Below are 56602 nucleotides of genomic sequence, written 5' to 3'. Positions count from 1 at the left end.
TGGTACTCGTCCGGGATGCCGGTCTGGTGCAGGCCGATGACGCCCTGGTTCTGCTCGCCGGTGCGGATCAGCATCACCGACGACGTGCGGGTGTCGGAGATCGGGATCTTGTTGCACGGCAGCACGGGGATGCCGCGCCACGCCGGCACCTGCTGGCCGTTGAAGTCGATGTGCTGCGGGTAGAGGCCCCGCTTGTTGAGCTCGCGGCCGAACGCGGCGATCGTGCGCGGGTGGGCGACGAAGTAGCCGGGGTCCTTCCACACGATCGACAGCAGCTCGTCGAAGTCGTCCGGCGTGGGCGGGCCGGAGCGGGTGTGGATGCGCTGCTTGAGGTCCGCGTTGTGCAGCAGGCCGAAGGAGCGGTTGTTGACGATCTCGTGCTCCTGGCGTTCGCGCAGGGCCTCGATCGTGAGCCGCAGCTGCTGCTCGACCTGGTCCATCGGGTTGTTGTAGAGGTCCGCGACACGGCTGTGGACCCGCAGCACGGTCTGGGCGACGCTCAGCTCGTACTCGCGCGGCGAGAGCTCGTAGTCGACGAACGTGCCGGGCAGCACGGGCTCGCCGTCGTGACCGGACGCCAGGTCGATCTCGGCCTCGCCGTGCTCGTCCTGGGGCTTGTTGCGGTTGTTGAACGTCTGCTGGATGTGCGCGCGCAGGCCGCCGGCCTCGCCGTTGAGCGCCTGGAAGTCCTCCCAGGACAGCGTGAGGACGGTGACCGGGGTGACGGCCTTGGCCGAGAACTCCCACTCGCCCTGCGGGCCCGCGAGCACGGTCTCGCCGAAGTACTCGCCGTCCGCGAGGTTGCCGAGCACGGTCTGCCCGCCGTACTCGCCGGTGCCGACCTTGTCGACCTTGCCGTGCGCGATGAGGACGATCTTGTCCTTCGGGCGGCCCTTCTCGACGATGAGCTCGCCGATGCCGTACTCGTGCTGCGTGAAGCGGCCGGCCAGCGCGGTGAGCACGGCCTCGTCGTCGAAGCCCTTGAGCAGGGACAGCTCGGTCAGCTCCATCGGGATGACGCGGACCTCGGCGCCGATGTTGCTGAAGGAGACCCGGCCGTCCCCGAGCGTGTAGGTGAGGCGCCGGTTGACGCGGTACGCACCGCCGGAGGCCTGGACCCAGGGCAGCACCTTGAGCAGCCAGCGGGAGCTGATTCCCTGCATCTGCGGCACGGACTTGGTGGTCGTGGCCAGATTACGAGCGGCGGCCGTACCCAAACTCAGCTGCTGACGGCCCTCATGGAGGTCAGAATCCGTCACAGTCACAACCTGCACCCACCCATCTCACTGCGCTAATGGACCAATCCGACAAGGCCGCAAAGGACGTTAGTTCTCGCAAATGACGGCTGTGAAGGGGCCAAGAAGGCGACATTCGGGTGGGTGGTTTGCGCCTGGTGGTGCTACGGAGCGTGCAACTGTTGTCGTAGTCAGGCGGCGTTGTATCTACAGGCGAGTGATCAGCGACTATTCGCCCGGCTGTGGAATAGAGCACTCGTTTGGTTCAGTAGGACCACTCGATCGTGCACATTTTCGAGCGGCCATCCACTGCTATGCACCACCACTCCGAGTGGATGGGAATCCACTCGGAGTGGTGTGCGTCAATACGAGTTCGTGTGGATGGGAACAGATCGGAACGGTGGTCCGATTTTGTGTCGAAGGCTATTCGTGCTAGTGCGCTTCGCGCGTGTTCAGGAACGATTCCAGCTGGGTGACGACGAACTCGTGGTCCTCGGCCTGGGGCAGTCCGGACACGCCGACCGTGCCCACGGGCCCGGTGCCGCGGACGATCACCGGGAAGACGCCGCCGTGCGCCGCGTACAGGTCCGGGGCGAGGTGCGACTGCGCCTCGAACGTGGTGCCCTTCTCGCGGAACTGCGTGCCGACGTAGAACGAGCTGTGGCCGAACAGCTCGACCACGCGGGCCTTGCGCTCCAGCCACCGGTCGTTGTCCGGCGCGGTGCCGGGCAGTGAGGCGTGGAAGAGGCGGTGCCCGTTGCGCTGCACCGAGATCGCGATCGGCAGGCCCTGCTCGCGGGCGGCGCCGAGCAGGTGCAGCCCGAGGTCGATCGCGACGTCGTTGCCGAAGCGGCTGAACTGCAGACGTCGTTCCTGGGCGAGGAGCTCTTCGCTCGTGGGGCTCACAGGGTCACCACCCGGTTCTCGTGTGCGGACAGGAAAGCGGCCTCGATGACCCGCAGCGCGTCCACCGCGGACCTCGGGTCGACGGGAACGCGGCCGGCCTGGACCTCGGCGTAGAAGTTCTGGTACGCACCGGGTTCGACGGCGACCTCGGCCGACTCGTCCAGGACGCCGAGTCGTCCGGTGCGGTCCTCCCGGCCCCAGTCGGCGCCGGTCGGGCGGCGGCCCGCGTCCAGCGCGTCCTCCTGCCCGTCCAGGCCGCTGATCTCGAACGCGCCCTCGCTGCCGAGCAGGCGGAACCGGGGTCCGTGGTGCGCCGCGTGCGCGTTGGCCCACAGGTGGGAGCGAACGCCGTTCTCGTGCGTGAGCGCCACGAACACGTCGTCGTCCACCTGCGCACCGGGACGGCGCCGGTCCAGTTCCGCGTAAACGCTCTTCACCGGTCCGAAGAGCTGCAGCGCCTGGTCGACGAGGTGCGCGCCGAGGTCGTAGAGCAGGCCGCCTGCCTCCCCGGGATCGCCGAACTCGCGCCAGTTGTCCCAGATCTCCGGGATCCAGCGCTCGAAGCGGGACTCGAACCGCCGGACCTCGCCGAGCTTGCCCACGATCTCGCGCACGGTGAGGAAGTCGCTGTCCCAGCGGCGGTTCTGGAACACCGTCAACGGCACCCCGGCGGCCTCCGCCGCGGCCACCAGCTCCCCGGCCTGCGCGGAGGTCGGCGCGACCGGCTTGTCGACGACGACCGCGACGCCCTTCTCGATCGCCCTGCGCGCGTACTCGACGTGCGTCCTGTTCGGGGTGGCGACGACGACCAGGTCGAGGTCCAGCTCGAACAGCTCGTCGGCGGTGACGATCGCGGCGTCCGGGTGGGCGGCGCGGGCCTGCGCCTGCCGTCCGGGGTTCGCCGTGACGATCGCGACGAGGTCCATGCCCTCGGTCGAGGAGATGAGCGGGGCGTGGAAGACCCGCCCCGCTATGCCGTAGCCCAGGAGTCCGACTCGAGTCATGCTTCCGATTAAAGCAACGCTGTTGAATAATTGCGAGCGTGGACCTCACCTCGCTGCGCTCGCACAACGACCGGACGGTGCTCGGCCTGGTCCGCTCCGGGGCTTCGAGCAGGGCTTCCCTCGCCGAGAGGACGGGACTCACCCCGCAGGCGGTCTCGAAGATCGTGGCGAGGCTCATGGCCGCGGGCCTGCTGGAGGAGACCGGTGCCGTGCGGGACGGCGGCCGGGGCAAGCCCCGGATGTCCCTGCGACTCGTGCCGGACGGCGCGCACGCGTACGGGGCCTACGTCGACCGCGACGAGCTGCGGGTGGTGGAGCTCGACCTGACCGGCGAGGTGGTGTCGGCGTCGGCCGTGCCGCTCGCGCCGATGTTCTCGCCGGCCGACGTCCTGGACGCGCTGGAGCCGCTCGTCTGCGCCGGGGAGCAGGTGCTCGGGCTCGGCATCGGCATCGCCGGCCCGCTCGACCACCGCGACGGCGTGGTGTCGCCGAACGGCCTGCCCGGCTGGGACGCCGTCCCGCTGAAGGCGCTCGCCGAGCACCGGCTCGGGCTGCCGGTCGTCATCGACAAGGACACCAACGCGGCCGTGCTCGCCGAGGCGTGGCGGCGGCCTCTGCGGGACGCGGCGCTGGTGTTCGTCGGCACCGGCCTGGGCGTCGGGTTGCTGCTCGGCGGCGAGGTCCACCGCGGTGCCCGGTCGGGGGCGGGCGAGTTCGGGCACACCACGATCCAGCTCGACGGGCCGCTGTGCGTGTGCGGGCGGCGCGGGTGCGTCGAGGCGGTCCACGCGGCCGCCACGGGGGTCGAGGCGGCACGGGTGCTCGGCGCCGCCGTGGCGAACCTGGTGCAGCTGCTGGACCTCGAACAGATCGTCCTGAGTGGGCGGAAGGTGCTCGGGTCGCCGGAGCTGTACCTGCGGGCGATGCCCGATGTGGACGTGAGCGTCACGTCGTACGGGCCGGAGCTGGTGCCCGTGGGCGCGGGGCTGCTCGTGCTGGGAGAGCTGTTCTAACATCGGGAACGTGGACGTCCAGCACGTCGTCGGCCGGCCGCACCCGCGGCTGCGGCCGTTCGTGACGCGGTACTCCGGATACCGGATGCGCACCGAGCCCGGCGTCCACCGCGGCCTGCCGTCGGGTTCGCTCACCCTCGTCGTGACGCTGGACGGCACGGTCGACCTCGCCGGCGGCCGGTTCGCCGCGCTCTGCGGCGGGCTGCACGACGAGGCCGTGATCATCAGCCACGACGGGTTCCAGCACGGCGTCCAGTGCGACCTCACGCCGCTCGGGATGCGGGCGTTCTTCGGCATGCCCGCCGGTGAGCTGTCGGGCGTGACGGTCGCTCTCGACGCGCTCGACGCCCCGGCCGCCGAGTTGCGCGAACGGCTGCAGGGCGCAGCGACGTGGACGGACCGGTTCGCGCTGCTGGACCTGCTGCTCGGCGGACTCGTGCGGCCGGTCGAGCAGCGGGTCGAGGTGGCGTGGGCGTGGCAGCGGCTCGCGGCGGGGGCCGGGGTGGGCGAGATCGCGGCCGAGGTCGGGTGGAGCCGGCAGCACCTCAGCGCGCGGTTCGCGGCCGAGTACGGGCTGACGCCCAAGGTCCTGAGCCGGGTCCTGCGGTTCGAGCGGGCGAACCGGATGCTGCGCGGCGAGCGGCGCCCCACACTCACCGAGGTGGCCGCTGCCTGCGGCTACACCGACCAGGCGCACTTCAACCGCGACTGGCGGGCGTTGTGCGGAGCGACCCCGACGGAGTGGATCGCGACCGAGCTTCCATTCGTACAAGGCAGCGAGGGTGGCCGGGGCGCAGAGTTGCTCCCATGAGCACACCCGCACCCACCTGCTGGCCCTGTCTGTCCTATCAGGACGCTCCCGCCGCCGTCCGCTTCCTCGTGGAGGCGTTCGGCTTCACCGAACACCTCGTCGTGCCCGGCGAGGCCGACGGCGAGGTCGTGCACTGCGAGATGGTCTGGCCCGAGGGCGGTGGCGTCATGCTGGGGTCGGCCGTCCGGTCCGCCGGCGAGGTCGAGGCGACGAAGCCGGGCGCCGGCTCCGCCTACGTCGTGACCGACCGGCCCGACGAGCTGTACGCCCGAGCCCTGGCCCGTGGTGCCGTGGAGGTCCGCGGCCTGCGCGACGAGGAGTACGGCTCGCGCGGCTTCACGGTCGCCGATCCCGAGGGCAACCGCTGGAGCTTCGGCACCTATCGCGGAGCGTGATGCGACCTCCACACCGGGTCCGGAGTCCCCTGGGGTGGAGAGGTTCACCCCGGCTGCCGTTGGCGGAGGCCGACCACTCGCTGCCGGTCGACCTGCGCAACAGCTGGAAGGCCGGTGTGCCGATGCCGGTGAAGTTCACCGCGTCGCGTCAGTCGGGCACTGTGCGTGAGTTCCAGGCCTCCGCGTCGTTCGACGACGGCCTCAACCGGGTGCCCGTGAAGTCGCTCGTTCCTCCTGGTGGGAAGGCCGGCGGTCACGTGTCGCTACGGGTGGTCGCCCGTGACACCGACGGCAACTCGGTGGGCCAAACGGTCCTGCGGGCGTACCGCCTCCGGGCGTAACCAAGCGGCCGTTCGGTCGTTGTAATTCCCTGCGGCACCCGCTCTGCCGCGCGCGAGACGGACCAGGGACGCGGCGTCTCTGCGCGCCGGAGCGGGTGCCGCCATTTTCGGTCGCCGTCCCCGGCGCACCTGTGGTGGCATGTCGTCCATGGGGACTTTCGAGGAGCTGGTGGCCGAGGGGGCCGCGGTGCCGCTGGAGGGCTGGGACTTCTCCTGGTTCGAGGGCCGCGCCACCGAGGAACGCCCGCCGTGGGGGTACGCGTCCCTGATCGCCGCGCGGCTGCGTGACGTGACGTCCGCGCTGGACCTGCAGACCGGCGGGGGAGAGGTCACGGCGTCCGCGCCGGTCCTGCCGCCGGTGATGGCCACCACCGAGTCCTGGCCGCCCAACGCCGCCGTCGCTGCCCGGCGTCTGCCTCTCGTGGTGCAGGCGCCGGACGCCGGTCCGCTGCCGTTCCGGTCCTCGTCCTTCGACCTCGTGATCAGCCGGCATCCCGTGGTGACGCCCTGGGTGGAGATCGCGCGGGTCCTCCGGTCCGGCGGGACCTACTTCTCGCAGCAGATCGGGGCCGGGACCAATCGTGAGCTGACGGACTTCATGATGGGCCCGCAGCCGGTGGGTGAGGCTCGCGGTGTCGCCGTCGCTCGTGCGGAGGCGGAGGCCGCCGGGCTGGAGGTGCTGCGGTTGGAGCCGGTGTCGTTGCGGGTGGCGTTCTTCGACGTCGGCGCGGTGGTGCACTTCCTGCGGAAGGTGTTGTGGACGGTGCCGGGGTTCACCGTGGAGGGGTATCGGGACCGGTTGCTGGAGATGCACCGGCACATCGAGGAGCACGGCGAGTTCGTGTGCACTTCGACGCGGTTCCTGGTCGAGGCGCGCAAGGCCTGAGGCTCGAACCGCGCTCGTTCCCGGAAAGCGCGAAGGGCCCCTCCGAACTCGTCCGGAGGGGCCCTTCGCACACGGCACTAGCGCGGCTGGCGCTCGCGGCGGATCGTCACGCGCTTGCCCTTGATCGTGGCGTCGCGCAACTGCTCGATCACCTCGTTCGCGGACGGGCCCGGCACCTCGACGAGCGAGAACCGGTCGGCGATCTCGATCGCGCCGATGTCGCGGCCCTTCAGGTTCGTCTCGCCGGTGATGGCGCCGACGATGTCCTGCGGCCGGATGCCCGACGAGCGGCCGGCGCCCAGGAACAGCCTGGTCATGCCTTCGGACGGGCCCCGGCGCTCGCGGCGCGGGCCGGCCGGGGCGCCGTCGCGGCGCGGGCGGTCCTCGCGCGGGCGGACCTCCGGGATCTCCTCCTCGTCGGCGGCGGCACCGGAGGCCTCGTGGGCGAGCTTCACGGCGGCGAGGGCGATGTCCATGACGTCGAACTCGTCGGCCAGGGTCTCGACGACGACGCGGAACCGCGACAGGTCGTCCTCCATCAGCGACTCCTGCAGCGACGAGCGGGTGAGCTCCAGCTGCCGGGCGCGCAGGTCGGCGACCGTCGGGACCTTCTCCATCGGGATCTTGGTCTTGGTGACGCGCTCGATGGTCTTGAGCAGCGAGTTCTCGCGCGGCTCGACCAGGGTGATCGCGACGCCCTCACGGCCGGCGCGGCCCACGCGGCCGATGCGGTGCGTGTACGCCTCGGGGGCGGACGGGACGTTGTAGTTCACGACGTGCGTGAGCTGCTCGATGTCGAGGCCGCGGGCGGCGACGTCGGTGGCCACCAGCAGGTCGGCGGTGCCGGAGCGCAGGCGGGACATGACGCGGTCGCGCTGCTCCTGGCTGATGCCGCCGTGCAGCGACTCGGCGCGGTAGCCGCGGCCGTTGAGCGTCTCGGTGAGCTGGTCGACCTCGTCGCGGGTGCGGCAGAAGACGACGGCGGCGGTCGGCGACTCGACGTCGAGCACGCGGCCGAGGGCGGCGGGCTTGTGCTCGCGGCGCACCAGGTACGCGGTCTGCCGCACGCGCGGGGCCTCGCCCGGCTCGGTCTTCTCGCGTTCGATCTGGATCAGCACCGGCTCGCGCAGGTGGCTCTTGGCCATGCGGTCGATGCGCGGCGGCATCGTGGCGGAGAACAGCACGGTCTGCCGGTCGGTCGGGGTCTCGGTGAGGATCGCGTCGATGTCCTCGGCGAAGCCCATGTCGAGCATCTCGTCGGCCTCGTCGAGCACGACGACCTGCAGGTCGCTCAGCTGCAGCGTGCCGCGCTGCAGGTGGTCGATCGCGCGGCCCGGGGTGGCGACCACCACGTCGACGCCGCGGGACAGCTCGCGCAGCTGGCGGCCGATCGGCTGGCCGCCGTAGATCGGGAGGACGCGCGTGCCCAGGTGGCGGCCGTAGCGGTGGACCGCCTCGGACACCTGCACGGCGAGCTCGCGGGTCGGCGCGAGGACGAGAGCCAGCGGCTTCTCGCCCTTGCCGATCCGGTCGGCGACGCGCTCGAGCAGCGGCAGCGCGAACGCCGCCGTCTTGCCCGTGCCGGTGGCCGCCTGGCCCAGCAGGTCGTTGCCCGCGAGCAGGGGCGGGATCGCTTCGCTCTGGATCGGCGTCGGCTCCTCGTAGCCCAGCGTGGTGAGTGCGTTGAGGATGTCGGGCCGCAGCCCCAGGTCGGCGAAACCGTTGTCGGCGGTGGTCATGGGGAGTATCTTCCCCCACCGCCTCACACCGCACTCACCCAGACCGGCTCAGGCGGCCTCCCGCGGCCCGACGCGGACGTCCGCCGCGGCCGCCACCCCGTTGAGGCGAACCGAGACCGTGACCTGACCAGGCCTTATCCCGGTGAGCACGCCGGTGTCCGGGTCGAGCCGCGCGACGTGCCACGGCCTGATGCCGTCCTGCCCGCCGACGTGCAGCTCGCGTGACCCTTCCCACACCACGCCCATCGGATATCCCACCGGAACGGTTCGAGCACCCTGATTCACCGTGGCCGCAAGCGGTTTCGCCTCACCGGGGCGCAGGCTCGCGGGAGCGGCGAGCCGCAGCGCGTCCACGTGGGGCCGGACCTCGGCCCTCACGCCGCTGTCCGAGACGCCGACGAGCGTCCAGCCGGTGAACCCGTCCGCCTCCGCGGGTGCCTTGCCGGAGTTGCCGTTGATCACGTGCGGAACACCGTCCACAGTAGAGGCGAAGAACCCTCCCACGTGGCCGCCGATGAACGCCGTCGGTCCGTCGCGTTCGGACAGCAGTCGCTCGAAGTAGTCCGCCTCCATCCGGTCGGCGAGCTGGCTGGTGCGCGCGGGCGTGGGGTCGCGCGGCGGGTGGTGCATCATCACGACGACCTGGCCCTGAGCGGTGTCCAGCGCGGTCCGGAGCATCCGCACCTGCTCGAAGCCGCCGCCCCGCAGCGTCCCGGTCGACGAGTCGAGCAGCACGAACCGGGTGCCCCGGTGGTCGAACGCGCGGTGGGTGACGCCGAACTCGCGGCGGAAGTTGTCGATCGTGCCGGGACCCATGACCTCGTGGTTGCCCGGCACGTAGTACCAGGGGAAGTCGCCGAGCTCCTCGGTCAGCACCCTGCGCGCCAGCCGCAGGTCGGCGGGGGACGCCTCGTCGACGAAGTCGCCGTTGACCACCACGAACTCCGCGCCGGACGCCCTGACCTCGCGCAACGTGCGGCGGGCCGCCCTGACCAGCTCGCCGTCCGGGTCGCGCGCGACGAACTGGGCGTCCGAGACGACCGCGAACGTCCAGCCCTCCGCAGGGCCGATCACGTCCTCGCGCAGGTCCGGGACGGGGGGCAGGGCGACCGGCGGTGGCACCCGCGCGACGATGTCGTCGACGAGCACCTCACCGGTGTACGAGCGGTCCGCCTTGGTCTCGATCGTGGTGAACCTCGTGACCCGTACGGGGAACTCGAGCTCCGGAGGCACCGCGACCTCGATCCGCTGCCAGCCGTCCCAGGTGATGTGCGGGCCGTAGAGCGGCCGCGACCGCCCCGCCGAGTCCACGACGGTGAACGCCGTCCACTCGCCCTTGCCGCTGCCGCGCACCTGCGCGGCGAGTGAGAGCGGTTGCCCGGGGACCTGCAACGGCTTCGGCGGGACCGCGTACGCCGTGCGCGTGCCGGTGGATCGCGTGAAGTCGTAGCTCAGCCTCAGCCCCTGCCCGGTGTGGCCGTCCGGAGCCGGTGCCACCCCGCCGGTGGCGCGGACGGAGCCGAAAGTCCACTGTGGAGCGTCGTCGAAGGTGGCGATCGGCTCGTCGGTGGCGCCGACCGTGACGGCGACCTGGGTCTCCGCGCCCCGTGCCCGCGCGCTGACCGTGGTCGCGCCGGGTTTGAGCGCCCTGATCCGCAGGTCCGGCGTCACCTCGACGACCTCGCGGTCGTAGCGGAGGTCGAGGTCGGCGCGCTCCAGCGGCGCGCTGAACCCCCTGGCGTCGAAACCGTTGATCCGCAACGGCTTGCTCTCGCCCTCGGCCAGGCTGACCCGGGGGCTCTCCGGCGCGAGCCGCCGCAGCTCGCCCAGCACGGTCAGCTCGGTGGTCGCGCTCGTGCGGCCGCGCGAGGCGGTGAACGACGCACGTCCCGGGTGCGGCGCCGCGTGGAAGGTGTCGCCGACCGCCCATCCACCCGTTGCGCGCGTGACGTGCCGGTTGTCGCCGGCCGGGCCGAACGTCTCGTCGTGGCCGCGCACGGTCAGCCTGCGGGACAGGCCGGGGAAGACGCGCCTGCTCACGGTCCGCACGTCGAACCCGGTGAGGTTCCCGGACCCGGCCGGCGCGTAGAGCGCGAGGCCGTTCGCGACCGGGCGCTCGCCGCCGTCCGACGGCGTGTTGACCACCTCGAGCACCGTGGTGCCGGGCGCGCGGGCGAGCATCGTCGACGAGCCACCGCCGTCGAGGTTCAGCGCGTTGTGCGCACCGAGCTCGACCATGGCGTCGGCGAGGTCGCGCAGGTCGAGGCCGGGGAGGTGCTCGCTCTGCCGCCCGTCGACGGTCAGCAGGAACATCTTCCTGCCGTCCCGCGAGAACCCGACCGCCGTGCGCGGGTGCACCGCGTCGGCCGGTGCGACGTTCCTGCCGCCGTCCACCAGCAGCTGCCGGCCACCGATGGCGGTCCTGGGCTCGCTGCCGTTGCTCGTGCGGCTGCGGTAGTCCACGGTGACCCTGTCCCCGGGCTCGAACGCCCGGAGCACGTCCGCGCCCCTGTCGCGGCCCACCAGCGCGTACCCCTCGACGGGCTCCGCGCTCGGGCTCTGGACCTTCTGGACGACGTCGTCCTTGACGATCACCTCGGCCGTGTTCGCCGAACCCTGCGTGGCGCGCGCTCTGCTGTACGTGCCCCACAACGGGTTGAAGACCCCGATGCCGTCCGGGTCGATCCGCGCGCTGTTGAGCTGTGTCAGCTTGTGCGTGCCGTTGAGCGTGCCTTCGAAGAAGGTCTCCATGACGCTGCCGACGCCCGCCGCGTCGATCCCGGCCGCCCGTCCGGTGCCGGACTTCCGGAGGCGGCCGTCCTGGATGCCGACACCTTCGGGCGCGTTGGAGTTGTCGATGTCGAAGAAGTCCCCGTTGACCGCCGCGACGGCACGCGGGGCCTGCCGGGACAGGGGAGCGGCCTGCGCGACGGTGCCGGGGTCGACGTACCCGACCCGCGTTCGCGTGAGGTCGACCGCGAGGGCGTCACCGCGGACCCAGCCACCCGGCTCGTAGAAGTCGAACGAGCTGAGCGTGACGCCCGGCGCGACCGGTCTCTCGACGTGGTCGGTCACGATGCGCCCGTCGCCGGCCCGTGCGTGGGATGGGGGAACGGGCGCGATCAGGACAGCGGCGATGATCACGGCAAGCGCACGTCTCGTCACGCCCTGGAACCTAGACCGGACCGGTGCGGATCCGCCCGACGATCCACGCCCCGCCCCTCGTCACCCCGCCCGGCGCTCCCCGCGGGACCGGCCCGGCCGCCGGTGGGCAGGGCCCGGCGACGCCGGCTCACGAGTCCGGCACCAGCGGCCGCGCGATCGTGACGACACCGGACTTCAAGTGGGCGGCGCCTGCACCGTGGACAGCTCCTCGGCCTCGGCGAGGTACAGCCGGCCGAGGTCGATGAGAAGCGTGCCCAACTCCCTATAGTGCGCTGCGCGCTCGAGGTCGGGAATCAGTCCGCATGTGCGCAACATATTTTGTGCGAGCATCTCGCCAAACTGTGGATAAGTCTTCACCACCTCACGCGAGAGGCGTTGAAGAGATACGCGCAGAAGGTCTTCCGTCAGGATTTCCGCGGCCATGGCAGGATCCCCTCGCTCTCGCGCCAGATGCCGTCGCAGTCCCGGCAGGTCGGCCACACGTTCTTGTCGCGCCACAGGCCTATCTGCTGCGGGATGAACGGATCGCCGCACAACGTCTCGACGGCCTGTCCCCAGGTCAGGTCGTCCGGGATGGCGTGACGCAGCCCCCCGTGGGGCGTCCAACGAAATCTCACCAGGTCATTGTGCGACTTGGAAGTGGTCCAAGCTAACGCCCTTTTGGGTTGTGTTGCGGTCAAACGTTCTGGAATGGTGGTGAACGGTCTACGGTACTCGCCATGCCGAAAAGATTCTCCACTGTGAGAGGCCGTGAGTTCGGGGACGGCCTCCGCGCGGCCATCGCCGCCACGGGAATGACTTCACGCGCTGTCGCCGAACTCCTCGGATGGCAGGAAGCGAAGCTTTCCGACCTCGTGAACGGCAAGGGCGGCTCGACCGAACTGGAGCTGGCGCTGCTCCTGGGCGTCTGCCGGACACCTCAGGCGGAACGCGACCACCTGATGTCGCTCTTCCCCGGCACCGGCGTGAAGGGCTGGTGGCAGGACCACGGCGTCTGCGCGCCGATCAGCCCCAGGACGCTGGTCGAGCACGAGCGCCTCGCGGAGAGGCTGGTCAGCTGGCAGACGATGTTGCTGCACGGGATGTTGCAGACCTCGGACTACACCCGCGCTGTGCTGGCCGCCTGCGTGAACGTGCCCGCCGACGAGCGGGACGCGCGGGTGGCGGCGCGGGCTTTGCGGCAGGAGGCGTTCCGCAGCGGGTTGCAGGCGTGCTTCTTCATCGCCGAACCGGTGTTGCTGAACGAGGTCGGCGGGCCGGGGGTGATGCGCGAGCAGTTGCTGCACCTGGACAAGCTGGCCGCCAGGCCGAGCATCGACCTCAGGGTCGTGCCGCTCGGGGTCGGAGCGCACGCGGGCATGGCCGGGTCGTTCGACATGCTGACCTTCGCCAGGTACGACGACGCCGTGTTCCTGGAGAGCGAGAACTCCAGTCTGATCATCGAGTCCCCCGGCGCGGTCAAGGCGTACCGGCGGATCGTCGAAGGGCTCGAACTCGTCGCCCTGGATGCGGAACAATCGAGGGAGCTGATCAAGAAGCTGCTGACGTGAGGAGACCTCGATGGCCGCGTGGCACAAGAGCACCTACAGCGCGAACGCCAGCGCCTGCGTCGAAGTCGCCACCGGCGTCGGCATCCGCGACAGCAAGGCGCCGGCCGCCCACGTCCAGGTGGGGGTCAACGGGTGGGCCTGTTTCCTGCTGTCGGTCAAACGCCACCGGCGATGTCACCGGACCGACGTGTGACCGGTGCGACCGGTGCGGCCTTGAGGAGCTTTGCGAGTGCTGCGAGCACATCCGGGTCGCGGTGCAGCAGTTCATGTGTGACCTGTACTCGAGCGACCGGGTCCACGCCGGGGTGTTTGGCGGCGAACTCGGGGACGTGGGAATCGCCGGCGCCGCCCTGCGGCCCGGATTCGTCGTGCACTTCGATCCTGTCCTCCGTGATCCTTGCCGTGGTCGGAGTGCCGAGCCGGACTCCGATCACGGCGTGAGAGGTGCTCAGACTCTCCGGCCGGGCGTTCTCCGCGGCGATCAGGTCGTTGAGGAACTCGACGCCGTCCGCCACCCGGCCAGGATCGAGACCTGGCACAGCGGCGTCGGCGAGGGGCACCAAGCCGCCGTTCTGGTGGACACAGTCGTAGACGGGCAGGGCCTGGTAGCTCGACGGGAGGCTGCGCCAGAAGTCGGCGGTGCCGCGCTGCCAGGTGCCGTTCACCAGTTTCTCCAGCGCGCGAACCGAACCCTGGACAGGGGTGCCGATGGTGATGACGCCGTTGGTGATGCGGGCGCCACCACAGCGTTCGACGTACCAGCGCACGGGTAAGCCACCTGTGGTCACGCAGATGAACACGACTCCGGCGAACATGTTGCCGCGGTACTTCCGGCGCCAGACCGACAGGGCGTCCTCGACTCGTTCACCCAGCAGTTCGCCGATGCGGCGGTGGGAGAGGCGCCAGTCGTAGGGCAACGGCAGGAGGTTGCCGCGGCGCTCGGTGTAGCCGAGGCCGCGCAGCAGGTCGAGCATCGGGAAGTAGCCGTCGGGGTCCAGTTCGGCGTCAGCGGGGCCACCGCGAGGACTGTCGTCACCGAGGTCGTCCGGCAGCGGCGTCCAACGCCGCAGACGCAGGTTGTTGTCCTTCACACCCGGAACGAGGACGACGAGGTCGTTCGGCTTGATTCCTCGCGGCTTGGGCGTCGGCGGCAGGTTCGTGCGTCGTTCGAGCAGGGCGGCGACATTGGCCGGAAGCTTGCCGAGCGCCTCGCCCCAGACCGTCTCGGCCGCCTCGTGCTGACCGTTCTCGCGGAGACTCTCCTGCAGGAGTTCGAGTGCCGTGCGGAGTTCGGTGGTGGCCTTGCGATCGGTGTTGACGATCTCCGTGTACACCTCGACCGCGGTTCGGGCGAGGGCGATGCGGTCGGCGCCGGTGGTCCGGTTCACGAGCGCGGCAGCGACGAAACCGACGTCGGCTCGCCACGCGGAGTTCCACTCCGCCAGTTCGCGGAGCTTGGGCAGGCTTGCCGCGCCCACCTCGATCGCGTGGTCGCGCAACCGGTGCCGCAGGTAGTTGTCCGGTGTTCCCCAGGTCGGTACGAGGTCGGCGAGAGCCCGGAAGATCCGCTGAGCTGCCTCGTGGTCCGCCGACGACTTGAGGTAGGCGGCGAGATTCCGGTTTGCGAGCCGGTGTCCTCTGATGTTGCTCGACGCGTAGTGGCCGAAGTCGCGCAGCGCGGCCCTTGCGTCCTTCTCGGTGACGGAAATTCCGCTGCTCGGATGAACCGCGTGTGCGCATGCCAGCCATTCGGCCATGGGCATTCCTGTGCCGTGCGCCCAAGCCAGCGCGCTCAGCAGCAAACGCGCTGTGCCGTCGTCACGCAGGTCCTTGTCGAAAGCCGAGTACAGCACACCCAGCACCTCTCGCTGCCAGTCGCTGTCAGGACGAGTCGACACGGGGTGCTCGCGAAGCTCCCTCGTCGTGCGTCGCACCAGGGCGGGGGACATGGCTTCCGTGTCGACCAGGAAGGTGGCGATCTCCTCCGCGGACATGTGGGGGGTGACCCCGAACAGCCGGCGAACCACGTGCGCACGCAGGTCGTCCAAGTCGATGACGGTCACCGAGGCGGAGGCGGCCAACTGATCGATCAACGGCGAATGGCGGCGCAACGTCACGATGAAACGCACACCTCCGCGACTGTGGCGGATGATCTCCTCCGGCCACCGAGGATCTTCGCGCGCGTCGAGGTCGTCGATCATGACCTGTTCCCCGGGGGAGGGGGTGTACGCGGCCAACGAGTCGAGGGCGCTGTCGGTCGCGAGCGTGAAGGACGTCTCCCGTCCGACGACGTCGAGGATCGTGGTCTTGCCGCTGTTGCGACCGCCGGTTATCACCAGCACGCGGCCCATTCGATCCCGTGCCCACCGGACCACCTCGTCGATCTCGGCACTGATGTCGAACCACGGCGTGACTGTGGCTTCCGGTGCGGTCCGCCCGTGCAGCGGGTTGTGGAACATAGGCAGGGGCTGCCCCGCGTTCTCGGCGATGGCGGGTTCGGGATCGCCTGCCTCCACCACCAGCGCGGTCAGCACATCCCGGCCGGAGAGGCGCTCGTTCCTCTCCGGCCACCGGCGTCGTCCCACCGCAGTCGACGGTCCGCTGCCGAGCAGTCTGATCAACGCGAGGGCGAGCGGTTCCCCGGCGTCCACCGGCTTGACCGCCACAGCGGTCCAGGCACCGTCGGGGGTGTTGCCGCACAACTCCTCGGGGAGTGTGGGCCACGAGAGGCTCGGGGTCTGGAGCAACAGGAGCAACTGGGTGCCGCCGGCGTCGTGGTAGGCGCGCATCAGATCCAGCGCGGAAAGACCCTGTTGCGGCTCCTCCGGTCCCTGCCAGCAGATCACCAGTGGCCCGCCGCTCGCGCCGGTGGTTGCGAGATCATCGAGCACCCCGGCCCTGTCGTCCTCCGGTACCGGAGTCAGCACCTTCCGCGTCTCGTACCCGCCGCCGGGCATGGTGAGGTTCGGGGTGGTGCTGTTACCCGCCACCAGGAACAGCCCGCGGGCGGGAGGAGGCGCGGCGATCTCGTAGACCACGCCACGTGCCGTGGTCACCTGCAGAGCGCCGGGGTCGACCGTGATCCGAGCGCTGGTCCCCCGCCGCACGGATGCGGTCTTCGAGCCGATGGTCAGCAGCCGTGGGTCAGTGTCGGGGACCAAGATCCCCACGGTGCCGGCGACAGCCTCGAAGTCGCCGATCTCCAGCGTGTTCATGGTGCGGTGCACCAACAAACGGGCATCGGGGAGCATGGACAGGATGTCGGCGAGATCGAGGTCGCCCAGGTCGTGCAGCAGGCTGAGCGGAGGTGCGGAGCTGTGCAGGTCAGGCCGGGCGACCTGGGCGAGCTTCCACGCGGTGACGGTCTGACGGGCGTTCTGCGGCAAGCGGTGCCAGGCCGCGACGAACCAGTCGGCGACGCCGGTCCGGTTCTCCCGCACCAGGGCCTTCAGCGCGGGCTGGAGCTCGGCGTCGATGCTGTCCTCGCGGCCGGTGACCGCGAGCCAGGTGACGCGTTCCTCCAACGCGAGTGCGGGAGAAAGCCGCTCGTGGACGGAAGAGATGATGTCGCCGAGACGGTGCACGGGATCGTCTGGAGGGGCGGTGCGCAGCCATGATGCCAACGCGGCGCGAAGACGCGCTGAGGCATCGTGATCGAAGACGATGCCATGCGGGCCGCGTGACTGCACCAGGGGGCTGAACCAGAGATCAGCCTCGGCGGACACGTCGAACCGCGGGAACAGCGCGACCCGCACAGCCCGGATGAGTTCCGGTTCGATGCGCACCGCCACACTCAGCGCCGTCGCGAGGCTCTCATACGGCTCAACCACGGCGCACCGCCACTGAGGCGCGGCTGACAGTGGTGCTTCGATCCCACAAGAGCAACGGCAACGACGAGGCGAGCCAGGCGGGCCATCGAGAAGGTGGGTACGGCACCAGACCGATCGGTGAGCAGCCCGCGCGGCGCACCGCCGCGAGGAACGCCCGCCACTCGGCCGTCGTGCTGCGGCGGTGGTGGAACCGCGGGCCGCCGATGCCGAAATCCGAGATCAGCAGAACACGGCTGCCGGTGCTGGGCGGTTCGTACAGACGCCACGTACGACGGCCCCCTGGGCCCGCACCGCGGCTCGGCACGTCGGAGAAGTACAGCAGGCGAACGTTCTCGGCACCCGCGACTGAGCGGATGCGAGCCACGAGGTCACGCTGGTCGTTCGCGAAGAGCTGCATTCCTTCACCCGTGTCCACGAGCACCTGCACGCCGAAACGCAATGTGGCGCGGGGCTTCATCGGCAACGTTCGCAGTGGTTTCGCCTGTGCCCATGACCGGGTGATGGCCTCGACATCGGGGTCGCCATCTGCGGCGAAAGTGGCGAGCACGGCATGCAGCACTGCCGCAGCGGTCCTGGGCGCCAGCAGCGGTGTCGGTCTCGGGGACTGGTCGTCCTCCGGCAACCGCAGCGACGGCAACGGTGACCAGTCGGTCTCGCGCAGGGGCAGGGTCGACGACTCCGGGAGCATCGGGATGGCCTGAGGCGGCGGTTCCTCCTCGGCTGCGGGAGGCTCGGCTCTCGGCTTCGCCACCGAGTCCGGGGGCGGCGGCGGAGTTGCCCGCGGTTGCTCGGCGGCGACGAGTTCGGCGACCGCGGGCGCGGGCGCCGCCTCCGCGACCAAACCGAGCAGTTCTGCGGCACGACGCGGTGGCGCACCCGCCGCGACAGCGCGCAGCAGGTCACCGAGCCACACCCGGGGCGCCATCAGTTCGGTTGCTGTTTGACGAGGGCCATGTCGCGAAGTTCCTGCCATTCCGGGCTGTTCGTCGTGATGCCGAGCCTGCGGCATGCCCGCAACGCGTCGAGGAACTCCGCCGTGCTCGGTGGGCGGGCCGCCTCCCGCGCCATCTCCGCGCGCAGCTCCACCACCGCGGCCGCCAGTTCGAAGGCCAGGTCCTCGTCTGCCTTGCTCATCCCACCCTCGTAGGTGTCGAGGTGGGACCTGGCGATGGCGACGAGGCCGTCGGCGTCAGGATGATCCAGCCACACCACCACGCAGCGACGCAGGAACGCCTGTGGAAGCTCGCGTTCCTCGTTCGTGGTGATGACGATCAGATTCCTGCTGTCCGGCGAGCTGGACGGCGCATGGTCGATCTCCACGACCGTGCCGGTCTCCGTCACCCTGAAGCGGTTCGACCCCAGCGGCACCAGGAGGCCGTTCGGCAGGTCCGGGTCCGCCTTGTCGATCTCATCGATCAGGACGACGGCGTGCGAGGACGAGCGTTCTGCGTTGGTGTCGAACTCCGGCTCCACACCGAGCGCCAGCTCCAAGGCGGAATCGCGTGCAAACGCCCACCACAGCACACCGGGCTCGACGTAGTTCCGGTCGTCCACGTCGTTCCGCAGCTGGGCGTCGGCGAGACGGCGGACCGAGTCGAACGTCCACAGCAGATCCTGAGCCTGCGTCCGCGACGTCACGACCATTTCGTAGTAGCGCGCGCCGCGCATCAACGCGATGTGTGCCGCGAGTGACGACTTGCCCGAGCCGGGATCACCGCGCAGCAACAACGGACGCCCGGTCGCGTAGGCGATGTCGACCGCGAGTTCGAGCTTCCTCGACATCACGTACGCCTCGCCGTCGCGGCGATCCGGCACGTCCAGCCGGGACAGGTCAGGCATCAGCCGCACTCCTCCTCAACTCGTCACCTCGTCGAGCAACTTCTGCAACCGGCGGCCTGTGCGCCGTGCCAGCATCTCCTCGCCCGCCTCCAGGGCGGGCAGCACGATCGCCTTCCGATGCCACCGCTGGTCGGCGGGGTCGACCGCCTTCCCGGTCAGCACAACCACGTTCAACCACGCGAACCTCTCCTGCAGCCGCAGCACGACCCGTGCGACCGAGGTCAAGACCGCGTCGTTGAGGTGCACCAGCAGAAAGCAGACCTGGCTGTCGAGTGGTTCGACGTCGTCGGTCAGGTCGTCATCCGGCAGCAGGTCGGCCAGGTCGCGCACCGCGCGTTCGCAGTCACGCAGCAGCTCTGCCTCCAGGTTCTCCCCGGTGACCACGCCGACCTGCGCGGTGCGGTAGTTGAGCGCGCAGCAGGCCGCTCGTCGCACGTACTGCTCCGCCGTTTCGGTGTATTCCGCGTTGAGCACGGCGTAGGTCTGGCGGTGCTCCGGCAGCAACGCGCGGGCCGCTTCGCCGTCCACCCACGTCGGCGTGACCAGTCCGATGAGCTGCCGCAGCCTGGACGACGCCGGTCGGGCGATGTGCTCGACCGCTGTGTGGATGCGGCCGGCGCTGGTCCGGCCGAGCAGCAGGTGTGCCAGGAACCGCTGGCCCTCCCGGATGGACGGGAAGTGCCACTCCTCCTCGTGAGCGTCCAGCGCCTGCGCCGCCGCACGCAGCGGTTCGGCCTCCGTGACGTCGCGCAGGCACGCCGCGACGTCGGCGAGCCAGAGCCGCATCCGGTCCGAGGGGGCCAGGGCGGGCTCGGCCAGGTCGGGGAGCCGGGCCGCGATGGCGGTGGCGAACGAGGCGGGCGCGAGGTCGCCCCGCCGCACGAACTGGAGTTCGCGCAGGTCGTTGAGCTCTGGTGCGCCCGTATCGGTGGTGGGGGAGAGTTCGGCCGGCACGATGGTCAGGGGTGAGCCGAGCGCTCTGCGCCACAGCAGCAGGTTGATCTCGCGCCTGACCCACGGGGAGTTCAGCGCCTTGTCGCTCATCAGCACGACAGCGGCGTCGCAGTCGGCGATCCAGTGGTAGAGGACGCTGCGCCATTCCTCGCCACCGCGCAGGCCGTCCTCGTCGACCAGCACCTGCCAGCCACGGGCCCGGAGTTCGGATTCCAAGTGGCGACGCATAGTGGCGGCATCGTCGTCCCCCTTGGTGCTGTGGCTCAGGAACACCTTGGGCGCTGACACCGCGTGCCGTTCTCACTCTCTGCGACGTGGACGGAGATCGTAACCCGAAGGTCGTTACGATCCGAACCATGACGATGCCCGCAGCGATCGAAGCCGTCCGCGCCGCGTTCGCCGGGCTCGCCGCGGAGGAGTTCGACCTGCCGCCGCGGCAGGCGTTCGGCGACAGCCGGTCGCTCGTCATGGCGGTGCACCACCGGCCCACGCGGTCGACCGCGGTGAAGGTGGTCAGCATCGAGGTCGAGCGCGATCCGGTCATCACCGGCACGGTCGTGTACTCGCACCCGGACGGGCAGTTCGTGACGGACGCGGTGCCGCTCACGACGTTGCGGACCGGCGCGGTGGTGGGGGTGGCCACGGACCTGCTGGCGGACGAGGACGCCTCGCACCTCGCGTTGCTGGGGGCCGGTGCGCAGGCGGCGGACCAGATCAGGGCCGTGCACGCGGTGCGGCCGTTGAAGAAGCTCGTCGTGTTCAACCGGCACGCCCGCAAGGCCGAGGCGTTGCTGGAGGGCCTGGCCGACGAGTTGCCGGACACGGTCGTCGAGGTGGCCGCCGACGCCGAGAGCGCGGTGGAGGGCGCGGACGTCGTGTGCTGTGCGACGGCGTCGACGGTGCCGTTGTTCCGGTGCGAGGCGTTGGAGGACCGGGTGCACGTCAACGCGATCGGGTCGTACCGGCCGGTGATGCGGGAGCTGCCGCAGGAGCTGCTGGCGACCGCGGGAGTCGTCGTGGTGGACCAGGTCGAGGCGGCGCTGAGCGAGGCCGGCGAGATCATCCGGGCCGTGCGGAGCGGGGTGCTGCGGCTCGAGTCGCTCGTCGAGCTCGGTGCGGCGCTGGGGAACCCGCCGCTGCGGGAGGGGCGGACGGTGTTCAAGTCGGTCGGCGTCGCGGTGCAGGACTGGGCCGTCGCCAGGCTCCTGGCGGAGTGACGGGAAAGCGCTGGACGTGAACCCATCCGCCGCGAGGGCTCACGTCCAGCGCCGTTGTCCTCCCCGTCAGGCCATGCGCAACCCGGCGGGGAGGGAACTCAGACCTGCCACTTCTGGCTGGCAACGCCGAGGCACTGCCAGATGTGGGTTCTCGTGCCGTCCGCCGAGGAGCCTCCCACGGTGTCCAGGCACTTGTTCGCCTGCGGGTTCACGATGTCCTGCGCCCCGCTGACGGCCCATTGCTGGGCGGCGGACCCGTTGCAGTCCCAGAGCTGGACCACCGTGCCGTTGGCGGTGCCGCCACCGGACACGTCGAGGCACTTGCCCAGCGCGCGGATCGTGCCGTCACCGGGACGGCTCCACTTCTGGGCGACGTTGCCGTTGCAGCCGACGACCTGGATGGGCGTGCCGTTGGCGGTGTTCGCCCAGGGCACGTCGAGGCACTTGCCGCCGATGCCGCGGATCTCCGAGCCACCGCCGGCGGGCGGGCTGTCGTTGGAGACGCGGACCCAGTCGATCACGAGCTGCTGCGGGAACGTCGTGCTGGCGTCGGGGTAGCCCGGCCACTCACCACCGACCGCGAGGTTGATGATGATGAAGAACGGCTTGTTGAACACCCACTCGCGGCCACCGAGGTCGGCGGGCGTCTTGCGGCCGTAGACCTGGCCGTCGACGGACCAGACGATCTCACCCGGACGCCAGTCGACGGCGAAGTTGTGGAAGCCGTCGGAGAAGTTCGGGCCGTTGTACTGGTGCAGCAGGCCACCGGAACCGGAGTAGCCGGGGCCGTGGATCGTGCCGTACACGGTGTTCGTCTGGTGGCCCAGGAACTCCATGATGTCGATCTCGCCGGAGCCCGGCCACGGGTTGCCGGTGTTGATGTCGGCACCCAGCATCCAGAACGCGGGCCAGATCCCCTTGCCGCGCGGCATCTTCATCCGCGCTTCGAACCGGCCGTAGGTCTGGGTGAACTTGCCCGCGGTGTTGATGCGGGCGGAGGTGTACTGACACCTGCCGTACCAGCAGTTGTAGTTGCCGGGGTTCTCACGCTTGGCCGTGATGACCAGGTTGCCCTGGCCGTCGTGCGCCGCGTTCGAGGTACCCGCCTGGTACCACTGATGTTCCCTGTTGTTGCCGTTGTTGTTGCCCACTTCCATTTGCCACTTGCCACCGTCGACACCGGTGCCGGCGGGAGCGTTGAACTCGTCGGCCCAGGTCACCGCCGCGTTGGCAGGGGGAGCTTGGCTGGTGGTGGCGACGGTGATCCCCGCGGCGACCATCAAGGCCGCGGCGAGGGCCGTCCCGATGCGTCGCTGCATCGAACCGACCTTTCGGGGTGTTTAGTTGTGCGCCCAGTGGTTCGGAAGTGTTGTCATGCCGTGACTCTCGGTCAACGTGTAAAGGTTTTCAGGAATTTGTCAGATGAGAGCGCTCTCAGGGAGCGTTCCCGCGAATGCGGCCACGGGAGCGATCAGTCCTACTGGGACAGCGGACCGGGCGAAGCGGTGCCACCCGTCCTGTTTGGACGGAAACTGTCTCGCCGTCACCGACGTCGCGCCCGGTGGGGTGAGGTGCGTCCCCCGATGAGCCCAGCGACCGGGGCCCGGGGTGCAAATTCGATTGCGCCGGGTGGTGGCGCCCGACAGCGTTCGGGTCATGACTCGGCGGATGACGTGGCTGCTCGCGGTCGCGTGCGGTGTGGCGGTCGGCAACGTGTACTTCCCGCAGGCGCTCACGCCGCTGGTCGCCGCCGGGCTCGGCATCCCGGCGGGCGGTGCCGCGCTGGTCGTCACGGCCGCGCAGATCGGGTACGCGTGCGGGATCTTCCTGCTGGTGCCGCTGGGCGACCGGGTGCCGTACCGGCCGTTGATCGCCGCGCTGTTCACCGCCACCGGATCGGGGCTGGCCGTCGCGGGGTTCGCGCCGTCGTTCGGGCCGCTGTTCGCCGCGGGGGTGGCCGTGGGGGTCGCGACGGTGATCGCGCCGATCATCGGGCCGATGGTGGCCGGGATGGTGTCCCCGGAGAACCGGGGCGTGGCCAGCGGGACGATGCTCGCCGGATCGATCGGCGGGATGCTCCTCGCGCGCACCGCCGGCGGCGTGCTCGGGGAGTGGCTGGACTGGCGGGCGCCGTACCTCGTGGCCTCCGGGCTCGCGTTCGTGATGGCCGTGGCGCTGTGGCGGGCGCTGCCGGCGACCGAGCCGCACACGCGGCAGCCGTACCCCTCGCTGTTGCTGGAACCGTTGCGGCTGCTGCGGGACGAACCCGAGCTGCGCCGGTCGTGCGGCTACCAGGCGATGGTCTTCGGGGCGTTCAGCGCGGTCTGGGGGAGTGTCGCGCTGCTGCTGACCGGTCCGCGGTACGGCTACGGCGCGCAGGCCGTCGGGCTGCTGGCGCTGGTCAACCTCGTGACTATGGCCGCGACACCGGTCGCCGGGCGGATCGTGGACCGGCGTGGACCGGATCCGGTGAACCTCGTCTGCATGCTCGCGGTGGCGGGGTCGGCCGGAGTGCTCGCGTTCGGCGGTGCCGGTGGCGTCGCCGGGCTGGTCGGCCTGGTGCTCGGCACGCTCCTGCTCGACGTGGCGATGCAGTGCGGTTCGGTGGCCAACTCCATCCGCATGTACGACCTGAGCGACACCCATCGCGGACGTCTGAACACCGCCTACATGACGTGCGCGTACATCGGCGGTGCGGTCGGATCGTGGCTCGGTGTGCAGGCGTTCGTGCGGTTCGGGTGGTACGGCGTCTGTGGCCTCGTCGCCCTGATGGCCACTATCGCCCTTGTGGGTCACATCGTCAGAAAGGCGCCCTTGACGACGCCAAGCTAATCCAATTAGCTTGAGGGCTATGGCCGTTCGAGCAGGTCTCACCACCGCCAAGGTCGTGGACGCCGCGCTGGAGCTGGTCGACGAGCAGGGTGTCGGAGGACTGACGCTCGCCGCCGTCGCCGCTCGCACCGGGGTCGCCACGCCGTCGCTCTACAAGCACGTCGCGAGCCTCGCGGAGCTGCGCGGCCACCTCGGCGCGCGGGTGCTGGAGGACATGACGTCCCACTTCACCGGCGCTGTCCTCGGCCGGTCGGGGGACGACGCCGTCCGCGCGCTCATGCACGCGTACCGGGCGTACGTCCGGCAGCACCCGAAGCGCTACGCGGCCGCTCCGATGAACCCGCTGCAGGACGACCTGCAGAAGGCGGCGGGGCAGAAGCTCGTCGAGGTCATGTACGCGACCCTGCGGAGCTACGGCCTGGAGGGCTCGGCCGCCGTCCACGCCACGCGGCGACTGCGGGTGATCGTGCACGGCTTCGCGTCGATCGAGTCGGGTGGCGGCTTCGGCCTGCCGGAGGAGCTCGACGACACCTACGAGCAGCTGATCCGCCTGTACCTGGACGACCTCGGCGGAAAACCGTGAGGTGGACGCCTGGCCGGCGTGGGCTCAGCGCGCGGTGAGGCGGAAGACCCGCAGCTCGCGACCGCCCGAGCGCTTCACGTAGTCCTGGAACGCGGGCCAGGCCCGCACCATCCTCGCCCAGGCCTCCTCGCGCTCGGCGCCCTGGAGCAGCGTCGCCCGCACGTCGCGGACGTCGCCGCGCACGTTCACCCGGACGTCCGGGTTCTTCAGCAGGTTCGCCGTCCACGCCGGGTGGTGCGGCTTGCCCCAGTTCGACCCGACGACCAGCATCGACTCGCCGTCGGCCACGTACTGGACCTGGTTCTCGCGCCGCTCACCGGTCTTGGCGCCGGTGGTGATGAGCGTGAGGCCCTTCTGGCCGCTGAACGACACGAGCCCGACCTTGCCGCCGGTCAGCTTGTACAGCAGGCGGTCCGTGCCGGTGACGGCCTTCTGCAGCAACGACATTCAGAGCGCTCCCGTCGACCTCGCCGCGTGGACCGCGGCGGTTCTGTTGTGCACCCCCAGCTTGCGCATCGAGCTGCGGAGGTAGGCCTTGACGGTTTCGGTGCTCAACCCTAGCTCGGCGGCTATCTCCCGGTTCGAGGCACCGACCGCGGCCAGCCGGAGCGTATCGAGCTCCCGGGGCGTCAAGCCCGTGGGGACGGAGACGGGAGCCTCGCCGCCGAGGTTCCGGTGGACCTTGCGGAGCCGTTCGCGCAGCACGGGATCACCGACGAGCTTGGTGACCTCGGCCAGTTCGCGGAGTGCGGCTTGTGTGTGCAGTGAAGGCATGTCCAGGTCCTGTGCGAAGCCCTGCGCGATGGCGCCGGCCATCCTGATCGCCCGGTCACCGACGGTCGCCTGCCCGCGCACGGCCCCGTACAGGACGCCGTGCACGGTGCCGCGCACCGTCACCGGGTAGGCGAACACCGAGGTGAGCCGTTCCTCCACGACCACCATCTGGTCGAACTCGTGGGTGATGGCCCGGGTGGAGGCGTAGTCGTTGACGCGGACCGCCGTGCCCATCGCGATCGCGGTGCCGCCGAGGCCGCGGCCGGTGCCGATGCGCAGTCCCCGCAACGACGTGCCGTGCGTGCCGAAGAAGCTGCTCAGCACCAGGTCGTGGCCGGGCGTGACGGCACCGCCGAACACGACGGGCAGCCCGGTGGCTCGGCGGAGCATGTCCAGCCGTTGCGGCAGCAACGCCTGGAAGCGGTCTGACGGCACGTCCAGCAGTTTCGCTGACGACGGCACCCTCGAAAAGGGGTGCACCCCCGGACGGGGGTATCCCGATCGGCCGAGCCCTCCCCACCCTCTGTGCCGGCGGAACAGGAGGCCAACGATGACCAGTCACGACACCTACCGCGCGGCCCGCGACCTCGTGCTCAGCGACCCGGAAGCGTTCACGTGGCCGAGCTTCGGCACGAGCTTCAACTGGGCGCACGACTGGTTCGACGTGATCGCCGAGGGCAACACCACCACCGCGCTGCACATCGTCGAGGAGGACGGCTCCGAGCGCGCCTACTCGTTCGACGAGATGCGCCGCCGCTCGAACCGCGTCGCGCGCTGGCTCACCCGGCACGGCGTCGGCAGGGGCGACAGCGTGATGATCATGCTCGGCAACCAGGTCGAGCTGTGGGAGTCGATGCTCGCGGTGATGAAGCTCGGCGCCGTGGTCATGCCGACCACCACCGCCCTCGGACCGGCGGACCTCGCCGACCGCCTGCGGCGCGGCGCCGTCCGGCACGTCGTCGCCCGCGTGGAGGACGCCGGCAAGTTCGAGGACGGCCCCGTGCTCATCAGCGTCGGCGGTGCCACGGCGGGGTGGCTCGACTTCGCGGAGGCGGCGGAGGCGTCCGACAGCCCGGTGCCGCACCCGAGGACCAGGGCGGACGACCGGCTGCTGCTGTACTTCACCTCGGGCACGACCAGCCGCCCGAAGCTCGTCGAGCACACCCAGACCTCGTACCCGGTCGGGCACCTCACCACCCTGCGCTGGATCGGCATCCGCCCCGGAGACGTGCACCTCAACATCAGCTCGCCCGGCTGGGCCAAGCACGCCTGGAGCTGCTTCTTCGCGCCGTGGATCGCCGAGGCGACGATCTTCGTGCACAACTGCGCGCGGTTCGACGCCGCCGCGTTGCTCGGCCAGATCCGCGCCAAGGGCGTCACCACGTTCTGCGCGCCGCCGACCGTCTGGCGGATGCTGATCAAAGCCGACCTGAGCGGCGGTCCCGGCAGCCTGCGGGAGGTCGTCGCCGCCGGCGAGCCGCTCAACCCGGAGGTGGTCGAGCAGGTCCGCGAGCAGTGGGGCCTCACGATCCGCGACGGCTTCGGGCAGACCGAGACCACGCTGTCGGTCGGCAACGTGCCGGGCGCGGAGGTGAAGCCCGGCTCGATGGGACGGCCGCTGCCCGGCGTCCCGGTCGTGCTCGTCGACCCGATCACCGGCGAGCTCGCGGACGAGGGTGAGATCTGCATCGACCTGGCGCAACGGCCGATGTCGCTCATGGTCGGCTACCACGGCGACGAGGAGCGCAACGCCGAGGCGATGGCCGGCGGTTTCTACCACACCGGGGACGTCGCGAGCCGCGACGAGGACGGCTACCTGTTCTACATCGGGCGCACGGACGACGTGTTCAAGGCGTCGGACTACAAGATCTCGCCGTTCGAGCTGGAGAGCGTGCTGATCGAGCACCCGGCCGTCACGGAGGCCGCGGTCGTGCCGTCACCGGACCCCCTGCGGCTCGCCGTGCCCAAGGCGTACGTGGCGCTGAGCGCGGGCTGGGAGCCGACCCGCGAGACCGCGTTGCAGATCCTGCGGCACGCGCGCGAGAACCTGGCCCCGTTCCAGCGGATCCGGCGGCTGGAGTTCTCCGAGCTGCCGAAGACCGTGTCGGGCAAGATCCGCCGCGTCGACCTGCGCACGCGGGAGGAGGCGGGCGTCGAGGCGTCCGGGGAGTGGAGGGACGACCAGTTCCCCGAGCTGCGCCGCTAACGTGGGGACCCCGCCGTCCCGACGACAGGAGCAGACATGGTCCGCAGGATCTCAGGACGTCCGGCGGTGATCACCGGGGCGGCCTCGGGGATCGGCCGCAGCCTCGCGCGGCGGTTGTCCCGCAACGGGTGCCCGGTGGCCATCGCCGACGTCGACGAGGTCGAGCTGGAGAAGACCGCGGCCTCGCTCACCGGCCCGGTCCTCACGCGGGTGCTCGACGTGCGCGACGCGGGCGACGTCCGCGAGTTCGCGCGGGAGGTCGAGGACTGGCTCGACCTCCCGCTGGCCGCGGTGTTCAACAACGCGGGCGTCGCCACCTCGACGAGCGTGCTGGACTCCGTGCCCGAGGACGACACCTGGCTGTTCGACATCAACTACTGGGGAGTCGTGCACGGCACGCGGGCGTTCTTGCCGCAGCTGGTGAAGCAGAACTACGGCGTCGTCGTGAACACCTCCAGCGTGTTCGGACTCGTCGGCATGCCGAACCAGAGCGCCTACTGCGCCGCGAAGTTCGCCGTCCGCGGCTTCACCGACTCGCTGCGCCAAGAGCTGCGCGGCACGGGCGTCTCCGCCGTCACCGTGCACCCCGGCGGCATCAAGACCAACATCATCCGCAACGCGCGCGTCTACAGCGAGCTCGACGTGCGCGGCCGGTCGCGGGAGCAGATGGCGGCGGACTTCGACAAGATGGCCCTGACGACCCCGGACAAGGCGGCCGAGATCATCCACCGCGGCGTCGAGAAGGGGAAGTCGCGGGTGCTGGTGGGGCCGGACGCCTACGTGTTCGACGCGCTCGCCCGCATCATGCCGACCCACTACTTCAGCGTGATGGCGAAGCTCTACGACCGCTGAGGGATGATCTCCGGCATGGTTTCGGAGGACGTCCTGCTGCGGCGGACCGAGCAGTGGTTCGTGCGGCAGGGCGCGCCGACCATGATCGAGGGCTACGGCTTCCGGTCGCACGTGCTGCCGCGGATGACGCCGGCGCTGACGTTCGTCGCCGTCGGCAGCCTCGCGTGGCTGGTGCTGCAGCAGTCCTCCGGGCTGTCGCGGTGGCTGCTGCTCGGGCTGATCGTCGCGACGACGGTGTCGGCGTGGGTCCTGCTGTCGCTGTTCGTGCGGCGGATGCCGAGCTTCTCGCCGCGCACGACGGTGCTGGTGCTGGTCGCGTACGCGGTGATCCCGGTGGCCACGCCGCTGGTGCAGTCCGCGATCGACATCAAGTTCACCGCGCCGGACGGCGACCGCGAGACCGACTCGGTGTGGGTCGCGCTGGTGTGGTTCGCCGTCGTGTTCGGGTTCGCGTTCGTGGCGACGATGCTCGCCACCACCTACGGGCTCGGGGCGTTGCTCAAAGCCGCGATCCGGCACGTGATCGCGGACCTGCGCAACAGCGTGCACCTGCTCGGGCGGGCGTTGCCGCCGATGCTGTTCGTGACGCTGTTCCTGTTCTTCACCGGTGAGCTGTGGCAGGCGATGAACCAGCTGCGCTGGCCCCGCGTCAGCCTCGTCGTGCTGCTGTTCGCCGCGATCACCGTGCTGGCGGCCGCGGCCCGGCTGCGCGACGAGATCGGCCGGGTGGAGCAGGACCTGCGGCCGGAGGTCCTGCGGGCCGCCTGCGAGGGCACGCCGCTGTCCGGCGTCGACATCGCCGCACCGCTGCCGCCCAGGCGGTTGACCGGCCGGCAGCTGCGCAACCTGCTGGTGATGCTCGCGATCCGCCAGCTCGTGCAGGCCGCCGTCGTCGGGCTCGCGCTGTTCGCGTTCTTCGTGCTGCTGGGGCTGATCGTCGTCACGCCGGAGATCGCCGAGCAGTGGATCGGGTCGCCGCCCGCCCTCTCGTGGCTCGGGGTGCCGCAGGCGATGCTGCGCAACGCCACGCTGTTCGCGGCGTTCGGCAGCATGTACTTCTCGGTGATCTCGATGAGCGACGCCGAGCACCGGCGCCAGTTCTTCGCCCCGGTGCTCGAGAAGGTCGAGCGGACGCTGGAGGTCCGCGCGGTCTACCTGGACGTCAGGGAGCGGGCTGCGGCCTGAGGCGGGCGTCGCGGCTCGGCGGCGTGCCGAACCGGCGGCGGTACTCGCGGCTGAACTGCGACGGGCTGTCGTAGCCGACGCGGTGGCTCACGCTCGTCACGTCCCGGTTCGTCGCCAGCAGCAACCTGGCCTCCTGCAAGCGGATCTGCTTCTGGAACTGGATCGGGCTCATGCCCGTGACGGCCTGGAAGTTGCGGTAGAACGCCGACTCGCTCATGCCCGCGATCCGCGCGACGTTCCCGACCTTGAACGACTCGGAGAAGTTCTCGCGGATCCACGTGACGGCCCGGGAGATGTGGCTGAGGCTGCTGTCCTGCGAGCCGAGCTGGCGCACCGCCGCGCCCTGCTCGCCGGTCATCACCCGCCAGAGGATCTCCTGCTTGACGAGCGGGGCCAGCGCCCGCGCGTCGCGCGGCTGGTCCAGCAGGCGCGCGAGCCTCGTCACGGCGTCGAGGAGCTCGGGGCTCGCGTCGCTGACGGCCAGGCCCTCCGGGGTGCCGGTGGGTGCCGGGAGGTTCTGGGACAGCAGGAGGTGGGCGACCTCGTCGGGCCGCAGGACCAGGCCGAGGCCGAGCGCGGGTTCCGACGGGCTGATGTCCACGTAGCCGCCGGTGATCGGCAGGTCGACCGAGGCGACCAGGTACTGGCCGGCCCGGTAGTCGAAGACGCGGTCGCCCGCCGCGATGCGTTTGCGGCCTTGGGCGATGAACGCGAGGATCGTGCCGGTCATCGACGGCGTGGGCGGCCCGGCGACCGCGGTCTTCGAGACCAGCACGTCCGGGATCGCCGTGGTCAGGGCAGGCCGGGCGTGCTTGGCGAGCAACGCGCGCAGTTCGTCCACGCACCGATGCTCCTCGCCGGCGGGATGATCAGGCAAGCCCGTCCGCGAACGTGAGCGCCTCGCCGAGCGGTTTGCGGCGGAGGTCCGGGACCTCGCAGTCGTCGGCCGGGTAGCCGACCGGGAAGAGGATGTACGGCCGCTCGCCCTCCCTGCCCAGCAGGTCGCTGAGGAACGTCATCGGGTTCGGCGTGTGCGTCAGCGTCGCCAGGCCCATGGTGTGCAGCGCGGCGATGAAGAAACCGCAGGCGATGCCGACGCTTTCGTTCGTGTAGTAGGTCTTTCTGCCGTCCTGCTGCTTCTGCGCGAACGCGACCACCAGCCACGGGGCGACTTCGAGGAACTCCTTGGTCGCGTCGGTCTCCAGGCGGGCCAGGGCCGCGTGCCAGCCGGGGATTTCGCGCTCGTGGTAGAAGCGGCGTTCCTCCTCCTCGGCCGCCGAACGGATGCGGTGCTTGAGCCCGGGGTCCTGCGTGGCGACGAACCGCCACGGCTGCTGGTGCGCTCCGCTCGGGGCGGTGTTCGCGGCTTGCACGGCGAGTTCGACCGCTTCGGCCGGCACGGGGTCGGGCGAGAACCAGCGCACGGACCGCCGTTCGTCCAGCAGGCGGTGGAACGCGCGGCCGCGGTCGAGTCCTTCGCCGATCGGCACCCGCGGCGGGGTGTACGGGCGGAACGGGTGGCGGTGAGGTCGGGTCACGACTGGGGACAGTGCCGGTAGTGCGACTGTTTTGGCCAGCTCAAGTTCCTGAACCCAGCTATAAGCTGCGCTCATGAATTTGCCGAACGTGACGGTGCGGCAGCTGGAATACCTGATCGCGGTGGCGGAAACGGGATCGGTGACCGGCGCCGCCGCCCGGTGCCACGTCACGCAAGGTGCGGTCTCGCTGGCGTTGAGCGAGCTGGAGCGCGCGCTCGACCTGCGGCTCGTCGTCCGGTCGCCCCGGCGCGGTGCCGCACTGACGGCGGCGGGCGCGCGGGTGCTCGCGGACGCCCGCCGCGTGGTCGGCGCGATGGGTGACCTCGGCGTCGAGGCGCGCGGGCTCAGCCGGAAGATCGGCGGCGTGCTCACGGTCGGCTGCTACACGCCGATCGCGCCGTTCCACCTGCCCGCCGCGATCGCCACGTTCGAGCGCGCACACCCGGAGGTGTCGGTCCGGTTCGTCGAGGGGAGCCTGCCGGAGATCGGGGAGGACGTGGTGTCCGGGCGGTGCGAGATCGCGTTCCTCTACGACCAGGACCTGGTGCCGGGCATCACGACCCGGACGCTGTACGACCAGCCCCCGAAGGTGCTCCTGCCCGCGGACCACCGGTTGCGCCGCCGTCGTGCGGTGGCGCTGCGCGAGCTGGACGGGGATCCGTTCGTGCTGCTCGACGTTCCGCCGAGCGAGCGCTACTTCCGCTCGGTGTTCGCGGCAGCCGGGGTGGAGATGGTCGTGACGCACCGGGCGCGCGGCTTCGAGCTCGCGCGGTCGCTGGTGGCGCGGGGGATCGGGTACTCGCTCACCGTGCAGCAGCCCGCGCTGGGCCGGTCGTACGAAGGGCTGGAGGTGGTCGCCGTGCCGTTGCGCGACGAGGTGCCCACGACGCCCGTGGTGCTGGGCTGGGCGAACGGGCCGCTGACGCGCCGCGCGCAAGCGTTCGCCGACCACTGCGCCGCGTTGTTCGCTCAGTAGGACCCGGCCCGGACATCCTTCGAATGCTCTGCCGGGCCCGGTTTGCCCAGCGGCGAAAAGGCGCGAACTCGCGGTTCACGCACGGTGTGTTCTTCGGTAAGGTCCAGACCATGTGATCGTCCATATGAGACGGTCTCGGCCGCCGCGTATCAATTGGTGACAGTGATTCTGGTGTGATCCGAGCAGGAAGGACACCGCCGGAGTGATGAACTGCGACACGGTCGACGAGGTTCACCGCGCGCGAACCGACTTGATCCGCAACGGACGCTGGACCGAGGCCGATCGGCTCGTCGAGGCCGTCGTGGCCCGTGCGCTCGATTCGGGAACGGCGTCGGACGGACCTGATGTGAGCGCTCTCATCCCCGTGCCGGGCGGCCTTGCCGAGCGGAGACCCGGAGCCGGGCGGGCGCTCGTGTTCCGAGCCGTGCAGGCGGCCAACCGCGGTACCGGCCGGGCCGGGGCCGCCGGGGCCGCGCTGCGCGTGCTGGACTCGGCGCAACCGCTGGACGCCGGTACCTTCTGGCAGGCGCTGCTGGTCCTGACCCACGCGGACGAGATCGGTCCGGCGCACCGGCGCTGGGCGGGCGCCACCGGTGTGCGCGGTGACGTCCACGCGTTGCTCGGTGGCCGGATCCTGCTGCGGCGCGGCGATCCCCGTGCGGCGGTCCGGCTGTTGGAAAGCGCTCCCACCGGCGACGCCCGGCTGCGGCTCGTCGCGGTGGCGTGGCTCGTCCTGGCGCTGACCGAGGCCGGTGATCCCGGCAGGGCGCGTGCTGTGCTGGAGGCCGAGCGCCTGGCCGGCGCACCGGCCGGGCACCCGGACGACGCCGAGCTGCACTTCGCGCGCGGACGGCTGCTGCTGGCCGAGGAGCGGCACGCGCCGGCGTTGGACGAGTTCCTCGCATGCGGGCGGCTGCTCGAGTCCCGGGGTGTCGTCAACCCGGCGGTGCTGCCCTGGAGGTCCTCGGCCGCGCTGGCCGCCGCCGGCTGCGGAGACCTCGTGCTCGCCCGGATCTGCGCCGACAAGGACCTGGTCGCGGCGCGGCGGTGGGGCGGGCCGCGGGCGATCGGGCTCGGCCTGCACGCCGCCGCGCTGGCACGGGGTGGTGACGACGTGCTGCTCGAAGAGGCGATCACGTACCTGGGGCGGTCCTCGACGGCGGGGGAGGCGTTGCGGGCGCGGCACGACCTGGCGCAGCTCCTGCTCGCCCGCGGCAAGGTCGAGCGCGCCAGGAAGCACACGCGGTGCCTGCGCGAGGCGGCCGCTTTCTGTCCTCAATGGACAGACATCGTGCGGGCGCTGGAGCACCGGCTGCTGCGCCAGGACGGGGAGTCCGCGCTGAGCGCCCAGGAACGCAGGGTCGCCCTGCTGGCCAGGGCGGGCCGGTCGAACCGCGAGATCGCCGCCGAGCTGGACCTGACGGTGCGCACCGTCGAGTTCCACCTCACCGCCGTCTACCGCAAGATGGGGGTCGCGGGAAGGCCGGGACTGCGCCGGGCGTTCGTCCCGACGGCGTGAGCGGGCCCGTCGTGGACCGGTCGGCTGGTCCGGGCCACGAGTGCTCCGCGGCCGTCGCCGCCGGGCTGCTCGCGGCGGGGGAGCACTGGGCGGACGCGGTCGAGGCGGCCGAACGGGCGCTGGCTCGTGCTGTCTGCCGTGAGACGGCGTTGTGCGTCTCACGGGCGTTGGCGACGCTGGTCTGCGCCGGTGAGCTGGTCGCCGCCGACGCGCACAGCCTCGCCCTGGTCGAGGCGGGTCCCACCGGTCCGGTGGCGGAGCAGGCGTTGCTCGCGCGGGCCTGCGTCGCCCGCCGCACCGGTGACCTCGCGGGGTGCTCCTCCCTGCTGGATTCGTTGCGGCGCGGCGGCGAGGAGATCCGTCCCGTCGCGCTGGCGTGGACGGCGGAGCTGCTGGTCGTCCGCGGCGATCCCGGTGGCGCCCGAGCCGTGCTGCGGGGCCGCGAGGCCGGCCATCCGCTGCTGGCCGAGGCCGAGGCGGTGGTGGCACTGGCTTCGGGACGCCCTCGCGACGCCCTGGAGGGCTTTCTCGCGTGCGGCCGGACGCTGGCCGAGGCCGGGGTGGTCAACCCGGCCGTGGTGCCGTGGCGGTACCGGGCCTCACGCGCCGCTCTGGCGTGCGGTGACACCGAGAACGCCCTGCGCCTCGCGGTGGAGGAGCACACGGCCGCGGCGCGGTGGGGCGAGCCCAGGACGCTCGGCCTGAGCCTCGCGGCGGTCGCGGCGGCGAGCCCACCCCGCGGCGAAGACCTGATGACCTGGGAGCGGTCCGTACGCCTGCTGGAGATGGCACACGCCAGGACCGAGCTCGCGGAGGTGCTGTGCGAGTACGGGGACCGCCTTGTCGCGCACGGCAAGCAGGTGGCGGCACGCGAGGTCTACGCACAGGCCCGTGCCGCGGCGCCCGACGCCGTTCTCGTGCGGCGTGCTGAGGAGGCCTTGGACGCCGTGGCCGCGTCGCTCGGCGCCGAACAGGTGCTGACCCCCGTCGAGGCCGAGGTCGCCCGGCTCGCGCGCACGGGCCTGAGCACCAAGGGGATCGCGTCGGAGCTCGCGTTGTCGACGCGGACCGTCGAGCTCCACCTGACCAGGGTGTACCGCAAGCTCGGGCTTTCGGGGCGCCGGGAGCTGCAGGTCATCAGGTGGTGCCCGGCTTCTCCCGGAAACCTTGCGGACCCACCGTGAAGCGCCGGACGGCCGCGCCGGGTGATCGTGGACCCCTGACGACACCCGGCGCACCCGCGCCGGTCTCGCAGGAGGGAGCTCCCGGATGCTCACGCGATTGCTCGGCCGCCGGGCCACGGCGCTGTTCGCCCTCACCTTCGCGCTCGCCGGCGTCGGCGCACCGGTGGCGAACGCGGCGATCGACCACACGGTCACCTTCGTCAACAGGACCGGCCAGACGATCTGGATCGGCGCCACCGTCAACGCGGACGGCTCGCGCGACCTGACCGGACTGCCCACGCTGGCTCACGGCCAGTCCGCGACCATCACGATCCCGGAGACGGCCTCGCCCGGTCACTGGCGGGGCAAGTTCTTCGCCCGGCAGGGCTGCACCGGCACCTCCGGCGTGGACTTCCGGTGCGCCGTGGGCGACTGCGGCGTCCACGCCGACCGCTGCGTCCTCGGCGACCAGCCGGCCAGTCTCGCGGAGTTCAACTTCGACTCCCGCGACCGCCTGGCCCCCTGGTACAACGTCAGCTACGTCAACGCGTTCTCCGCACCGGTCACGATCACCCCGGTCAACGCGGTCGTACCACCGGGTTCCACGTCGTGCGGCACCGCCGGGTGCACCGAGAACCTGTTGCCGCTGTGCAACCCCGCGTACGTCAAGTACGGCGCCAACGGGCAGCGCGTCAACTGCGTCAACCCGAACCGCGACGCGCCGACCGACTACAGCACCACCATCAAGTCCCGTTGCCCCAAGGCCTACGCCTGGTCCAAACAGGACACCGAGCCGGGCAACCAGACCGTGTTCCAGTGCGGCGACTGCACCGGTTTCACCGTCACGTTCCACTCCGTCGCCTGAAGGCACCCGAAAGGAGAGCCATGAGGTCCAAGGTGTTCGGCGCCCTCGCGTCGGCCGCGGTCCTGTCGTTCGTCTTCACCGGCACCGCCTCCGCCGTCAGCGGCACCGCCAGCTACTACAACGACGCCGGCTACGGCGCCTGCGGCACGCAGATCAACGCGGCCACCGAGATGCTGGTCGCCGCCCCCGCCGCGCTGTGGACGAGCCCCAACCCGAACAACGACCCGCTGTGCCGCAAGTCCATCCGCGTGACGCACAACGGCCGCACGATCACCGTGCCCATCAAGGACAAGTGCCCCAGCTGCCCCAGCAACAAGATCGACCTCAGCCAGCCCGCGTTCGCCTCGCTGGCCGACACCTCGCTCGGCATCATCTCCGTGACCTGGGAGATCGTCTGAGCTTCCCGCCCTTTCCCTGCCGGTCAAAGGAACAACGATGTTTCGCACCTCCCTGACGGTCGCCGTGATCGCGGCCGCAGTCCTGACACCCCCTGCCACAGCGGCCACCGTGCAGGAGGACGTCATCGCCCGCACGAACGCCGAACGGGCCAAGGCAGGCTGCCCGGCCCTGCGCCAGAACGCGGCGCTCGGCACCGCGGCACAACGCCACTCCGACGACATGGCGGCCCGCAACTTCATGGGCCACACCGGTTCCGACGGCAGCACGGTCGTCGTCAGGATCGAACGGGCCGGCTACACCCGCTGGACCAGGGCAGCCGAGAACGTCGCGGCGGGCCAGCGGACCGCGGCCGACGTGGTGCGGTCGTGGATGAACAGCGCCGGGCACCGCGCCAACATCCTCAACTGCGCCTTGAAGGACATCGGCGTCGGGTACAGGTACCGGCAGGGCACCACCTACGGGCACTACTGGACGCAGGACTTCGGCACCCGCTGAGCCTCCGGGGCGGCTGACAACGTCGTCAGCCGCCCGCCGTTCACGACGTGCCGACGCCGCGCCGAAGAGCCCGCCTACCTCGGGTCGCGCTTCGGGAGGGGCCGGGTCGCCGGTCCCTCCAGCACGGAACCGTCGACGTCGAACCGCGAGCCGTGGCACGGGCAGTCCCAGCTGCGTTCGGCGGCGTTGAACCGCACCAGGCAGCCGAGGTGGGTGCAGCGCATCGACACGCCGTGCAGCTTGCCGTCGTCGTCGCGGTAGACGCCCATCTTGCCCAGGCCGTCGCGGACCACGTGGGCGTGGCCGGGCGGCAGGTCCTCGCTCGAGGTGGCGTCGGCGGGGGTGACCCTGTCGCCGATCATCTCCGCCGCGACCTCGGCGTTCTTCTTCACCAGGGTCGGCAGCGACTTGAGCGACAGCCGGTGCGGGCTGAAGCGCTCGGCCAGCTCGTTCGGCTTGTCCGTCACGAGGTCCGCCAGCAGGGACGCCGCGAACGTGCCGCTGGTCAGGCCCCACTTCATGTAACCGGTGGCGGTGAACAACGCGGTGTTGCCGGGCGTGTAGCCGCCGATCATCGGCAGGTGGTCGTAGGCCGTCGGGTCCTGCGCCGACCAGCGGTGCGTGATCTCCTGCACCTGCCAGTGCTCGCGGGCGAAGTCCTCCAGCCGCCGGAACGGCTCCACCACGGGCTTGCCGGTCGAGTGGCTCTGGCCCGCGATGATCACCTTGTCCTCGTGCGCCGAGATCGACCAGGACGGGCTGCCCGTGCTGATCGCGAGCGCCTCCGGGGGGTTGCTGACGCGGGCCGCGATGCAGTAGGCACGGGTGAGCTCCATGCGGGCGAAGTAGAGGCCGCGGTCGAGCGTCGGGTAGTGCGTCGCGATCACGATCTTGTCCGCGGTGACGGCGCCGTCCGCCGTGCGGACGCGGTTGCCGCTGACGTCGAGCACGCGGCTGTGTTCGAAGATCCGGCCCCCGTCGCCGTCGACCTCCTCGGCGAGGCCCTGCAGGTACTTGACCGGGTGCAGCTTGAGCTGGTCGTCCAGCCGCACCGCCGCGTGCACCTCGAACGGCAGGTCGACGTCCGTGGTGGCGCGCACCGGCAGGCCCACCTGGCGCGCGGCGATCAGCTCGTGGTCGACGTCGCGCATCTCGGACTCGGTGTAGGCGTAGGTCACGGCGGGTGAGCGGCGCAGGTCGCAGTCGATGTCCCTGGCCAGCTCCGCGACCTGGGCGACGGCGGCGAGCGAGGCGGTGGCGTAGTCGGTCGCGGCGGCGAGGCCGTGCTTGGAGCGGATCTGCGAGTACACGGTGGACTGCAGGGCGGTCACCTTGGCGGTGTTGTTGCCGGACACCCCCGACGCCACCCGGCCCGCTTCCAGCACGGCGACGCTCAGGCCGCGCCGCTTGAGCAGCAGTGCGGTGGTGATGCCGGTGATGCCGCCACCGACCACGGCGACGTCGAAGGCGTGCTCGCCGGTCAGCGGCGGACGGGTCTTCGGCGAGAGCGCGGCGAGCCAGAGCGACTGGTCAGCGGTGGTGGTCATGAGCAGGTGGTACCCGGATGGAGGAGCCCTATGCGACGTCGTCCGGATACCTCGCCCCGGAAGCGGGTATGCGACCCCCATGAGCAAGCACCGCGTAGTCGTTGTCGGAGGCGGGTTCGGCGGGCTGGGCGTCGTGCGCGGGCTGAAGCGCGCGGACGCCGAGGTCACGCTGATCGACCGCACGAACCACCACCTGTTCCAGCCGCTGCTCTACCAGGTGGCGACCGCCCTGCTGCCCGCGGGCGACATCGCCCCGGCCTTCCGCGCGATCCTGCGCAAGCAGCGCAACGCCCACGTCCTGCTGGGCGAGGTGACCGGCTTCGACACCGCCGCGCGGCGCGTCCACGTCGACCTGCCCGACGGGCGGTCGAGCACCATCGAGTACGACACGCTCGTCGTGGCCGCGGGCTCGCAGGACAGCTACTTCGGCCACGACGAGTGGGCCGAGTCCGCGCCGCCCATGAAGACCCTCGAACAGGCCGTCGACCTGCGCTCGAAACTGCTCCGCGCGTTCGAGACGGCGGTGTCGGCGGACGACCCGAAGCAGTGGCTGTCGTTCGCCGTCGTCGGTGCCGGACCGACCGGCGTCGAGCTGGCGGGCCAGCTCGCGGACCTCGCGCGCAGGGCGCTGAAGGGCCAGTTCCGCGGAATCGACCCGCGCGACGTCCGGATCACGCTGATGGACGCCGTGCCGCACGTGCTGCCGCCGTTCTCCCCGCCGCTGCGCGACCACGCCCGGCTGAAGCTGGAGCGCATGGGCGTGACGGTCATGACCGGCGCCATGGTCGCGTCCATCGACGACCGGGGCCTCACGACCAAGGACGGCGACCGGGTGGAGGCGCGAACGATCATCTGGGCGGCCGGGGTGCAGGCCTCGCCGCTCGCGCGCAAGCTCGCCGAGGCGACCGGGGCCGAGGTCGACCGCCGGGGCCGTATCAAGGTCAACCCCGTCGACTGCTCCGTCACGGACGAGATCTTCGCGATCGGCGACATGGTCAACCTGAACGACCTGCCCGGCATCGCCGAGCCCGCGCTGCAGGAGGGTCACCACGTCGCCCGCGTGATCAAGGCGCGGCTGCAGGGACGCCGGCACAAGCCGTTCCACTACCTCGACCTCGGCACGATGGCCACGATCTCGCCCGGTGACGCCGTCGCGGACATCAAGAAGGTGCGGCTCAAGGGCCTGATCGGCAAGGCGGCGTGGGCGGGCGTGCACCTCGCGTTCCTCGTCGGGTGGCGCAACCGGGCCGCGGTGCTCGCGCAGTGGGGCTGGAACCTGCTCACCGGCCGCCGCGCGCAGCCGATCATCCTCGAGCCGATGAAGGCCGTGGAACGCACCTGAGGCAGGTTTGGCCAGGGGTAACCGACCGGCGTGAACACGCAGCTGCTGGGCATCTACCTCAACGACCACCTGGCCGCGATGACGGCGGGCACCGAGCTCGGCCGCCGCGTCAGCCGCACCCACCCCGAGCTGCGCGTGCTCGCCGACGACATCGACGCCGACCGCAAGGAGCTGCTCGACTTCATGCGCGAGGTCGGCGTCGAGTCGCGCCCGCACAAGGCGGCGATCGGCTGGCTGAGCGAGAAGGCCGGCAGGCTCAAGCTCAACGGCAAGGTGCTCGGCCGCTCACCGCTCAGCGACGTCCTCGAGCTGGAGGGCCTGCGGATCGGCATCGAGGGCAAGACCGCTCTGTGGCGGACGCTGCGCAAGCTGAAGAGCTTCGACGACGACCGCCTGGAGCGGCTGTCGGCGCGGGCCGCGAGCCAGGCGGAGCTCGTCGACCAGTACCGGCTGCGCCACGCGCCGCAGGCGTTCAACGCGCCCTCGACGTCCGGTGTGGACGTCGAGCGCACGTTCACGGTCGCGTCCTCGCCCGAGGGAGTGGTCGAGTACCTGCGCGACTTCGCCCGCGCCGAGCAGTGGGATCCGGGCACCGTGTCGTGCACGCGCCTCGACGACGGCCCGGTCGAGGTCGGCGCGCGCTGGCGCAACGTCTCGACGTTCCTCGGCCGCAAGACCGAGCTGGTCTACGAGCTGACCCGCGACGAACCGAACGGCCTGCAGTTCGTCGGGCGCAACGACACGGCCACCGCCACCGACGACATCACGATCACGGCCGGCGCCACCCCCGGCACCACCAGGATCGCCTACCACGCGCACCTGGAGTTCACCGGAGTGGCGAAGATCGGCGCCCCGGTCGCGAAGATCACGCTCGAGAAACTGGGCGGCGAGACCGAGAAGAGCTTGATCCGCGTGCTCGGCGACGTGCGGTAAAGGCTGAGGAAAACCGCAGGTCAGACGCGATTCCGCGGCGTGGAGGCGATCCCTAGACTCCCTCGGGCCGGTTGGTGAGACAGGCCCTTCCCCCTGCCCCCGCCGGCTTGGACGCAGAGGGAGTACTGGGGTGTTCGAGAACAACGTCACCAGGCGAGGCTTCGTCACGGGCGCGGCGGCGGTCGCCGGTCTCGCCGGCCTGTCCACCATCGCTCCGGGCCTGGCGAGCGCCGCCCCCGAGACCAACGACCAGCACCGCGAGTCCGAGTTCACGCCCGAGGTCGGCGCGCTCGCGATGATGACGTTCCAGAAGATCGACGGCACGCCCGTCTACTACTGGCGTTCCGACCGGGGCAACACGACCGCGCGCAACTGGCAGGCCACCGACGCGTTCTACAACGCGCTGGTCGCCTGGATCCGCGACCTGCGCTCGCTCTCGTCGAGCTACGGCTCGATCAGCTACATCGTCTCCGCGGGCTTCTACGTCAACAAGGCGGGCCAGCACGGCGCCGGCACCGCGATGGACCTCGACCACGTGCGCTGGTCCGGCGGCAACACCATCTCGCCGCTCGACAAGGCCCACGCGTCCGGCACCGCCTCGGTCCGCAAGCGCTACCTCGCGACGGAAGCCGTGTGCCGCCGCCGGTTCCGCTACGTGCTCGACGGCTGGTACAACGCCGACCACGCCGACCACATCCACGCCGACTTCGGCGGCATGCCGGTCCGCGCGGTCAAGGACTCCGAGTCCGACACCAAGTTCGTGCAGGCCGTCTGCAACAACTTCCGCGCGTCCGGCCTCGCGATCGACGGCATCTGGGGTCCCGCGACGACGAGCGCGTTCAACGGCCTCAAGTCGGCGCTGGGTGTGACCGGCGACCCGCACACCAGCTCGTCGGTGTGGCAGGGGATGCTGTCGAAGATCGCGACGAAGGGCTTCGCGAACCAGAACATCTGAGTTCGCCGGGAAGCGGCGAGGCCGGAGCCCATGCCTCCTGGGCTCCGGCCTCGCCGTGCGAGGGCGGCACCCGGACCCGTGGTGGACCGGGCTGGTCCGGCCTCGGCCGGCGTGCTGGTCATCGCGGGACACACACCTCTCCGAATGCGCGGCAACAGTTCGGGTTGCGTGGCACCGGACCGCCTCGGAAAGGCCGGCGGCGAACCGTCGGCCGACCAGAGCGACATTTGTTCGGGCGAGGGAAATCGGTCTGGGAACGGCCGAATCGGTCGGCCGTGAACCAGTTGTTCAAGGCTCCGGAACAAACAGGTCAAGCATGCATCCGTGAGAGCGCGCACACGACAAAGGCGCACCCACTCGGTGGATGCGCCTTCGTGGAACCCGGAGGGGTCAGCGGGGGCCTCCGCCGCCCATCGAGCCGCCGAGGCCGAACAGGATGCGCTGGATGAGCTCGGGATCGACGTCCGGCTCGTCGCCCAGCGCCTCGGCGGCGGGGGAACGGCGCTTCTCGCGCCGGGGAAGCGGCACCGCGGTGGCGTTCACGCCCGTCGGCAGCGGGAGCTCGCACCAGATCAGCTTGACGCCGCCGGCGAGCTGCAGTTCGCCGGTGCGCAGGTCGGGCGCGGTCGGCGGCATGGTGAACCGCGCCGCCTCGAGCTCGACGACGAGGTACTCGCCGGTCAGCCTGAGGCGCAGCGTGATCAGCCGCGACGTCTGGGGGTCTGCTGACTCGACAGCGGCTTCGACCAGCGCGCAGGCGACGGCCGAGCACTCCGCGGTCATGTTCCTGAGCCGCCACTCACCGAGTGTGAAGCGCACGAACAGATCCGCGCAGTTCACCGCGGTGGGCAGCGCGATGAGTGTCAGGTCGTCGACCTGGGCGGTCTGGGCGTTCGCCTGCATCCTGCCTCCGTTTCGCGTGCGGCGCGCGAGCCGCGACCAGTCACCCGAATGGCCGTCGCGGTGAGCGGGAATCTACATGGGTATACGCGGGAAGCAATGGCCCGGTTGACTCACCCGTCAAAAGTCACGTCCGGGTCACGCCGGGAGGCCCCGACGCTAACTGTGAGTATAGCGCCGGGCGCATGCCGTGATCGTTTCGGGTCGGCTTCACGCGCGGGTGAACCGGTGGCGGGGTGTCCACGCCGTCGTCCGCGGGGGCGGTGGCGGTCGCTCGTGGGTGTCGCTCCGTCGTGCGTGCTCGTGTCTGTCGTCGACGTCATCCCGGGCGTCGCAAAGAGAGGCGACAGCAGCGTGCGGCGGACTTTCTCGAATTTCCTCAACCAGGGCAGGGGGCTCACGACTTAAATATATTTAAGGCGGATTAATCGTCTGAACGGTGGATTGGCGGCGATCCGCGGTCGGCTAACTTCATGTCAGATCGCACAAACCCCTCGAATACGCCGGTCCCGCGCCGGGCGCCGAGAGCCCCGGCTGATCCACCTCGTTCCACCGGTGTGGGAAAGGCAAGCGCGCACCGCTCATCGGGTTCCTCCCTCCTGCTCGGAGCCCGGTGGTGCGGCAGCGGTGCCGCGCGGCCGGCCGGTGCCCGCCGGCGGCTCCGGACCAGTCCCACGGTCCGGACGCCGCCGGCGGTGTTCTTCCCGCCCCCACCTCGGGGCCTACATCCTCCGGAGCCTCAATTGCACGCGTGCACCGCCCAGCGGACCGCGGTCGACGTGGAGAGACCCTCCCGTGCGTTCCGCGGCCCGGCGGGCGATGTCGAGCCCCAGACCGGTGGAACCGCCACCGCTGGCGCCGCGGCGCACCGCCCGTTCGGTGTCCGCGATGCCCGGCCCGGCGTCCTCGACCACCAGCGCCACCAGGTCGGCCTGGTGCACCAGCGCCACGGCGAACCGCGTGCCCTCCGGCGTGTAGCGGAAGACGTTGCCCAGCAACGCGTCCAGCGCGGCCGCGAGGTCGTTGCGGCCCAGCGGCACGGGAGCGGGCCGGTCGGTACCGCGCACGGTCCACGGCCGTTCCTGGTCGTCGGCGAGCGCGGACCAGAACACCAGCCGCTCGCGGACGACGGCCGACGCGTCCGTGCCGCCGTCGTCGGCCCGCAGGCCGGAGCGGGCGGCCCTGATGATCTCGTCGACCTCCCTCTCGAGGCCCTGGACGGCCTCCCGGACGCGGTCCGCCCCCGGACCCCGCCCGAGGGTGTCCGCGTCCAGGAGAAGGGCCGTGAGAGGCGTTCGGAGCCGGTGCGAGAGATCGGCGACCACCTCGCGTTCGGCGGCGAGCAGCAGCCGGACGCGTTCCGCCATGGCGTTGAAGGCCTTCCCGGCCTCGGCGACCTCGGGCGGCCCCTTGACCGGAACGCGCGCGGAGAGGTCCCCCTGTCCCATTCTCCGCGCGCCTTCCGCCAGTGCCCGCGTCGCCTTCACGGCGCGGGCCCCCAGCCGGTCGGCGACCAGCACCGACCCGGCGACCAGCCCGGCGGCGACGCCCGCCAGCACCCACCACGTCCCGACGACGCCGCGGGTGAGCTGTTCGTGCGGCACGAACGCCTCGACGATCGCGAGGCCGTTCGAGCTGGTCGCCAGCGGTTGCAGGTAGGCGACGCCGTCGGGGCGTTCGACCGTCGACGCCGTCGCGAGCTTCTGCGCCTCCTCCAGGTCGTCCGCCGTGATGTGGGAGGTGCCGTAGGTGCCCGCGGGAGCGCTGAGGTGCACGGCGAGCCGTTGCTGCCCGCCGTAGCGGGTGCTCCTGATCGCCTGGCGGATCTCCTGCGGCTTGCGGGTGATCAGCAGCGCGGGCGTCAGCGCGTTCGCCTGCTTCTCGGCCTCGTTGAGCGCGCGGTTGTACGCGGAGCTCTTGACCACGATCGCGAGCGGGATCAGGAAGGCCAGCGCCACCATGCTGGTCGCCGCGAGAGCGACCAGCACGAGTGACCGCCTCACCGCGGCGCGACCAGGCGCACGCCGACCCCGCGCACCGTGTGCAGGTAGCGCGGCTGCGCGGCCCGTTCACCGAGCTTGCGCCGCAACCACGACAGGTGCACGTCGAGCGTCTGGTCGTCGCGGTGGGACGGCCACAGGCTCGCGAGGATCTCGGCGCGCGGCACCACCTCGCCCTGCCGTGCCGCGAGGAACGACAGCAGCTCGAACTCCTTGTGCGTCAGGGAGAGTTCGGTGCCGTCCACGACGGCCCTGCGCAGGGCGACGTCGATCTCGAGCCCGCCGATCACGAGCTGCTTGCTGTCGCGGGCCCGGCGCAGCACGGCCTGCACCCGTGCCCCCAGGTGCTCGCTGGAGAACGGTTTGACGAGGTAGTCGTCCGCGCCGGCGTTGAGCAGCCGGACGATCTCGCCCTCGTCGTCGCGCGCGGTCGCGATGACCACCGGGGTGTTCGTGACGCCCCGGATCATCCGCAGCGCGTCCCCGCCGTCGAGGTCGGGGAGCCCCAGGTCGAGCACCACGACGTCGTAGTCGTGGGCGGTGACTTCGCGCAAGGCCTCGATCGCGAGCGCCACACCGTGCACGATGTGCCCCTGGCCGGTGAGAGCGCGCACGACCGCCGCCCGCACCACCGGGTCGTCTTCGACCAGCAGTACTGATGCCATGAGCCGCTACAGGAGGATTGCCGCAGTGAGACGGTCCGTCGGATACCTGGTCGCCTGGGCAGTGGTGACCGCGGTCGCCGTCGGGCTGTCCTGGTTGGGCATCCGATCGGTGATGGAACCCGCGCCGGTCGCCGTCGTCGACCCCACGCCGGGCTCGGCGGTGCTCCCGATGCCGACCATCACCTCGCTGGCGGTCCCGGTGCCCGAACAGGGCCCCTCCGCCGGTGTACCGCCTGTCACGCCCACGTCCACCAGGCCTCCTGCAGTCAGCTCGTCCGTTCCGGCTCCTCCCCGTACTACGGATGCGCGCCCCGCCCCGGCTCAACTCCCCGAGGGGGAGTGGCAGGCGGACGGCTCCTACGTGCACGCGTTCCACCTGCGGGGCGGGGACGTCGTGGTGCGGTACCGGCCGTCCGGGGTGGAGGCGCTGTCCGCCACGCCCGCGGACGGGTGGTCGGTGGCGGTCGAGCAGCCCGGAGGACCTCTGGTGGTGAACTTCCGGACTGCTTCGGGGAGGTTGTCGCGGTTGGAGGCTACGTGGAACGACGGGCCCACGGCGAAGGTGGTGGAGCAGTAGGGGCAGGGCGTCCGGCGGTGCGTCGTGGACCCGCTCCGCGACCGGGCGGCTGCTCGGACCCGGGGCCCGCGCAGCCGCCCGGCCGGACACGGCCTACAGGCCGATGGCCTTCGAGATCCGCGCGGGCTCGAGCACCCGCAGGATCGCCTCGAACAGGTAGTAGTCGCCGTACGGCAGCGAGACCTCCACGCCGTCCTCGGCCGGCCGGTTGCGGGTGCCGCGCGCCATGACCGCCTCCGCGCGCGCCGACCGGGTGGTGAGGCAGGTCGTCACCAGGCCGTTGAGGATCTTCAGCGCCCGGTCGCGGTAGCGGTCGGTGCCGGTGGCCCTGGCGAGGTCGAGCAGGCCGCACGCCATGATCGCGCCCGCCGAGGAGTCCTTGACGTCGTTGGCGCCCAACGGGGAGCGGTAGTCCCACACCGGCACGTGGTCCGGGGTGAGGACGGACAGGGCGTAGTCGGCCATCCTGCGGGCGGTGTCGCGGAACTCGTGCAGGCCCGTGCGGCGGTACATCGTCGTGAAGCCGTAGATGCCCCACGCCTGGCCGCGTGACCAGCAGGAGGCCGGGCTGTAGCCCTGGACGGTGCCCGGGCCGATCGGTGTGCCGGTGTCCGGGTCGAAGTCGAACACGTGCGGGGTCGAGCCGTCAGCGCGCAGGAAGTGGGTCCGGGTGGTCCTGGCGTGGGCGATCGCGATGTCGAGGAACCCGCGGTCGCCGGTCTGCTCGGTCGCGAACGCGAGCAGGTCCAGGTTCATCATCGTGTCGACGATGACGCGGCCCGCGTTGCCCGGCGTGCCGAGGCGGCCCCAGGCGCGGATGAACTTCCCGGTGGCGTTCCAGCGCTGGATCAGCGTGGCGGCGGCGTCGACCGCGCCGTCACGCCACTTCGTGTCGCCGGTGAGGCGGTAGGCGGTGACCCACGACGGGTAGAAGAGGAAGCCGAGGTCGTGGTCGCGGGGGTCGAGCCGGCGCGGTGCCAGCCGGTCGTTCGCGGCCTCGGCCAGCGCCCGGAACCGCGCGTCGCCGCTGTAGAGGTGCGCGAGCCACAGGGTGCCCGGCCAGAAGCCGCCGACCCAGCCGCCGTCGGCGACGTAGGTCCACTTCTCGAACCGGGTGATCTCCGGGAACGACGTGATGCCCGGCGCCACGGTCCTCAGCCTGGCCAGGCCGTGGTCGAGGGCTCCGCGGAGCCGGGCGGGTGCGGCGGCGGCTTCCCCCGCGCCGAGGGCGACTCCCGCTCCGGTGAGCAGGGGAGTGGCCGCCGCGGATGTCAGAAGGGTGCGTCGAGACAGATTCACGAGACCGTCCAGTCCCTTTCTTCGTCTTGCGCCCGGCGACACCCTGCCAGAGGGGATCGAGGTCTGTAAAGGTGCGTCGACAATTGGGTCAAAGGGCTGTCCTCAGGCCGCTGAACAGCGTAAAGCCAGTTCTCGTACGTGAAATCGCACGATTCCGACGTTGTGGAAGTCATTGTTCACGGTGGTGAACAAATGCGCGGACCGGGACGGCGTCGAGAGCGTGCGTCGTCGAGCCGTGGTCCCGGTCGGCGGAATCGGCTGTCCCTGCGGAGTGCGGATTCTCGGTCCGCACGCGCTTACTGCCCGGCGTTCCAGACGGCGAACGGCACATCGATCTCGTCACGGCTCAGACCACCGTGCGCGTACTTCGCCGAGGGGTCCGCCACGGGGAACCGCGGGGACGCCGCCACCGCGACGACCGGGCCCGCCTCCGGCTGCGGCAGACCGAGGTCCGTGGCGTGGTGCACCGTCGCCGTGTCACCCAGAGTCGTTGCCACGCGGTCGAAAACGGTCTCCAGCCGGTCCTGCCTCGGGTAGAGCCACCGCAGGCGGCCCGCGCCTCCGGAGGGGATCACGCACTCCTCGCGCACGATCGCGTCCCAGGCCTCGACCAGTTCCGGGTCGGGGTCGACGGCGACCATGCCGTGGTCGGAGTGCGCCACGACGGTCCAACCCTGTGCCGCCCAACGGGAAGCGTGCGCGTCCAGGCGCAGCATCGCCTCGTGCACCGATTCGTCGTAACCGTTGCGGTGCACGTGGTCGTCGATGTTGACGTACGTCCAGAGGAACCTGGCGTCCGGCAGCGCCTTGTCGAGGTCCGCCACGACGTTCGCGACGAGCAGGGGCGGGTCCTCGGCCTGCGCGGTGAGTTTGTGCCGAGGGGGCGCGGGTACCCGTGTGCACCCTCGGAGGAGGGCCTGTGCCCACGTCCCTTCCAGCAGGTCGAGCTCGCGGGCCAGAACGGTCGCGCCGTGCCGCTCGAGCACGGTCGGCAGGTGCGGGACCGCGGGTGTGCCGTTGATCGCGTGCACGAGCCCGGATCCGTTGCGGTACACCGTTCCCGGCACCCGGTGGACGTCGGCGGGAACGCCGGTGAGAGCGGTCAGCAGGGCCGTCGCGGACGTGGAGGGCACGGTGGAGGAGAGCGTGGAGACGGAGGCGGACAACCACGACTGCTTGGCCACGTCGGAGGAGAGGCCGTCCACCGCTACGACGATCAGCCCTCGATCCGCCTCGCCGAGGGCGCGTTCGAGCCGGGAAGGTACCTCCGCCAGTGACATCGGGTGACTGTAACGCATCTCATCGGGTCAACATTCGCTGTTCGGGGGCGAAGTTCCGGAGAATGGCCGCCGATGGGGTAAAGAAGTCTTGGTGAAGGGGAGGTGGCGGATGCCGGTCGGAGTCCTGGACGTCGGGTGCTTCAGCGCACACCTGGTCGTCGTGGAACGAGACCTGATGCGTCCGCTGGTGTCCCACAAGGTGCGGCTGCGGCTCGATCGGGAACTCGATGAGAGCGGTGCCATCACCAGGGCCGGCGTCGACTCGCTGTGCGCCGCGGTGCTCGCGGCCCGCAAGAAGGCGGGTGAGGTCCGCTTCCTGCCGTTCGCCACGTCGTCGGTGCGGGACAGCTCGAACGCCGACGAGGTGATGCGCAAGGTCGCACGCCGCACCGGTGTCGAGCTGAAGGTGTTGTCCGGCAAGGAAGAAGCCCGCCTGTCCTACACCGCCGCCCGTCACTGGTTCGGCTGGAGCGCGGGCCCGATGATCGTGCTGGACGTCGGCGGCGGCACCGTGGAGCTCGCCACCGGGTCCGGGGCCGAGCCGGAGCGCGCGGTCTCCTTGCCTTTGGGAGCAAGGACTTTGACGCGCACCGGCCTGACCGTGGAGGAGATGAGGTCCGACGTGCGGGACCGCCTCTCGACCGCGTTCCCGTGGGACGAGAGCGCTCGCGCGGTCGGGTGCTCGAAGGTGTTCGAGCAGTTGGCGCGGCTCGCCGGAGCGCGGAGCGACGTCTACGCACCGCGTCAGCTGCGGCTCAAGGACCTGGAGAAGTGGATTCCGCGTCTCGCGAAGCTGTCGGTGCGCGAACGTGCGGCGCTGCCGGGGATCTCCCGTCACCGGGCCCGGCAGTCGCTGGCGGGCGCGGTGGTCGCGGAGGCGTTGATGAAGGTGTCGGGTCACGACGTCGTGGACATCTCGCCCTGGTCCACCAAGGAAGGTCTGCTCCTGGACCTGGTGGAGCGGGCGCGCGGCGGGCGTTCGTCCGCCGCCTGAAAGCGGCTCAGGCCACGCTCAACGCCGTCACGGCGTCGTCGACGTCGGCGAAGAGGAGCAGGATCTTGTCCACGGCCGTCATCTGCAGCGGCCGCAACACGACCTTGCTGTCGCTGACGACGCCGAACTTGATGCCGAGCTCGTCGGCCTGGGCCTGTGCCTCGACCAGCGCGCGGATTCCCTCGGAGCCGAAGAAGCGGACTTCCCTGAGGTCGACGACCAGCGCGGGCGGTTTGCGGTCGAGCAACGCGGTGAGCCTGCTGGTCACCGGTGCCGAGGACATCATGTCGATCTCGCCCGTCAAGGCGATGACCGGGATGGACTGGACATAGGTGGTTCTGTGCCGAAGTTGGTTCATGAGAAGACTCCCGTCCGGACCGACCGTACGCGCCTTCGCGCGGCGATCACAACCTGAGGCGGTTTCGCCAGGTACGAGTCGCTCGAACGGGAAATCCCGTGGCAGACCGGAAAATCTTGGCGCGCCTCCGTGCTTTCTCGGAGCGGGAGGTGAAGGCGCGGGACGGACACGCCATTTCGCGGCGAGGCCGGGCCCCGCGCGAACGGACGCGGCCTGGACCAGCAGGAAGGGCCTTCATGAGCGGCATCGCCGCCAGGAGCACGGCCGGCAGCGGGATGAGACCGATCACGATGGCCGGCGGTGCTCCTCCCGGGCGGCGCTCCCTCCCGATGGGACAGTCGCGGACGTCGTCTGCCCGGAGTCCGGCGGCGTGTCACCCGGTTGCACACCGCCACCCGGCTCGGGACCGGGGTGGCTGTGCGGGCCGGGATCGGGCGGCAGGGCGGTCAGGCGGGCTCAGGTGCCCGTTCTTCAGCCTTCCAGCTGCGACCAGACGACTTTTCCCGTGCCGCTGGGTGTCGTGCCCCAGCGAACGCTCAGGGCCTGCACGAGCTGCATGCCGCGCCCGCGCGCGCTGTTCGGGTCCACGGGTCTGAGTTGCGGCAGCTTCGGCGACCGGTCGTGCACCTCGATCAGCATCCCGGCGGCCCGCTTGCAGACCGTGAGTGTGATCGGCGCCTCACCGTGGTCGATGCCGTTCGACACGAGCTCCGTGACGACGAGCTGCGCGTCGTCCGCGAGGTCGTCGGGCAGCCCCCACGAGGCCGCGACCTCGCGCACCAGCCGGCGTGCACGGGCGCACGACCCTCCCTCGGCGGTCAGGGTCGCCCGCACCTCGGCCAGTGGGTCGTTCAGCACAGGGCGCATCGTCGCACATCCGGCGGCTCGTCCGGATCTTTCAGCCCCCCGGTGGTCGCGTGCTCGGACGTCGTACTGCACGATTTGGGTCGCACGAGTCGGGCGTGGCGGGAAGGAACGGCGACGATGGAGCTCAACGTCGGCAGCGAGGTCCAGCGGGGGTGGCGTGTGCTCGCCGTCGCCGGTGAGCTGGACATCGACACCGTGCCCGTGTTGTCGGCGCGGCTGGATGCGGATGTGACCGGGTCCCACGCCGTGCTCGACCTGGCCGGTCTCGCGTTCATGGACTCGACCGGGCTGGCGCTCGTGCTGGACTGGCACCGGCGGTTGGCCGAGCGGGGCGGGCAGTTGCGGATCGCCGCCGCCCAGGGGCCGGTTCGGCGGTTGTTCGAGCTGGCCGATGTCGCTCAGGTGCTGAGCCTGCACGCTTCGGTGGACGAGGCCGTGCAGGAGGCTGTGGACTCGGCTCGCTGAATCGGCCGTGGTCCGGTTTGCGCGGGACGGCTCGCGTTCGACCGGTTCCTGTTCCGGCGGGTGGTCACCTCCGGGATGAAATCATTTCCGGACTCTGGTCGCCTTGAGTCCTGTGGTGCGCATGCGCGTTTGATCGCCGTTTCGCGACAACAGCGATCGCGGCTTTGCCTTGCGCGTCGGCCTGGGGCTCGCCTTCGGCTTGGCGGCCCCAATTGCCCTGGTCAGGCCTCTCCCGACACGCCCAGGTAATAGGCGATCAGGCGAATGAGGTGTTCCGTGTCCACCGGTTTGGTGACGTAGTCGGTGGCACCCGAAGCCAGTGACTTCTCGCGGTCGCCCTTCATCGCTTTGGCGGTCACCGCGATCACCGGAAGATCGGCATAGCGTTCCATTGCGCGGATCGCGGAAATGGTCGCGTTTCCGTCCAATTCCGGCATCATGATGTCCATCAGGACAATGGCCACGTCGTCGTACTGTTCGAGTGCGCGGACCCCTGTGATGCCGTTGTCGGCGTAGATCGCTTCCAGGCCGTGCAGCTCGAGGACGCTCGTCAGGGCGAAGACGTTGCGCAGGTCGTCGTCGACGACCAGGACCTTTTCGCCGTGGAAGCGCATCGAGGTCGAAGTGGCCATGGGCGGGGCGGGGGTGACGATCGGGGTGGGTTCCGGGAGGACGACGGCCTCCGAGACGACCTTGCCCAGCGGGAGGCAGAGGGTGAAGGTCGAGCCGATGCCCGGTTCGGAGCGGACCCGCAGCGCGCCGTTCAGGAGCTGGGCCAGCTCGCGGCTGATGGACAGGCCGAGGCCCGTGCCGCCGTACTTGCGGGACGTGGTGCCGTCGGCCTGCTGGAAGGCCTCGAAGATCACGGCCAGCTTGTCGGCGGGGATGCCGATGCCCGTGTCGTGCACGTCGAACGCGACGGTGGACGGGTCGTCCATGCGCACGTGCAGGCGGATGCCACCGTCGTGGGTGAACTTCACGGCGTTCGAGAGCAGGTTGCGCAGGATCTGCTGGAGGCGGTGCTCGTCGGTGCGGAGGGTCTCCGGGACGTCCGGGTCGACCCGGACGGAGAACTCGAGGTTCTTCTCCGCGGTGAGGGGCAGGCAGAGCGTCTCGACGTAGCGGACCAGCTCGTCCAGGCGGACCGGGTCCTCGTGCAGGGTCATGTGGCCCGCCTCGACCTTGGTGAGGTCGAGGATGTCGTTGATGAGCTGCAGGAGGTCGGAGCCCGAGGAGTGGATCGTGCGGGCGAACTCGACCTGCTTGGCGTTGAGGTTGCCGTCGAGGTTGTCCGCGAGCAGCTTGGCCAGGATGAGCAGCGAGTTCAGCGGCGTGCGGAGCTCGTGGGACATGTTGGCCATGAACTCGGACTTGTACTTCGACGCCGTCTGGAGCTGGCGTGCGCGGTCCTCCAGCTCCTCGGAACCTGCCCTGAGCTCGGTGGTCAGGCGCTGGGACTCCACCAGGAGGGCGTCGGTGCGGGAGTTGGCCAGCAGCGTGTTCACGTTGACGCCGATGGCCTCCTTCAACTGGTCCAGGAGGTCGAGGTGGACGTCGGAGAACTCGTTGAGCGAGGCCAGCTCGATCACGCCCAGGGTCTCGCCCTGGAACAGGATCGGCAGGATCACCAGGTTGACCGGGGCCGCGGAACCCAGGGCCGAGGAGACCGTCAGGTAGCCGCCGGGGACCTGGGTGACCAGGATCGTCTTCTTCTCCAGCGCCGCCTGGCCGACGAGGGTCTCGCCCATGGCGACGCGGGTGGCACGGGCGGAGTCCAGGCGGAAGCCGTAGGTCGCGGTCAGTTCGAGGGTGTGCTTGGAGTCGTCCTCCTCGATCTGGAAGAACGCGCCGTGGTGGGCGCTGACCAGCGGCGTCAGCTCGCTCATGATCAGCGACGCCAGTGCCCTGAGGTCGCGGTGGCCCTGCATGAGACCGGAGAGGCGGGCCAGGTTCGTCTTGAGCCAGTACTGCTCGCGGTTGGCCCTCGTCGTCTCCTTGAGGTTCGCGATCATTTGGTTGACGTTGTCCTTGAGCTCCGCGAGCTCGCCGGACGCGTCGACGGTGATCTGCCTGGTCAGGTCGCCCGCGGTCACGGCGGTGGCGACGGCGGCGATCGCGCGGACCTGGGTCGTGAGGTTCGAGGCGAGCTGGTTCACGTTGTCGGTCAGCTTCGACCACGTGCCGGCGACGCCGTCGACCTCGGCCTGGCCGCCCAGCTTGCCCTCGGTGCCGACCTCGCGGGCGACGCGGGTGACCTCGTCGGCGAACGACGAGAGCTGGTCGACCATCGTGTTGATCGTGGTCTTGAGCTCCAGGATCTCGCCGCGGGCCGAGACGTCGATCTTCTTCGTCAGGTCGCCCTGGGCCACGGCCGTCGTGACCTGGGCGATGTTGCGGACCTGGTTGGTCAGGTTGTCCGCCATGAAGTTCACCGAGTCGGTGAGGTCCTTCCACGTGCCCGCCACGCCGGACACGCGCGCCTGGCCGCCCAGGATGCCCTCGGTGCCGACCTCGCGGGCGACGCGCGTGACCTCGTCGCCGAACGCGCGCAGCGTGTCGACCATGCCGTTCAGGGTCTCGGCCAGCGCCGCGACCTCGCCCTTCGCCTCGACGGTGATCTTCTTCGAGAGGTCGCCGTTCGCGACGGCGGTGGCGACGGCGGCGATGTTGCGGACCTGGTTGGTCAGGTTGTCCGCCATCAGGTTGACGTTGTCGGTCAGGTCCTTCCACGTGCCGGCGACGCCCTGCACGCGGGCCTGACCGCCCAGGCGTCCGTCGGTGCCGACCTCGCGGGCGACGCGGGTGACCTCCTCGGCGAACGACGAGAGCTGGTCGACCATCGTGTTCAGGGTCGACTTCAGCTCGAGGATCTCGCCGCGGGCGTCGACGGTGATCTTCTGCGACAGGTCGCCGTTCGCCACCGCGGTGGCGACGTGGGCGATGTTGCGGACCTGGTTGGTCAGGTTGTTCGCCATGAAGTTGACGTTGTCGGTCAGGTCGCGCCAGGTGCCGGCGACACCGGGGACCTGGGCCTGACCGCCGAGACGGCCCTCGGTGCCGACCTCGCGGGCGACGCGGGTGGCCTCGTCGGCGAACGAGGAGAGCTGGTCGACCATCGTGTTGATCGTGGTCTTGAGCTCGAGGATCTCGCCGCGGGCGTCGGCCGTGATCTTCTGGGTCAGGTCGCCGCGCGCGATGGCGGTGGTGACCGAGGCGATGTTGCGGACCTGGGTCGTCAGGTTGTTCGCCATGACGTTCACCGACTCGGTGAGGTCGCGCCACGTGCCCGCCACGCCGGGCACCTGCGCCTGACCGCCGAGGCGGCCGTCCGAGCCGACCTCGCGGGCGACGCGGGTGACCTCGTCGGCGAAGCTCGACAGCTGGTCGACCATCGTGTTGATCGTCGACTTGAGCTCGAGGATCTCGCCGCGGGCGTCGACGGTGATCTTCTGGGTCAGGTCGCCCTGCGCGACGGCGGTGGTGACCTGGGCGATGTTGCGGACCTGGGTCGTCAGGTTCTCCGCCATGAAGTTCACGTTGTCGGTGAGGTCGCGCCAGGTGCCGGCGACGCCGGGGACCTTCGCCTGACCGCCGAGCTTGCCGTCCGTGCCGACCTCGCGGGCGACGCGGGTGACCTCGTCCGCGAACGACGACAGCTGGTCGACCATCGTGTTCAGCGTGTTCTTCAGCTCCAGCATCTCGCCGGAGACGTCGACGGTGATCTTCTGCGTCAGGTCGCCGTTCGCGACGGCCGTGGCGACCGAGGCGATGTTGCGGACCTGGTTGGTCAGGTTGTTCGCCATCGAGTTGACGTTGTCGGTGAGGTCGCGCCAGGTGCCGGCGACGCCGGGGACCTTCGCCTGACCGCCCAGGCGGCCCTCGGTGCCGACCTCGCGGGCGACGCGGGTGACCTCGTCCGCGAACGACGACAGCTGGTCGACCAGGCCGTTCACCGTCGAGCCGAGCGTCGCGAACTCACCGCGCAGCGTCTGGTCCGACATGCGCTTGGTCAGGTCGCCCTCGGCGACGGCGGCGAGCACGCGGCTCAGCTCGCTCGTCGGCCGCACCAGGTCCTCGACCAGGCCGTTCACCGAGTCGGCCATGAGCGACCAGCCACCGGCGGTGCCCACGGGCGCCACCCGTTCGGTCAGCCTGCCCTCCTGGCCGACCGCCTGCCGGACGCGGCCGAGCTCGCCCGCGAGCCACTGGTTGCGCTCGGCGATCTCGTTGAACACGTCGGCGAGCGCGGAGACGGGCCCGTTCCCCGGCACCACGAGCCTGCGGCGGAAATTGCCGTCACGCAGGTCTCTCATGGCGGAGAGAACCCGTTCGAGGGTCGCGTCCGTCTCTTCGTTGGCCGTGGTCACTCCAAGCCTCCGTGCCTCGGTGGTCACGGACAAGCCTGCCACGTTAGGTTGGGAGCGAGGTAACTTGATGCCGCGATGCACGCCAACAACCGGCAGGAGGCCGTGATGATTCGGCCGGCTGCGCTGGACAACAGCGGATGAGCAGCGCCGTGGGCATCGACCTGGACGGCTGGCAACGCCTGGTGGACGGGCTGCGCGAAGCCGTCCTCGTCGTGGACCCGGCCGGCGTGGTGCGCGTGCGCAACGCCGCGGCGGCCGACCGGTTCCCCCGACTGGGGCTCGGCGGCCACTTCGACGTGCACGTCACAGGCCGTCAGCACGACCTCGGCGACGGCTGGAGCGCCTGGTACTTCTCCGACTCCACACTGGACCACGCCCACCTCCGGCTCGCCGGCGGCACGTCGCGGGAAGCCACGCTCAAGACGATCGTGCAGCTCGCCGCGGAGCTGCTGGGCGAGCACTGCGTCGCCGTGGTTCCCGCCACACGTGATCGCCTGGAGTGGTGGCGTTGCGACGGCGGCGAACCGACGGTCACGCGCACGCCGCGCCGGGCGTCGCAGATCTCCGAAGTGCTGACCGGCACGTCGACCCTGACGAGGATCACCTCTTTGGGTGAAGGTAGCTGGGGCGTGCCGGAGGACTACGGCTGCGCGCTGGCCGTGCCGCTCGGGGTCGGCGGTGCGCTGGTCGTCGTGCGGAAGGGCGACTTCGCGCCGAACGACGTCGAACGCATCAAGCTGTTCGGCAAGCACGCCGCCGTGGCGCTGGAGTCGTCGTCGAAGCTGACCGAGCAGCAGCGGACGATCGAGATCCTGCGGTCGGCGCTGCTGCCGTCGCCGCTGCCCGAGGTGCGGGGCGTCTCGCTCGCGTCGGTGTTCATCCCGGCCCACCAGAGGGCGCTGGTCGGTGGCGACTTCTACGACGTGCACCCGCGCACGGACGGCTCGGCGACGCTCGTGCTCGGCGACGTCTGCGGCCACGGCCTGGAGGCCGCGGTCCACAGTGGACGCGTCCGGCAGTCGCTGCAGGCGCTGTCGCTGGTCGAGACGAACCCGGTGCGGTTGCTGCACCTGCTGAACACGTCGTTGCGCGCGACCGGGTCGAAGCTCTTCACCACGCTCGTGGTCGGCGAGCTCGTGCCGTTGACCACCGGGGGAGTGAGGCTGTCGCTCGCGTCCGGCGGTCACCCGGCGCCGCTGGTGCTGCGGGCGGACGGCAGCGTGCACGACGTGAGCGCGACCGGGGCGATCGTCGGCATCCTGGCCGACGTCCGGTTCTCCGGCGAACAGGTCACGCTCGCACCGGGCGACACGCTGGTGCTGTACTCGGACGGCTTCACCGAGGCCCGCGCGCACACCGACCGCACCGAGCTGTTCGGCGAGAAGCGGCTGCGGGCCGTGCTGCAGGAGTGCCAGGGGCTGCCGGCGGAGGAGATCGCGCGGCACTGCGAGAAGGCCGTGCTGAAGTGGCTCGACCGCGACGACCACGACGACCTGGCGCTGCTGGCCGTCCAGGCGGTGTGACGGCCGGGTGTGAACGAATGTCCCGGTCCAAGGGTTCATCCGCCGTTCGTTTGCCTGGACAGCTCGACCGGCTGAGATCGGCGCATGTCCCACTCACACGGTCATCCGCACGGTGATCACACGCACCACCACCACGAGGCCGAGCCGGTCGAGGGCAGCTGGCTCGATCCCGAGGACGACCGGCCGTCGTCGGTCGAGCGCCGGAAGTTCCTGGCCGGCATGGGGATCGCGGCCGGTGCCGTCGGTGCCCTGGCCGCC

Annotated in this window: 51 protein-coding genes and 1 pseudogene (1 of these 52 running past the window's edge); 26 read left to right on the top strand and 26 right to left on the bottom strand. The window is 70.7% G+C overall.

Features of this window, described 5'->3' with window-relative positions:
- From L6E10_RS37975 to L6E10_RS37965, 3 genes are all read right to left on the bottom strand, one after another.
- Positions 1-1265: the 5' portion of a family 2B encapsulin nanocompartment shell protein gene (locus tag L6E10_RS37975; protein ID WP_308102965.1), read on the bottom strand. It extends 142 nt beyond the left edge of the window; 1265 of the gene's 1407 nt are visible here — the first part of the coding sequence; its start codon is at positions 1263-1265; the stop codon falls past the left edge of the window.
- A 402-nt stretch (positions 1266-1667) separates the two neighbouring features.
- Positions 1668-2141, bottom strand: coding sequence for a heme-degrading domain-containing protein (locus L6E10_RS37970; RefSeq protein ID WP_236224995.1), 474 nt, complete (start codon positions 2139-2141; stop codon positions 1668-1670).
- A complete protein-coding gene (locus tag L6E10_RS37965; protein ID WP_236224994.1) occupies positions 2138-3145 on the bottom strand; it encodes a Gfo/Idh/MocA family oxidoreductase in 1008 nt (335 codons plus the stop codon). The genes L6E10_RS37970 and L6E10_RS37965 overlap by 4 nt, the downstream gene beginning before the upstream one ends.
- A gap of 38 nt (positions 3146-3183) precedes the next feature.
- Here L6E10_RS37965 and L6E10_RS37960 point away from each other — a divergent pair, with 38 nt between their 5' ends.
- From L6E10_RS37960 to L6E10_RS37940, 5 genes are all read left to right on the top strand, one after another.
- On the top strand, positions 3184-4158 hold the full coding sequence (locus tag L6E10_RS37960) for an ROK family transcriptional regulator (protein WP_236224993.1): 975 nt from the start codon (positions 3184-3186) through the stop codon (positions 4156-4158).
- A gap of 10 nt (positions 4159-4168) precedes the next feature.
- Complete coding sequence (locus L6E10_RS37955; RefSeq protein WP_236224992.1) at positions 4169-4969, top strand: AraC family transcriptional regulator; 801 nt, start codon at positions 4169-4171, stop codon at positions 4967-4969.
- Positions 4966-5364, top strand: a complete 399-nt coding sequence (locus L6E10_RS37950; protein WP_236224991.1) for a VOC family protein — start codon at positions 4966-4968, stop codon at positions 5362-5364. The genes L6E10_RS37955 and L6E10_RS37950 overlap by 4 nt, the downstream gene beginning before the upstream one ends.
- 59 nt (positions 5365-5423) lie before the next feature.
- Positions 5424-5705 (top strand): hypothetical protein, encoded by a 282-nt coding sequence (locus L6E10_RS37945; protein WP_236224990.1) that lies wholly within the window; start codon positions 5424-5426, stop codon positions 5703-5705.
- Between the two features lie 148 nt (positions 5706-5853).
- Entirely contained in the window at positions 5854-6591 is a 738-nt protein-coding gene (locus L6E10_RS37940; protein WP_236224989.1) for a class I SAM-dependent methyltransferase, read from the top strand.
- 77 nt (positions 6592-6668) lie between these two features.
- Here the strand turns inward: L6E10_RS37940 and L6E10_RS37935 are convergent, their stop codons facing one another.
- From L6E10_RS37935 to L6E10_RS37920, 4 genes are all read right to left on the bottom strand, one after another.
- Entirely contained in the window at positions 6669-8330 is a 1662-nt protein-coding gene (locus L6E10_RS37935) for a DEAD/DEAH box helicase (RefSeq protein ID WP_236224988.1), read from the bottom strand.
- 48 nt (positions 8331-8378) lie between these two features.
- Positions 8379-11495 carry a phosphodiester glycosidase family protein gene (locus L6E10_RS37930; RefSeq protein WP_236224987.1) on the bottom strand — a complete coding sequence of 1039 codons (3117 nt, stop codon included), beginning with the start codon at positions 11493-11495 and terminating at the stop codon, positions 8379-8381.
- A gap of 174 nt (positions 11496-11669) precedes the next feature.
- Positions 11670-11918, bottom strand: coding sequence for a hypothetical protein (locus L6E10_RS37925; protein WP_236224986.1), 249 nt, complete (start codon positions 11916-11918; stop codon positions 11670-11672).
- Positions 11900-12112, bottom strand: coding sequence for a zinc finger protein (locus L6E10_RS37920; protein WP_236224985.1), 213 nt, complete (start codon positions 12110-12112; stop codon positions 11900-11902). The genes L6E10_RS37925 and L6E10_RS37920 overlap by 19 nt, the downstream gene beginning before the upstream one ends.
- Positions 12113-12214: 102 nt before the next feature.
- Here L6E10_RS37920 and L6E10_RS37915 point away from each other — a divergent pair, with 102 nt between their 5' ends.
- Positions 12215-13045: a helix-turn-helix transcriptional regulator gene (locus L6E10_RS37915; protein ID WP_236224984.1), complete on the top strand. Its 831-nt coding sequence runs from the start codon at positions 12215-12217 to the stop codon at positions 13043-13045.
- Positions 13046-13055: 10 nt separating this feature from the next.
- Positions 13056-13238 carry a DUF397 domain-containing protein gene (locus L6E10_RS37910; RefSeq protein ID WP_236224983.1) on the top strand — a complete coding sequence of 61 codons (183 nt, stop codon included), beginning with the start codon at positions 13056-13058 and terminating at the stop codon, positions 13236-13238.
- On the opposite strand, the gene L6E10_RS37905 is transcribed toward L6E10_RS37910, so the two are convergent.
- From L6E10_RS37905 to L6E10_RS37890, 4 genes are all read right to left on the bottom strand, one after another.
- The gene (locus L6E10_RS37905; RefSeq protein WP_236224982.1) at positions 13201-16629 is read right to left on the bottom strand and encodes a hypothetical protein; all 3429 of its coding nucleotides are present in this window, start codon (positions 16627-16629) and stop codon (positions 13201-13203) included. The genes L6E10_RS37910 and L6E10_RS37905 overlap by 38 nt on opposite strands.
- 238 nt (positions 16630-16867) lie before the next feature.
- A complete protein-coding gene (locus L6E10_RS37900; protein WP_236224981.1) occupies positions 16868-17800 on the bottom strand; it encodes a hypothetical protein in 933 nt (310 codons plus the stop codon).
- Positions 17800-18714, bottom strand: a complete 915-nt coding sequence (locus L6E10_RS37895; protein WP_236224980.1) for a MoxR family ATPase — start codon at positions 18712-18714, stop codon at positions 17800-17802. The genes L6E10_RS37900 and L6E10_RS37895 overlap by 1 nt, the downstream gene beginning before the upstream one ends.
- 15 nt (positions 18715-18729) lie before the next feature.
- On the bottom strand, positions 18730-19941 hold the full coding sequence (locus L6E10_RS37890) for a toll/interleukin-1 receptor domain-containing protein (RefSeq protein WP_308102974.1): 1212 nt from the start codon (positions 19939-19941) through the stop codon (positions 18730-18732).
- Between the two features lie 83 nt (positions 19942-20024).
- Here L6E10_RS37890 and L6E10_RS37885 point away from each other — a divergent pair, with 83 nt between their 5' ends.
- The gene (locus L6E10_RS37885) at positions 20025-20885 is read left to right on the top strand and encodes an ornithine cyclodeaminase family protein (protein WP_236224978.1); all 861 of its coding nucleotides are present in this window, start codon (positions 20025-20027) and stop codon (positions 20883-20885) included.
- Positions 20886-20983: 98 nt separating this feature from the next.
- On the opposite strand, the gene L6E10_RS37880 is transcribed toward L6E10_RS37885, so the two are convergent.
- Entirely contained in the window at positions 20984-22204 is a 1221-nt protein-coding gene (locus L6E10_RS37880) for a glycoside hydrolase family 16 protein (protein ID WP_090103666.1), read from the bottom strand.
- A 337-nt stretch (positions 22205-22541) separates the two neighbouring features.
- Here L6E10_RS37880 and L6E10_RS37875 point away from each other — a divergent pair, with 337 nt between their 5' ends.
- Both L6E10_RS37875 and L6E10_RS37870 read left to right on the top strand, forming a co-directional pair.
- Positions 22542-23717 carry an MFS transporter gene (locus L6E10_RS37875; protein WP_236224977.1) on the top strand — a complete coding sequence of 392 codons (1176 nt, stop codon included), beginning with the start codon at positions 22542-22544 and terminating at the stop codon, positions 23715-23717.
- 19 nt (positions 23718-23736) lie between these two features.
- A complete protein-coding gene (locus L6E10_RS37870; RefSeq protein ID WP_236224976.1) occupies positions 23737-24300 on the top strand; it encodes a TetR/AcrR family transcriptional regulator in 564 nt (187 codons plus the stop codon).
- Between the two features lie 24 nt (positions 24301-24324).
- Here L6E10_RS37870 and L6E10_RS37865 read toward each other — a convergent pair whose 3' ends face one another.
- Positions 24325-24747, bottom strand: coding sequence for a nitroreductase family deazaflavin-dependent oxidoreductase (locus tag L6E10_RS37865; protein ID WP_236224975.1), 423 nt, complete (start codon positions 24745-24747; stop codon positions 24325-24327).
- Positions 24748-25509, bottom strand: coding sequence for a LuxR C-terminal-related transcriptional regulator (locus tag L6E10_RS41090; RefSeq protein WP_236224974.1), 762 nt, complete (start codon positions 25507-25509; stop codon positions 24748-24750).
- Positions 25510-25624: 115 nt separating this feature from the next.
- Here L6E10_RS41090 and L6E10_RS37855 point away from each other — a divergent pair, with 115 nt between their 5' ends.
- Genes L6E10_RS37855 through L6E10_RS37845 form a run of 3 tightly spaced genes read left to right on the top strand, consistent with a single transcriptional unit; the run spans position 25625 to position 29317 of the window.
- Positions 25625-27280 carry an AMP-binding protein gene (locus L6E10_RS37855; RefSeq protein ID WP_236224973.1) on the top strand — a complete coding sequence of 552 codons (1656 nt, stop codon included), beginning with the start codon at positions 25625-25627 and terminating at the stop codon, positions 27278-27280.
- Positions 27281-27316: 36 nt separating this feature from the next.
- On the top strand, positions 27317-28132 hold the full coding sequence (locus L6E10_RS37850; protein WP_236224972.1) for an SDR family oxidoreductase: 816 nt from the start codon (positions 27317-27319) through the stop codon (positions 28130-28132).
- 15 nt (positions 28133-28147) lie between these two features.
- Complete coding sequence (locus tag L6E10_RS37845) at positions 28148-29317, top strand: hypothetical protein (RefSeq protein ID WP_236224971.1); 1170 nt, start codon at positions 28148-28150, stop codon at positions 29315-29317.
- Here the strand turns inward: L6E10_RS37845 and L6E10_RS37840 are convergent.
- Positions 29295-30158: an AraC family transcriptional regulator gene (locus L6E10_RS37840; RefSeq protein WP_236224970.1), complete on the bottom strand. Its 864-nt coding sequence runs from the start codon at positions 30156-30158 to the stop codon at positions 29295-29297. The two genes, L6E10_RS37845 and L6E10_RS37840, sit on opposite strands and share 23 nt — an antisense overlap.
- 28 nt (positions 30159-30186) lie before the next feature.
- Positions 30187-30855, bottom strand: a complete 669-nt coding sequence (locus L6E10_RS37835) for a nitroreductase family protein (RefSeq protein ID WP_236224969.1) — start codon at positions 30853-30855, stop codon at positions 30187-30189.
- A 73-nt stretch (positions 30856-30928) separates the two neighbouring features.
- Here L6E10_RS37835 and L6E10_RS37830 point away from each other — a divergent pair, with 73 nt between their 5' ends.
- The 6 genes from L6E10_RS37830 (at position 30929) to L6E10_RS37805 (ending at position 36272) form a co-directional block, all read left to right on the top strand.
- Positions 30929-31831, top strand: a complete 903-nt coding sequence (locus L6E10_RS37830; protein ID WP_236224968.1) for a LysR family transcriptional regulator — start codon at positions 30929-30931, stop codon at positions 31829-31831.
- Positions 31832-32177: 346 nt separating this feature from the next.
- Positions 32178-33350: a LuxR family transcriptional regulator gene (locus L6E10_RS37825; RefSeq protein ID WP_236224967.1), complete on the top strand. Its 1173-nt coding sequence runs from the start codon at positions 32178-32180 to the stop codon at positions 33348-33350.
- Positions 33351-33361: 11 nt separating this feature from the next.
- On the top strand, positions 33362-34534 hold the full coding sequence (locus L6E10_RS41085; RefSeq protein WP_236224966.1) for a helix-turn-helix transcriptional regulator: 1173 nt from the start codon (positions 33362-33364) through the stop codon (positions 34532-34534).
- Between the two features lie 85 nt (positions 34535-34619).
- The gene (locus L6E10_RS37815) at positions 34620-35378 is read left to right on the top strand and encodes a thaumatin family protein (protein WP_236224965.1); all 759 of its coding nucleotides are present in this window, start codon (positions 34620-34622) and stop codon (positions 35376-35378) included.
- A gap of 20 nt (positions 35379-35398) precedes the next feature.
- On the top strand, positions 35399-35776 hold the full coding sequence (locus L6E10_RS37810; protein ID WP_236224964.1) for a cysteine/serine endopeptidase inhibitor: 378 nt from the start codon (positions 35399-35401) through the stop codon (positions 35774-35776).
- A gap of 37 nt (positions 35777-35813) precedes the next feature.
- Positions 35814-36272, top strand: coding sequence for a CAP domain-containing protein (locus tag L6E10_RS37805; RefSeq protein ID WP_236224963.1), 459 nt, complete (start codon positions 35814-35816; stop codon positions 36270-36272).
- Between the two features lie 74 nt (positions 36273-36346).
- Here the strand turns inward: L6E10_RS37805 and L6E10_RS37800 are convergent, their stop codons facing one another.
- Positions 36347-37819 (bottom strand): FAD-dependent oxidoreductase, encoded by a 1473-nt coding sequence (locus L6E10_RS37800; RefSeq protein WP_236224962.1) that lies wholly within the window; start codon positions 37817-37819, stop codon positions 36347-36349.
- 79 nt (positions 37820-37898) lie between these two features.
- Between L6E10_RS37800 and L6E10_RS37795 the strand changes: the two genes are divergently transcribed.
- From L6E10_RS37795 to L6E10_RS40075, 3 genes are all read left to right on the top strand, one after another.
- The gene (locus tag L6E10_RS37795; protein ID WP_236224961.1) at positions 37899-39161 is read left to right on the top strand and encodes an NAD(P)/FAD-dependent oxidoreductase; all 1263 of its coding nucleotides are present in this window, start codon (positions 37899-37901) and stop codon (positions 39159-39161) included.
- A gap of 30 nt (positions 39162-39191) precedes the next feature.
- Positions 39192-40094, top strand: a complete 903-nt coding sequence (locus L6E10_RS37790; RefSeq protein WP_236224960.1) for an SRPBCC family protein — start codon at positions 39192-39194, stop codon at positions 40092-40094.
- Between the two features lie 130 nt (positions 40095-40224).
- On the top strand, positions 40225-41049 hold the full coding sequence (locus L6E10_RS40075; RefSeq protein ID WP_236224959.1) for an extensin family protein: 825 nt from the start codon (positions 40225-40227) through the stop codon (positions 41047-41049).
- Between the two features lie 390 nt (positions 41050-41439).
- Here the strand turns inward: L6E10_RS40075 and L6E10_RS37780 are convergent, their stop codons facing one another.
- The 3 genes from L6E10_RS37780 to L6E10_RS37770 form a co-directional block, all read right to left on the bottom strand.
- Entirely contained in the window at positions 41440-41952 is a 513-nt protein-coding gene (locus L6E10_RS37780) for an ATP-binding protein (RefSeq protein WP_236224958.1), read from the bottom strand.
- Positions 41953-42671: 719 nt separating this feature from the next.
- On the bottom strand, positions 42672-43952 hold the full coding sequence (locus L6E10_RS37775; protein ID WP_236224957.1) for a HAMP domain-containing sensor histidine kinase: 1281 nt from the start codon (positions 43950-43952) through the stop codon (positions 42672-42674).
- Positions 43949-44614 (bottom strand): response regulator transcription factor, encoded by a 666-nt coding sequence (locus L6E10_RS37770; protein ID WP_236224956.1) that lies wholly within the window; start codon positions 44612-44614, stop codon positions 43949-43951. Before L6E10_RS37770 ends, L6E10_RS37775 begins: the two co-directional genes overlap by 4 nt.
- A gap of 25 nt (positions 44615-44639) precedes the next feature.
- On the opposite strand from L6E10_RS37770, the gene L6E10_RS37765 reads away from it, so the two are divergent.
- Positions 44640-45191 carry a hypothetical protein gene (locus L6E10_RS37765; RefSeq protein WP_236224955.1) on the top strand — a complete coding sequence of 184 codons (552 nt, stop codon included), beginning with the start codon at positions 44640-44642 and terminating at the stop codon, positions 45189-45191.
- A 93-nt stretch (positions 45192-45284) separates the two neighbouring features.
- Here the strand turns inward: L6E10_RS37765 and L6E10_RS37760 are convergent, their stop codons facing one another.
- Together L6E10_RS37760 and L6E10_RS37755 are read right to left on the bottom strand one after the other, a co-directional pair.
- Entirely contained in the window at positions 45285-46490 is a 1206-nt protein-coding gene (locus L6E10_RS37760; protein WP_236224954.1) for a glycoside hydrolase family 88 protein, read from the bottom strand.
- A 296-nt stretch (positions 46491-46786) separates the two neighbouring features.
- Positions 46787-47770: an alkaline phosphatase family protein gene (locus L6E10_RS37755; protein ID WP_236224953.1), complete on the bottom strand. Its 984-nt coding sequence runs from the start codon at positions 47768-47770 to the stop codon at positions 46787-46789.
- Positions 47771-47879: 109 nt separating this feature from the next.
- Here L6E10_RS37755 and L6E10_RS37750 point away from each other — a divergent pair, with 109 nt between their 5' ends.
- The gene (locus L6E10_RS37750) at positions 47880-48764 is read left to right on the top strand and encodes a Ppx/GppA phosphatase family protein (protein ID WP_236224952.1); all 885 of its coding nucleotides are present in this window, start codon (positions 47880-47882) and stop codon (positions 48762-48764) included.
- 7 nt (positions 48765-48771) lie between these two features.
- Here L6E10_RS37750 and L6E10_RS37745 read toward each other — a convergent pair whose 3' ends face one another.
- The 3 genes and pseudogenes from L6E10_RS37745 to L6E10_RS37735 form a co-directional block, all read right to left on the bottom strand.
- Positions 48772-49122, bottom strand: coding sequence for an STAS domain-containing protein (locus L6E10_RS37745; RefSeq protein WP_236224951.1), 351 nt, complete (start codon positions 49120-49122; stop codon positions 48772-48774).
- A gap of 344 nt (positions 49123-49466) precedes the next feature.
- A pseudogene (locus L6E10_RS37740) lies at positions 49467-49572 on the bottom strand (DUF6480 family protein); the annotation flags it as partial.
- 21 nt (positions 49573-49593) lie between these two features.
- Positions 49594-49980: an ATP-binding protein gene (locus L6E10_RS37735; RefSeq protein ID WP_236224950.1), complete on the bottom strand. Its 387-nt coding sequence runs from the start codon at positions 49978-49980 to the stop codon at positions 49594-49596.
- 126 nt (positions 49981-50106) lie between these two features.
- Between L6E10_RS37735 and L6E10_RS37730 the strand changes: the two genes are divergently transcribed.
- Positions 50107-50454 carry an STAS domain-containing protein gene (locus tag L6E10_RS37730; RefSeq protein WP_236224949.1) on the top strand — a complete coding sequence of 116 codons (348 nt, stop codon included), beginning with the start codon at positions 50107-50109 and terminating at the stop codon, positions 50452-50454.
- A 221-nt stretch (positions 50455-50675) separates the two neighbouring features.
- Here L6E10_RS37730 and L6E10_RS37725 read toward each other — a convergent pair whose 3' ends face one another.
- Positions 50676-54821 carry a HAMP domain-containing protein gene (locus L6E10_RS37725; RefSeq protein ID WP_236224948.1) on the bottom strand — a complete coding sequence of 1382 codons (4146 nt, stop codon included), beginning with the start codon at positions 54819-54821 and terminating at the stop codon, positions 50676-50678.
- Between the two features lie 137 nt (positions 54822-54958).
- On the opposite strand from L6E10_RS37725, the gene L6E10_RS37720 reads away from it, so the two are divergent.
- Positions 54959-56344: a PP2C family protein-serine/threonine phosphatase gene (locus tag L6E10_RS37720; protein ID WP_236224947.1), complete on the top strand. Its 1386-nt coding sequence runs from the start codon at positions 54959-54961 to the stop codon at positions 56342-56344.
- The last annotated feature ends 258 nt before the right edge of the window (positions 56345-56602 follow it).

Source organism: Lentzea sp. CC55 (assembly GCF_021056325.1).
GTDB lineage: Bacteria > Actinomycetota > Actinomycetes > Mycobacteriales > Pseudonocardiaceae > Lentzea > Lentzea jiangxiensis.
The sequence above is the reverse complement of the archived record's forward strand: the minus strand, read 5'-3'. Positions and strand labels throughout refer to the sequence as shown.

What these genes read in the sequence shown, in the direction of transcription:
- L6E10_RS37965 (WP_236224994.1), bottom strand. Translation starts at nt 3,145, where the DNA reads ATGACTCGAGTCGGACTCCTGGGCTACGGCATAGCGGGGCGGGTCTTC.
- L6E10_RS37950 (WP_236224991.1), top strand. Translation starts at nt 4,966, where the DNA reads ATGAGCACACCCGCACCCACCTGCTGGCCCTGTCTGTCCTATCAGGAC.
- L6E10_RS37940 (WP_236224989.1), top strand. Translation starts at nt 5,854, where the DNA reads ATGGGGACTTTCGAGGAGCTGGTGGCCGAGGGGGCCGCGGTGCCGCTG.
- L6E10_RS37935 (WP_236224988.1), bottom strand. Translation starts at nt 8,330, where the DNA reads ATGACCACCGCCGACAACGGTTTCGCCGACCTGGGGCTGCGGCCCGAC.
- L6E10_RS37925 (WP_236224986.1), bottom strand. Translation starts at nt 11,918, where the DNA reads ATGGCCGCGGAAATCCTGACGGAAGACCTTCTGCGCGTATCTCTTCAA.
- L6E10_RS37915 (WP_236224984.1), top strand. Translation starts at nt 12,215, where the DNA reads ATGCCGAAAAGATTCTCCACTGTGAGAGGCCGTGAGTTCGGGGACGGC.
- L6E10_RS37910 (WP_236224983.1), top strand. Translation starts at nt 13,056, where the DNA reads ATGGCCGCGTGGCACAAGAGCACCTACAGCGCGAACGCCAGCGCCTGC.
- L6E10_RS37900 (WP_236224981.1), bottom strand. Translation starts at nt 17,800, where the DNA reads ATGGCGCCCCGGGTGTGGCTCGGTGACCTGCTGCGCGCTGTCGCGGCG.
- L6E10_RS37895 (WP_236224980.1), bottom strand. Translation starts at nt 18,714, where the DNA reads ATGCCTGACCTGTCCCGGCTGGACGTGCCGGATCGCCGCGACGGCGAG.
- L6E10_RS37885 (WP_236224978.1), top strand. Translation starts at nt 20,025, where the DNA reads ATGACGATGCCCGCAGCGATCGAAGCCGTCCGCGCCGCGTTCGCCGGG.
- L6E10_RS37880 (WP_090103666.1), bottom strand. Translation starts at nt 22,204, where the DNA reads ATGCAGCGACGCATCGGGACGGCCCTCGCCGCGGCCTTGATGGTCGCC.
- L6E10_RS37875 (WP_236224977.1), top strand. Translation starts at nt 22,542, where the DNA reads ATGACTCGGCGGATGACGTGGCTGCTCGCGGTCGCGTGCGGTGTGGCG.
- L6E10_RS37870 (WP_236224976.1), top strand. Translation starts at nt 23,737, where the DNA reads ATGGCCGTTCGAGCAGGTCTCACCACCGCCAAGGTCGTGGACGCCGCG.
- L6E10_RS37865 (WP_236224975.1), bottom strand. Translation starts at nt 24,747, where the DNA reads ATGTCGTTGCTGCAGAAGGCCGTCACCGGCACGGACCGCCTGCTGTAC.
- L6E10_RS37855 (WP_236224973.1), top strand. Translation starts at nt 25,625, where the DNA reads ATGACCAGTCACGACACCTACCGCGCGGCCCGCGACCTCGTGCTCAGC.
- L6E10_RS37850 (WP_236224972.1), top strand. Translation starts at nt 27,317, where the DNA reads ATGGTCCGCAGGATCTCAGGACGTCCGGCGGTGATCACCGGGGCGGCC.
- L6E10_RS37845 (WP_236224971.1), top strand. Translation starts at nt 28,148, where the DNA reads ATGGTTTCGGAGGACGTCCTGCTGCGGCGGACCGAGCAGTGGTTCGTG.
- L6E10_RS37830 (WP_236224968.1), top strand. Translation starts at nt 30,929, where the DNA reads ATGAATTTGCCGAACGTGACGGTGCGGCAGCTGGAATACCTGATCGCG.
- L6E10_RS37815 (WP_236224965.1), top strand. Translation starts at nt 34,620, where the DNA reads ATGCTCACGCGATTGCTCGGCCGCCGGGCCACGGCGCTGTTCGCCCTC.
- L6E10_RS37810 (WP_236224964.1), top strand. Translation starts at nt 35,399, where the DNA reads ATGAGGTCCAAGGTGTTCGGCGCCCTCGCGTCGGCCGCGGTCCTGTCG.
- L6E10_RS37805 (WP_236224963.1), top strand. Translation starts at nt 35,814, where the DNA reads ATGTTTCGCACCTCCCTGACGGTCGCCGTGATCGCGGCCGCAGTCCTG.
- L6E10_RS37800 (WP_236224962.1), bottom strand. Translation starts at nt 37,819, where the DNA reads ATGACCACCACCGCTGACCAGTCGCTCTGGCTCGCCGCGCTCTCGCCG.
- L6E10_RS37795 (WP_236224961.1), top strand. Translation starts at nt 37,899, where the DNA reads ATGAGCAAGCACCGCGTAGTCGTTGTCGGAGGCGGGTTCGGCGGGCTG.
- L6E10_RS37780 (WP_236224958.1), bottom strand. Translation starts at nt 41,952, where the DNA reads ATGCAGGCGAACGCCCAGACCGCCCAGGTCGACGACCTGACACTCATC.
- L6E10_RS37770 (WP_236224956.1), bottom strand. Translation starts at nt 44,614, where the DNA reads ATGGCATCAGTACTGCTGGTCGAAGACGACCCGGTGGTGCGGGCGGCG.
- L6E10_RS37755 (WP_236224953.1), bottom strand. Translation starts at nt 47,770, where the DNA reads ATGTCACTGGCGGAGGTACCTTCCCGGCTCGAACGCGCCCTCGGCGAG.
- L6E10_RS37750 (WP_236224952.1), top strand. Translation starts at nt 47,880, where the DNA reads ATGCCGGTCGGAGTCCTGGACGTCGGGTGCTTCAGCGCACACCTGGTC.
- L6E10_RS37745 (WP_236224951.1), bottom strand. Translation starts at nt 49,122, where the DNA reads ATGAACCAACTTCGGCACAGAACCACCTATGTCCAGTCCATCCCGGTC.
- L6E10_RS37730 (WP_236224949.1), top strand. Translation starts at nt 50,107, where the DNA reads ATGGAGCTCAACGTCGGCAGCGAGGTCCAGCGGGGGTGGCGTGTGCTC.
- L6E10_RS37720 (WP_236224947.1), top strand. Translation starts at nt 54,959, where the DNA reads ATGAGCAGCGCCGTGGGCATCGACCTGGACGGCTGGCAACGCCTGGTG.